Raw genomic sequence first — 57,671 nt, 5'->3', positions numbered from 1 at the left:
CCTCACCCACACTAATTCCTAACTGGGAAAAATCCTCCAGCAGCCGCTTTCGACTCAGGATGGCTGGGATCCTGAAAATCTGCTTGTAAGCTTGGTACAGACCCAATGGAATCAGCAGGAGGCCGGCACCGAACGTGGCAGTCGCGATGACAACGCCAGCCGGAATCGACACGACTCCAATCACAAGCCCCGCCCAAAAACCGGATCGTGATAGCTGACGAACTTCGTCAAGGTCATATTCGACCGTACCGTTTTTGGTTTCAAACGCGACCAGCACAACGGCGGACTTATGAATATTTTTTACATACCACGTCCTTGGCACATCAGATGCAAACGCACCTTTGCCCTCAAGGTACTTAGGAATGATTAGATTTTTATAGTAGAAAATTTTGCCTGACTCATCCAACAAGCGAACCTTCTTGTAGAGGCGCGCGCAATCTTGAGATGAGTGAAATTCATAATTTTTTACAGTAACGATTATTTTCCTCAGCTCTGACATCTTAGCTTTCCTTAGGGCCTAATGCTTTGCTTAAACCAATTTGAGCCCTGATCCGCCTCCACAGGAACGCGCCAGAAGAGCGCCGACTTGGAGCCGTGGCACCCATCGTAGACGAGTGATTGCGGCACCGCTCCAGACGACACGCGCTGAGCTAGCCGTATGGCGGGTTAAAACCCATTCGAATCAATATATAGATTTGTTCGATCTCAAGCAAACGGGGCATACCGTCTGCTTTTGAGACGGTTCAATGTCGATTCAACATGGCTTCGCCGCAGCGCTGCGCGTGATACGGTTGGCGAAAGGTCTTAAGCAAAAAGATCTCAGCGGCACCGTGGCTGCATCGCATGTCAGCCAATTGGAAGGTGGGAAGACCACGCCAACACTCAAAGTGGCAGCAGATCTAGCCCAAATGCTCGACCTCTCCCCATCCGCACTAGTTGCCGTTGCCGCAGCTTCTGATTCCCAGCACTCACCCAGGGCTGTACTGCTTGAGGCACTCAGCGAACTGGAGGCATTGGGACTGGCCGACCAAATTCCACCGGCATCAGCAGAGGCCGTGGATAGCACGCACCCAACTAGCGTTCGCGCTGCCGCCACGCGCGCGCGGGTTCAGAAACTCAAAATCCTGGGACTTACGCAGATAGACGCGGCTAAAGAGCTGGGGCTGCCAAGATCGACCGTTCAGAGGCATTGGCATGACCTCTGAGCGATTTATGGGCGAAGGTAATTTCGGGAATTCTGACAGGCGCTAAATCAGACACAATTTTTGCTAGGCACCAAAGCCGTGCTCTATACGCCCTATTAGATCCATGACTTCTTCAACGTCCGCCTCTGCTGGCGCTTGCGCACGTTCGGCCAGATGCCTCTGGCTTCGAGATCTTGCATCATCGTGCGCAGCAAAGTTTCGCAGTTTTGAACGGCTTCGTTAGGTGCCTGGGACACTCGGGGATACCTGTTGAAATAATGTGTGCCAAGGCTAACGTTTCACGTCAGAGACCTCGGTACCTATTGAAAATTCTTTCTAGAACCAATAGGTACTTGCTTACGGCTCGCGAGGCCAGCTGGCTATTTCGTGAGATCTTTAGTCCACGACCCACCTGTATCCGTTGAACTCCACCGGGACGAAGCACTGCGCTGCTGGCTGTGGCGCAAGGCATCAGCGCCCAGAAGAAGCAGAGTTTTCTGCTGGTTCTCCGCGCTGGGCTTCTGGCCTTGCGTCCAGTAAGACCAGCAGTTGAAGTAAGGCTTTTCTCTGTCCTCAACGATATCGGGCCGCAAGCGCACAATTTCTGAAGGTTTCGGATGCCGCTTCTCAGTGGCCTGGGTCGGAATGGCGTCGTTGAGTTGAGTCAGGAATTCCCTGGGTATCAAGCGTTGCCCACTAGAGCCATCCTCCTTGAGCACCTCCAAAAGATCGCCGTACATATCGCCTAGGTAATCACGAATCCGATAACCTGCAAGGACGTCGAACCGGAAGAACCCTCGGACTTTCCCTCGGGCTGTGAGTGTGAGCACAAAGGGCGTGTCCCGTGTGGAGAAGAGGCAGTCGAAACTCGCCGCCCCCGTTCTCACCAAGAATTGCTGCATGTCACTGCCAATCGAAATCATGCTGCGGTGGAGCAGCTTCAGCGAGGTCATTTCCATGTGATGAGCTCCTTGATCAAGAGCTCATGATGATGGAGAGGTTCGCTGGGATGGACAAGTAGCCACTGGCCATATTGCTTTTGCCTGCCGCCCCTCTCTGGATGACCGGTGTCGCTCAGAACTCAGAGTCCACAAGGAACGTTGTCTTCCCATCCGGCAAACGCGTGTCTTCGGCTTTGTACTGCACCTCACAAATAGCATGCTGAACAAGGCTGCCGCCTACATATTCAATGCAGGGCCCATCAGACTGCCCTTCTGCATTGATACCGAAGCTATCTTGTATTCGCCCCCAGGACGCCGTAATAGGACAGGCCACGTGCGAGAACAGGACGATGTTGCTGCCCGCGCTCTGCTGCACGGACTTGAAGATCACACCATCGATCCGAGGCTTGCAGTGGGTCGCCAAGTACTCCGCAATTACCTGTGTCGTCAGGTAGTCTCGTTCAGCCCCTGGCAGCACTGGTACTGTGATCTCGTTGTGCAGGTATTTCAGAAGCTCCTGGCGTCCAATCTTCGCTTGATGCTTTGGGTCAAAGAAGCTCGGTGCAGGGCCAAGATCCGCCTCCTCAAAACGCCCGAAGTCCAGCACCCTCACCGCCCTGTTCAACCTGAACTGGCCACTCACCACCGTACCGCCAACTGGTGGGCGTAACTCAGCAATGCACGTCTCTCGCTCGAATGCGCCATAAAAAGCAGGGACGCCACCTGGATTCATCCTACCCTCCCCTGCTCGATCTCTGGGAGGAGCGGCTAGGTTGCGCGACGGGTCGACGGCAATATCGCTAACGCTCGATGAGCTCATGCAGGTACGAGCCCTGAAAATGGATGGGGCCTCCCCTGGCGTCAATAGTCGAACCACAGCGTGCTCATCGGAGGAGGCAGAGTATTTGCCTAAGTCTTTGAAAATCCAGTCCAGGAACTTTTTGGCGCTGACGTTGAAAAAGCGGTTACCGTGCTTCATCCCGTCCTGGAACTCCCGCCACTGGTGACCGATGTCGTCCAGGCTGTATGGCCGTGCGGAGTAATTAGTGTCCAAACTGTAGAAGAACAGGCCATCACACACGACCTTCACGATAGGCTCGATGTTGTCGCAGCCGAAGATCACGCTGACCCAAGTATCTAGGCTGTCCCCCTCCTGACTGTCGCCCCCGTCACTAAAACGTCGGTAGTACTCGCCTTCCATGACATAGCCATCAAGGATCCTCTCAACGCGGGACACGACCTTGGACAAGAGAATGCACTTTCGAGTGGCGTTGCAGAGGGTGCAGGCGGCAGACGTCCCGGTACGCCTGATCTGGCCGCCAAGGTAGGCATCGTGAACACATTTGTAGCAGACCTGTTCCCCATAAGTGCTTGAAGCCACGTAGTCCTCACTTGTCAATTCACCTCATCCCCTCAACGGGATGCCCTTCTCAGAAGCTGGGCATGATCGCCGAAGTTGCGCTAGGAACCAATGGGGCAGACTGGTCGGTAAAGAACGGAGCTGGTAGTAGGGTGTAGAGAGCATGGATGGACTTGCAGCTCGCCTTTCGGCGCGCCGCAGCTTCTTCCCAATGATCTCGACCCGACTGGAAGCTTTCGCCCACGCCAATCACATGTACCACCCTCCAGGTTGAGCGCTGTTCAAAACCGACGGCAAGAATCCAATTAGTGAAGCTACTGATTAGGCCGCCCTCAGCAGGCATCGTGCTATTGTCAGGCAGTGGCGTTTTGGCATCAATGAACATCTTGGCATCGACTTCAAGGAAATGAGCTCGAATATGAATGTACAACTAAATACTCGGTACAACTACCCACAGCGAAATAAAGTTTATGAGAGTGAAATTGATCTAATACTCGCGACTGAGCTAATGACAGTCCAAAGCATTAAAGTGTACCTAGACGCATTAGAGACCCTACTAAACAAATATCACGAAGAGCCAGCCACCCACACACTAAGAAACTTGTCAAGATACGTCCTTCGAAACAACATCGACTTACGACTTATCCACCCCAGGTATTACTTAAGCGGCAATCATCAGCAGTATTTAACAGAAACCGCTGAATACATAAAATCCCTTGCGGAGTTTCTAAGACCCAGCAATGAAAACCGCTGGGACACCATAGATCTAATCACATACAACATTGAGACCCTTATCAGCCAGAAGAACGCCACAAACGACGATATCAAAAAATTTATTCAAGAGAAATTCAAAATCCACCCTGACAAAGACTACATTGAATTAGGGCCTAATCTGGAAATCCGGTTATTTTTCCCGGAAACCATTATATACATCGTACGCTCATGGGAAAATTTCAGCCTACCTACAAGTAGGCATGCGGTCGCCTTAATTGCATGCACAACTGATTTGAGCTCCGCCCCAGAGGAGGTTTTTGCTACCGGGCGTCTCCGCACCCTTTCTAGCCTTAACCATTTCAATAAATTTGAAAAAATTTGGCTACGAAACCCAATACAATCATGTATAGACATGACCGAAAACTCAATCTATCGCATGAAATGGAAGCACAGTGAATTTGAGCAAATCATTATTCAGCTAGAAAATCTGCTCAATGAACTAAGACAGATCAGCATACAGTCACATGTCGCAATAGAGCCTAAGGGACACTTAGTCCTAACCGGCACAAAGAGCTGCTTGAACCTTATTCATCCATTGCTAAAATCTGTGGAAATACTCCCTGACTCAGAGGTCAGAAGAACAACCACTAATAGACTAGAACAAACCGCATTTTCACTATCTGCATTTTTCACAAATCTTTCAACCAGACTAAACACCAAGAAATATATCACTAACTCACTGAGCAACATACTTATCAATGACGGGCTCTACAAACACAAGCAAAAGCCCAGAACTCTAGAGAACGCATTCAGCGAAGAAAACCTAAATACCATTTTAGCTGGCAACCTAGCGTGCTTCTATCACAATCAAAAATCTATAGATGTTTTAACTGAAGTCCCGATGGGCGCCGGATTTGCAGACGTGGTAGTGAAATATGAAAAAACAGTGAGCGCGATCATCGAAGGAAAACTAATAAAACAACTTAATCAAACGGAAGCCAAAGTTCTAGATGGCCTCAACCAGCTTTACAATCGCTACGGTGACCACAACAGCATTCTCGACACATTCGGTGTGGAGCTTTATTTGGTAATATTTGCTTATGACCAAGTCCTTAACAGCCTATCAAAGGCAACACTTGAAGCAGTAAAAAAATTCAGCGAAGACCATAATATTGAATTGCAAACTCACGTTGAAAACCTAGGCCACCTACACTTCAGTTACCTAGACAGCCGCGTAGGTACTGGGCTCCCAACAAAGAGACGCTCAATTTACGTATTCTATTGCAACATGGAAGTCGTGAAGAAAAACGAGCCAGAATACCGAGCCCAGCGAAAGCTATAAACTTCCACCCAACACACCAACATCGCCAAGCGACCGCTCTCTTGTATTCAGAGAGCGATCAAAACATCGACATACCGTGCTTGCCTGGCTGCAGAGAGTCCTCAGCGGCGCCTATCTGCAGGGTCTTGGCAATTGACCGGAGGCTCCTCCGAGCGCCGTTGATACTCAGTGGTGGGCGGAGGTGGCGGAACGCGCGTTTGCTCGTTATTGCTTGGTTTCTGCTTGTCGGTCACGTAATTAGCTCCCTTAAGATGACTAGAACAGCAAGCTTCGCAAAGGCCCCTGCTCCGATTATGATTTCCTGGTATGCGAGATCGAGTGGTTTGGTCTTCTCAGCTACCGTGACCTTCAGCGACTCCAAGGTATCGATGTAGCATTTGTAGATGTGCGTCTTCTGCGCCTCTTCATCTACCGCAATCAGGTACTCGCCAGCCGGTCGGGAGGACGGCAGGTTTGGATAGTCCTTGATTCGCAGTGCGCTCAGCGCGTGCCCCCATGCACAGGCGATTGCGAACGCTGCCACGGCGAAGGCCATGAAGATCACTATGGCCAGGGGTGTCATAGATAGTCCCTATCTTAATTTTTCGAGGTTAGCCACGGATTGCCAGGCCAAGACTCGGCTACGGCAGTTCCAACTGAGGGATCGGTCGCGCGCCCAAGCTACTGGAACCTGAACGAGATTGCCGATAAGTGCTCATTGCACATCCAGCTACGACTCGAAAAATTTAACGACCGACGCCAAGGCGTAGGCCGGTATATTCTCCAGTACGACCTGACTCACAGACTTCAATAGCGCGCGGATCGATTGGTGGGAAATTGCAACCCATTTGACCAGCCATTTGCATTCGACTTGACCAGTCGTTTGCATCGGAAGTGACCAGGCATTTGCATTGGACTTGACCACTCGCCTAGCGAGTCATTTGAAAGGCTAAAGCAGCGGTACTGGTGGCACTGTCTGTGGCGCGCCATCGATGATGCACATCCATCCCCAAGTTCTCAGTGCCGACGTCTTCTTAAACTCCTCGACCAGCTCGGCCGCAATTTCCCCTATGTCCGTCCGCAACTCGAACTGAGGGCGCATTGCGTGCAAAACGTCAATTCCCATGTCCCCGGCAAGCAGCTTGCACATCAGCTTATTACGAAGCTTCCAAGGTAGGGCTTTTCCGCGCCTTTCCGGATGCTGGTAAACCATGGTGTTCAAATGCGCCGACGCGTGGATGTAGTCAGCGCTGCTCATCCAGATATGCAGATGGGCAGGCACTCCAAGGGGTAGGACGTTGAACACGAGCCAATCGATTAGGCCAACGGCAACACCGCGCGCTTGAAGCTCCATTGCCAGCATCAGAAGTACTTTGTGCAAGGTGCCTGCTGCCTTGATAGCAACGGTTTTTCGACCTAGGAGATCTGCTTCGACCACTATCGCGATCAACGCAGCGAGGGCATCCAAGCTTGCCCTGCGTTCGAGTTTTTCGAGTAGAACTTGAGTGATTGGTTCGCGCTGAACACTGTCCCAAATCATGTTGCTGGTGCTGCGATAAAGCACCAGTTGGACATCGGTATTTAACGCACGGAAGTAGCTGTCGAAGCTGATTTTCTGTTGCCGGGAGATCAGCTTCATCAAAGTCCATATGGGATGATTCAGGTCGCGGGACGATCCAGGTGCTAGCAGTTCCACCCTACTCAAGGTCTTGGCCTTGGGGGAGATCATTTTCTGTTCGTACCTAGACCACTTGCTTCGGTAATGCCGGATCGTGCCATTCGTATTTCTTCGAAATGACTCTTTTTCGAAATACAGCTCAAGGGCATAGGCAGTTTTGAGGCCTGTCCGCTGCCTCAGTCCTTCGAACCAGTAGCCCACTGCGAGCATTTCCACTGTGTTGCTTCGGGGGCGGCTATTTTCCGGAATTTGTTCGCGCAAGCTGCCTGCGAACTCCGAATAAATGTTTGCAATTCTCTTAAAATCAGACACTTAAAAATCCCCGAACGATCTTTGTACCGTAAAAAATGTAGAAGTCTTACGGCTGGAGCGCAAGGGGGCGGTTTATTACTATCAACTGTGACCAAACCGGACATTAAGTGCGATGCGCGAGCCCCTTGAAATCCAATTTCTGTCATTCGAATTAGAGCTCGACCTCAAACAGCGATATGGCCTGATGGTGGGTGGCAGCGCGCTGTGGAGAGAGTTGGGTTACACATCGTACGACGCGTTTCGTAAAGCTAAACAGCGAGGGACAATTGAGGTGCCGCTATTTGAAGTGCCTAATCGTCGGGGGTTCTTTGCTCTGTCCAAAGAGGTCGCTTGGTGGATTGCTACGCAGCGCTGCGCACGGCAGCAGGCCGTATGAACTAAGCATATGAGGAGTATCACAATGAGATCAGGATAGGAGCTAGCCGGTGGATTTGGAGCACAAAAAAGCCCAGGGGTGGAGCCCTAGGCTTTTTTGATGGTGTTAGGTTTCAGCCCTACGCGCCGTCATTCTGTGTTCCCTCGCGTTCGGCGTCAAGTCGATCACATTCCGTTTGTCTGCAATTTTCACACGGCGCGACCTGTGAGGTGTTCACACACCTGTCGCGAGGAGAACATATGAGGCTGCCAATAAGTACGCAGCGCGAGGTGCTACGCCTTACGAGCGACCCCAAGCTGTCGAATAGGGCTATTGGCCTATTAGCCAAAGTGTCCCATAACACTGTTCGCACCATTCGGGATCAGTTGGCACAGTGTGGACAAAGCTGGGAAGAACTGAAGCACCTTGACGACAAAGCGCTGGCGGAGCGTCTGCATACCCAGCCAAAAGTCTCATCTCAAAGGAAGGCTTACCCGTCATGGCCTGCCATCCATGAACAGCTAAAACTTCCTGACATCACCTTGGAACTCCTATGGCAAGAGTTTCGTACAAGCGAGCCAGAAGGCGTGTCTTATGCTCAGTTCACACGGATTTATCGTGAATGGGTCAATAGGCAAAAGCTGAGCATGCGACAGACTCACCTCCCCGGAGACAAGTGCTTCGTGGACTTTTGTGGCAGGACAATGCCTGTGACCAACCCGGATACTGGAGCAATCAGCCAAGCTCAGGTGTTCGTGGCAACGCTAGGTGCCTCGGGATACATTTTTGCCACCGCCGTGAGAAGTCAAACGATCCCAGACTGGCTCAGATGCAACATTCTGGCCCTGGAGTTCTTCGACGGGGTTCCACGGTTCGTTGTGCCTGATAATTTGAAGTCAGCAGTGACGAAAAACACGAGAGATGTGGTGACCCTAAATCGTGCCTACGCCGAGTTTTCTGAGCACTACGGATTTCAAATTTACCCCGCCAGACCGCGTAAACCGCAAGACAAGTCGCTAGGTGAGATTGCTGTTCAACTGGTACAAAGATTCGTTCTCGCAAGGCTGAGAGCGAGCACCTTTTTTTCCTTAGAAGAGCTCAACGAGAAAATCAGCTACTGGGTTGATGAGCTAAACAGTCGAATCACTCGAACGTACCCTAAGAGCCGAACCAGCCGCTTCCTTGAGCTTGACTATCCAGCCCTCAAGCCGCTCCCAGAACATAAGTACAGCTACAGCAAGTGGGTGTATCAGGTTAGGGTAGGCAGCGACTACCACGTACAATTTGAAGAGCACAGCTACTCGGTTCCTTACCACTTCGCGAATCTTCTTGTCGATTTGCGCGTGCGAGACGATTGGCTCGAAATCATTCATCAGCGCCGTCTCATCGGCTCGCACAAGCTCAATCGTCAGCGGGGCACTAGCACTCTCAAAGAGCACTTGGCCCCGAATCACAGATATTTCCAGGACTCCCAGCCGGAAGCTCTGATTGTCTGGGCTGAGACTATTGGGCCGGAAACGCTCCGTTTCGTGAAGGACAACCTCAACCTGCGGAAAGATTTCTCGACCGGTTTGAAGGTCGTTGTTGGCCTGAAACGTGACGTTCGCAAAGGGGCAATCACACCGTCACGCCTTGAGTCCGCGTGCGGCTATGCGAATAGCTTGAACATCCTAAGTTCTGAGCGGCTGCGTTCGATCCTTCGGAACGAATCTGACCTGCGCCCCAACTACCGAAGATCCGCCCCCTTGGTCGAACACGCCAACATACGTGGTGCTGAATACTACGCCTCACAGGGAGATGAGCCGCTATGAAGTCAATCCTCGATACTGCCCAAAACCTTATGTCTCTTGGTCTGCACGGGATGGCAGCAGCCTACGAGCGTCAGCTTGAAACACCGGCGCTGCTGAAAGAACCATTCGAAACAAGGCTTGGTTTAATGATGGATGCCGAAAATAGCGAGCGTGAGAGCAGAAAGGTTGGACGTTTGCTAAAGAACGCAAGGCTTCGTGAGAATGAAGCCACAATAGACAGCATTGAATTCAAGGCGTCTCGAGGCATAGACCGCAATACGGTCATGTCCCTTGGTGAGTGCGAGTGGTTAGCGCGACGTCAGAATGTGATCATCACGGGCGCTACGGGCACTGGCAAAACCTGGCTCGCTTGCGCACTCGGAAACCAAGCCTGCCGCCTTGGGCGAGCGACGCTGTATCGCACTGCCACGAAGCTTTTTGAAGAAATCTCACTTTCTTACGCTGACCACACCACGCCTAAACTACGTCGGCATTTGATCCGCGCAGAATTATTAGTCATAGATGATTTGGGCATCGGTGGCATTGACGCCCAGTTGGGCCCGTTCCTCCTGGACGTTATCGACGAGCAGTCACAGAACGGCTCATTGTTGATTACAAGTCAGTACCCTAAAGAAAAATGGTATGACCTGTTCTCCGACCCCACGATTGCCGATGCAATTCTTGACCGTATCGTTCACAAGTCCCACTTTATAGAACTGAAAGGCGAATCAATGCGAAGGATCAAAAGTCGCAAACGGTTGCAATAGGATCCGGTGTTTATCCAGGTGGGCAATACGAATGCAATTGGTCAAATTGAATGCAAGCAGTTGGTCAAATGCAACGCAATCACCTGTTTTTTCAATAATGTATAATTGGCGGGATTAAGATTTTTGCTATGCTCTTTGAATCATCCTACCTTAATCAGATCTGAGGGTTGAAACCTTTAGTAAGTCCCAGCCCCAGTGCTAGCCCTATTTAAATTTAACAGTCCAGAGGTGATCCAGCTGGGTTGTGCAAATGGGGCTTAGCATCTGGCGCTTCATACCCCAGTATGGCGTTATGGGAACATCTCAAGAGCGTACGGTGCCTCGGCCCCATTTTACGTTGATCTGATCCATCATGCTTTGTGAGGCGCAGCGGCCGCACGTTGGCGGAACTATCAGGTAGTTAAACTTCTAGTTTGCGCCACTGACAAAGCCAGGGCGCATGCTAGCCTGTTAATTAATGAGGTTACGGTTTAGCAACGTGCCAGACTTGGTTGACACCGTCGCCGGTTGTATCCCCTGGCTTGGTATCTTTGACCCAGCTGTAAAGTGGCATGCCTTTGTAAGCCCATTGTTTTGTGCCATCGTCTCGAGTGACGACAGAATAATCATGATCCGCTTTGGCGTTTGCCGACACTGCCAGAGGTGGCCAGTTTGCAGCGCATGGCCCAGTGCAGACCGACTTGCCCGAGGTGTCCTTACCGAACGTGTACAGAGTCATTCCTTTCGCGTCTACGAGTACTTTTCCCTTGTCTGTTTCAGCAACCTTGACTGGCGCGTCGGCGAACGCAAAACCAGATATGCAGCAGACGGCAACAGCAGCGGTGAGGATCATTTTTTTGAACATACGTATTCCTTTGGTTTTTGTGAATTTTTGTAGGCTCGCCTGCTATTTGAAATAGTACGCGACCAGACAGTAGACGAACGCCAGACAGTTCTATTCCAGTTCCGTAAAAAACTTCCCAATATTATGTTTTACCGGAACCCTGATCTTTCCCCCCCTGTTGATCCAATGGCGTTCTTATTTGAGCAAAACGACGTTCACGCTCAAGCATCACGAGCTTGGGCGCCTCACTCCACAGCCGAAGTTCAGGGCTGACCCACCAAGCTACAACGAATGCAGAAACGATCAGGGTCATCACAATTACCATTGAAGCAAACATGATTCACTCCTGCTCGGTAGGTTGGTATAGCGTACGCAAATAGGTAACTACAGCAGTTCGTTGTTCGTCCGAGAGCACTGCTTTCCAGGGAGGCATTGCCGTACCTGGTATGCCTTCACGCAAGACGTTCTCCAGATACGCCGTGTTGCCTTTCTTCTCCCAGAAGTTCGCGGGGCGTGGGGAGAGCCCGCGAGATGCAGGCCCATTGCCCTGGCCACTGGCACCGTGGCAGCTAGCACAATTGGTGGAAAATAGAGACTGCCCAAGCGCTACGTCGCTAGACGGCAAGGCGCGCTCGTCCGCTGTATGCAGGCTTTGCACATAAAGCGTGAGTGCCACCAGCGTTGAGTTATCAAGGTCTCTCCAAGCGGGCATTGCTGTCCCGGGCCTGCCGTTCCACAAAACATCGGCTAAATGCCGGGTTGTAAATTGTGCATCGCGCAGGTTAGCCGGACGTGGCAGCAACGTCGGCGCCGCTAAGCCATCACCTGTTCCACTCGGACCATGGCACCCGGCGCAGTTCTCCGCGAAAGCCGCTTGTCCCAGACGTAATGCGATCGAGCGGTCATTTGCGTTAGTAGGTATCACAAAGCCAGGCACTGGCCCATCCAAGCGAGGTCGCGCGGCGATTGCATCTTGGCTTACATTGAGTGACGCCGACATTTCTTCATCTGCCATGCTGTCGTGCGACATCGCGTTACTGCTCTTCTGGGTTGATTGTTGAGCGTCAACCTGCGCCTGAAGCGGATCGTCATAACCCGAAACTTTTCTAGCTCTACCAAGCGTCTGTAAGTAGGCAACGAGGTCAATTCCATCCGATGTCGGTTTGTTGGCATCACCTTTAAACAACCAGGGATAGCCAGGCATTACAGAGTCACGAACGACATATCGAGGATTGAATAGGTGGGTCAGATGCCAATCATTACTTCGTACCTCGGTTTCCCGAGCTAAATCAGGACCAATGCGGCGAGTCCCCCAGAGTTGTGGGTAGTCGTATTTCGTTTCCCATGCTTCAGTGGGCGCCCCCCAGCGACTGACGTCCTGAGCTACGAATCGTACTTGTTGAGTATGACAATAACCGCACCCTTCGCGGGCATATACAATGCGCCCTCGTTCTTCTTTCGCGGAATACTGTTGCATGTTGGCAGGTGCACGGGCCTCGATTTCCTTTTGCAGTTGCTTCCCAGGCAATATCCCGAGCAGCATAAACGACAAGATAAAGAAGCCGATACCGGCTACAAATATGATCAGATAGGCGCTATTGAACAGGCGATGCTTGGTAACCGTTTGCATACCTTAAACTCCCGCTAACGTAGGGTGAATGACGGGAGAGGTACTTACGGCAGCACCGTTGTTTCGGGCTCCTGTAGTTAGGCCCAGGAAAAACGCGATGAAGCCTGCCAGAATCGGCAATCCGCTTAGGTCTCTGATCCACCAGTACGCCAGAGATGCGCGTACAGAGTCCATCCACGGCGCGGTGGTTTCCCATATTTGTGCCTGTACCAAACCGCCGGCCGTTAGTGTGGTGAACATGGCCAGTAGGCCGATAGTTATCAGCCAGTAAGCCCAATTCATCGCCGCTGCGCTGTAGCGGTTGTTTGGTATACGCTGCCAGGCATGGGCAATCCCGCCAGCGGCAACGAAGGTTGCAAAACCCAGCATCGCGAGATGCGAATGGCCAATTACCCAATCGGAAAAGTGAGTCAATCGGTTGACCGGCATCAGAGCCTGGAACGCGCCCTGCAAACTGACGATTAAATAGAACACCGTGCCCGTCCAGACAAACCTCAGAGGGACATCGCTTGCGACTGTCGAAGCTTGGCCTCGCAGTGACATCAGTTGGTTGAATACAACTAGTATCACGTCCATGCCCAAATACACGGAGGCGATAATGGCCGCCTTCTGCGCGTCCATGGGGATAGCCGAATAGACGTAATGGTGAGTGCCATTGAGCGGATAAAAAAAGAATAGAAACCAGAAACCGATCATTGACAAAAAGTGGCTATAGATAGGTCGATTGGTGGCGGCCGGAATAATGTAGTAAGAGATCGCAAGTACAAATGGCGTAACGAACAAACCCACTGCGTCGTGAATCCAAAGCCCGCTGAATGCAGCACCTTGCGCGCCGGGGATAAATGCAGGCGCGAAATTTCCTACTGGATATGCAAGCAGCGTAAATACGGCTCCGCCGATCAGGTACCAAGCCGAAATATACAAGCCTCCTCGTTGCCGCTTAAGCAAGAAAGGCCCCGCGAATTGGGCACATACCAAAATCAGACCGAGTACTACCACTAGGTCCACGATCATTGGGAACTCCGCCCATTCTAAAGACTGTATTGCGAACCATGGGCTATCGAGCCCGAGGGAAATAAGTAACCATCCGGGCAAAAGGACACCAAGATTCCAAATATAGAAAATGACCCAGCCCAATCTGCGACTGAACACCGGGCGATCAGCCAGGCGCGGGACCATGTGGTAACAGAACGCAAAGAAAGCATTGGCAAGCCAACCAAAAAAAATACCTTGTGTGTGATCGAACCTCAGGCGACCCCAGGTCAGCGCTGCGTGGCTACTCAGCAGATCGGGCATTGTCAGCTTCAGAGCAACAAGCAGGCCCGCAAGAGCTGATAGAAACAGTGTGATCACTGCTGCATAACCGTGGGCTTTGATAAGATCGTAATCAATGCGCGGCAAAATATCCGAGGGTTGATTCGCGTCTAGAGCATGCTCTGTTCCAGCTATCAGTCTACTCATGGCTTAGCTCCTTCAACGAAACGGTTTTGGAGCGGCTTAGAATCCATGCTGCCGTTCCTGATCGCTCCTCCGGCGTCAGTGTTATGTCCGTAGGCCCTGCAGAATAACCATCCCATCCTGGTTGGGGATGGGAAATGGCAGCGACCATGACAGCCAATGCTTCGTGATTAAGCGGCTTCGTCCCAATTACAGATTTATATCGTGCAAGGACTGCATTCCAGCTAGGACCTACCGAACGTTGAGTCGCGTCATGACACCCTGCGCAACGCTGTTGGACCACAATTGCGCCTGCGCCGACCAATGCAGTGGTCAACTCGACCTTATCTGTTGAGTCCACTCGCGACGGGAGAGCATCTCCTCGTCGGGTGATATCCGAGGCGCCGTGGGTGCCGATGACCTTCCAAGATATCAACGTGCCGAGCGCCAATACACCAATCAACATAGCCAATGCAGTTCGGGAAATCCCATGGGCCGATGTGTCGCGAACAGGATCACTCATGGTGTCTCCTTGCCATTGAAGAACATCAGATAATCGATGATTGGTTGTACGGCTTCGTCGGGGATGGGCGCTCCATATTCGTCGCGCATTTTGGCGACCTCAGCCGCCCAGGTTTTACGCGGAAATGCAGGTTGGTTGGTAACGTAACGAGGAGAATGGCAGATCACGCATTGTGCCAGAAATTCGCTGCGCCCCGGACCGTCCGGCAAGTAGGGCTCGTCGTGGGGAACAGTGATTGAGTGCACGGGAGCACCAAAATCGACCTTCGGTTCCTCGGCCGCAAAGGCGCTTGGTATCCAAATAGGTAGGCTACACATCAAGGCAAAAAAGAGCATTCTAGGCTGGAGAAATGTCGTCATCTCACACCACCATTCCAGTGGTTTGTTCGATAACCCGGCGCGCATAGCCTCCCCGATTCCACTGGGTGGTCAGTTGACCTTGCCCGGCGCGGTTGGTGGCGCGGACCTTGAACGTGTATCGGCCTTTGTCAAGGGGGGTCCATACGAAGCGCCACCGACGCCAAGAGAACCGGCCGATCTCGGGGTCGAGCGTCGCATCTGCCCAAGTACGCCCGCCGTCAACTGAAACCTCAACCCGAGCGATACCATCGCCGCCATCATTGGCTAAGCCCTCTAGCATGTATGGATGATTTACAAGCAATAGTTCTTCGGGTTCTGGACGTACGAATACGGAGTGAGTGACAAAGCGGTTGATGGGTACCGTTTTCTTGGAGAGGTTTCCTGGCTCCTCGTTGATCTCTGGATTATCAGGAATTCGGTAGGCTTGGTTCATCCAAATATTGCTTAAAGGTTTATCTAGCACCTCAATGTGAGCCAATGATTTAATCCAGTAAGTCGCGTACCAACCGGGTACCACTAAGCGCAATGGAAAGCCATTGAGCATCGGCAGTGGTGCGCCATTCATTGCGTATGCAACCATCACATCACCATCATTGGCATGGTCAAACTTCAATGACTTCACGATCTTTGGCAAGCCTGGCATTGGCGACTCATCCAGCCCAGAAATTGCCACCTCGACTGCTCCTGCTTTAACACCTGCACGATCAAGGAGGTCCTTGAGGCGAACGCCTGTCCACTGTGCATTTCCCATCGCGCCAAATTGCCATTGCCCACCAGGAGGTTTAGGACCAAACAAGCTTCTGGCATTGCCTGAACATTGGTTCATGGCCACCAGTGTCACGGGCTCGAACTCGTTGACCAAGGCATCAAGAGAAAAAGACTGAGGATTGGCAACCTGGCCATCGAGACGCAGTCGAAAGGTTCGCGTATCGACCTGAGTTGGATACCCCGACAGATGCCACCGAACAAAATAGGCTTCGTTAGGCGTCAGGTCCTGGCGAAAATAATGCAGCGGCGTTTCCAACTGCGGCGGACGATCAGTAATCAGAATCAGTCCCGTTTTCTCTGGAAAACGTACAAGGCGTCGTTCGGACTCTGCGGATTCGATCCTATCTAGTTGCGCCAAGTCCGTTCCAGAAAGGGCTTGGCGCGGAAGCAGGCTAGCGAGACCAGCGCTAGTGGCCAACCCGAGTAAACGACGGCGATTCATCATCCAGAACTCATCACTTCCATTCATTATTATTCACCAGGTCGTGGAGTATCAGCAGGCCCTCGAGAAGGCCTGCGTTGTTTCGATCAGTCAGCCTTGAGCGTCGATACCACCTTGTTGCTGGCGAGATCGACGGTGGAGATGCTCAGGTCCTCGTTGAGGACATAAGCCTTCGACTTGTCTTTGGTGAAGACAATGGCCTGGCGGGGTGCCTTCAAACCGGTCACAGTGGTCGTCACTTTCAGCGTTTTGGTGTCTATCACTGACAGGGTGTTGTCACCCAGGTTACCCGAGTAGACGTGCAGTCCGTCTGGAGTCAGGGCTGCACCGTAGGGGTCTTTGCCCACCATAACGGTGGTTGTGATAGCGCGTTTTTGAGTGTCGACAACTGCGATGCTGTTACTGCCGCTGTTAGCCGCGTACAGCGTATTGCCGTCGGCCGATATGGAGATGGCGCGCAACTTGTTGAAGCCAGTGATCTCACCTTCGATCTTATTGGTCTTGCTGTCGACCAGGGTGATTTTGTCGCCAAGAAAGTTGGTGACATAGACGGTTTTGCCGTCAGGGCTTACTCGGATGCCTTGGCGCGGTTGGGAGAAGCCAGGTACCACAGCTACTGGTCGTTGGTGATCAAGGTCAATAACCGACAAGGTGCTGGCGGCCTCGTTGTTGACGTAGAGCAGGCTCCCATCCTTGCTGAGCGTGGTACCAAAAGCACCTGCACCTAACGGAAGATCTGCGATGACTTTTAATGTTTTGGTGTCGATCTTACGAACGACCCCTAAGCTGCTGTCGGAAAGGTAGAACACATCGCCGTTTGGAGAAAAGACAATGTTGCGTGGCGTGATATAGCCGGTGAGAACCTGACGAACCTTGCCGGTTTTCAAGTCGTAGACCACCACGTCAGGACGCTGACTGTAGGAGACTACGGCTGTCGATTCGTCAGGGCTGACAGCCAGTGAGTTGTTATGAATATCACCATCGAAGGTCCAGCGATCTTCCGCTGCCGACGCACTCATTGATGCGGCGAGCGCGATACCCAACGCCAGTGCAGTCACTGTTTTCTTGATCACATTCATCAGAGGTTCCTCACAAGGGGCAGCCAGGCGTGAGATTGCGCCTTGGCAAATGCAGCTCGCTGATTGCTGCTAGACAATGAGTTGACCTTAAGCGCTTGGGATAAATTCCGAAAACAAGTTGTTGTGGTAGTAGTTACCTACTTTTCAAATAGATTTCGTTAGCTTTGGCTCGCAAACTGAGTGCAACTTTGCCAGAACCGTTCAAGTCCGGACGAGATGAATTTTTCCCGGTGGCGGATCAGAAAAAAGCGCCGGCTCAGCCCAGGCAACGCATGCGGCAGTTCAATCAGGTCTTGAGAAGTCAGCAGATCCCGAACGACCCTGCTCGACAGGCAACTGATGCCGATGCCTTGTGCAAGGACGTGTTTGATGGCTTCTGAGCTGCCGATCTGGCGGGTTTCAGCGAGGTCGTGCAGGTGACGCAACAGCAACTGTTCGACTTCCTCCCGAGTGCCCGAGCCAGGTTCGCGGAGAAGCCACTCAGCAGTACGCAGGTCATCAAGGGTGACCTGCGACTTGAGTGCTAAAGGGTGACGTTGGCCCGCTACAATGAGCAGTTCATCTACAAGCCAAGGTTCGGCACTCAGTTCGGGCAAGTGGCACGGTCCCTCAATCAGTCCCATATCAATCTCGAAATCTGCGACCTTCCGGGCGATAGCCATGCTGTTGGCCATATCAACATCGACCCGCAGGTGCGGAGCCGATTGGCGTAACTCGCCAAGTATCAATGGCAAAACATAGTTGCCTATAGTGGTACTACAGCCTACCCGCAAGCGAGTCTTCAGCTCTGCATGCCCTGGAAGGAAGCTGTTTTCTATCTGCAACGCGTTCTCAAGCATGCTTCTGGCCTGGGGCAGTAATGCTTGGCCGTTATTGTTTAACACCAAGCGTTTGCCTACGCGATCGAAAAGCCGGGTATCCAAGGCGCTTTCCAACTCGTTGAGTGCGGCGCTGGTGGCCGATTGCGAAAGTGACACAGCGATGGCCGCGCTGGTGGTGCTGCCCTGTTGCGCAATGGCGCAGAAGATTTGCAATTGACGTAGGCTTAACTTCAATTTTCTACCTCTTTAACAGGTAACGTAAACCTATACTATCCGTTTAGCCGCTAACCTCATCAAGCTATACTTCAGGCAAGTCACATTGAATGAACACTGAAGCGGGAGCGCGAAAATGAGTGATACACGACTCGCAGCGATTATGGGCGGCAGCCATCCACTGGCAGCATTGTCCAATCCACGAGAAGCGATCCGGCAGTTCACACCTAACTGGTTCGCCGCCACGATGGGCACCGGGATTCTGGCTCTGGCTTTGGGCCAACTGCCATTTGCCGCGCAGTGGCCCAAAGTGTTAGGTGAAGCCTTGTGGTTTTTCAATATCGCGTTGTTTTGCCTCTTTACGGTGTTGTACGCAAGCCGCTGGGCCCTGTTCTTTAATGAAGCCAAACAGATCTTCGGTCACTCCACCGTGTCGATGTTTTTTGGAACCATCCCCATGGGGCTGGCGACAATCATCAACGGATTTCTCCTTTATGGCTTGCCACGCTGGGGGGATGGGGTTGTCGCTTTAGCTGAAGTCCTGTGGTGGATCGATGTCGCCATGGCGTTGGCGTGCGGGGTTCTGATCCCGTTCATGATGTTTACCCGCCAGCAGCACAGTATCGACCAGATGACAGCAGTATGGCTGCTACCTGTGGTTGCGGCCGAGGTAGCCGCCGCCAGTGGTGGGCTACTGGCGCCGCACCTTGCTGATGCGAGTGCACAGTTCACCCTGTTGATCACCAGCTACGTGCTATGGGCATACTCAGTGCCCGTTGCCTTGAGTATTCTGGTGATTCTGCTGCTGCGCATGGCATTGCATAAATTGCCTCATGAGAGCATGGCGGCATCGAGCTGGCTTTCATTAGGGCCCATTGGTACTGGTGCGTTGGGGATGCTGGTACTCGGCAGCGACGCTCCGGCGATCTTCGCCGCTCATGGAATGGCCGGCATCGGAGGCGTTGCCGAGGGCATTGGCTTGATCGGTGGTGTGCTGTTTTGGGGGCTTGGATTGTGGTGGATGGTTTTGGCGCTGCTGATTACCGGTCGCTACTTCAGGGAGGGTATTCCTTTCAACCTCGGCTGGTGGGGTTTCACCTTTCCGCTAGGCGTGTATGCGGTGACTACCCTTAAATTGGGCTCCATGTTGCACCTCGCGTTCTTCAATTTTGTGGGCGTGGTACTGGTATTGCTGCTTGCGATCATGTGGATCATCGTCGCGGCCAAAACTTTGGTAGGCGCGTATCGCGGCAACTTGTTCATCTCGCCCTGCATCGCCTCGCTGAACAAGATGAGCAAACCCTGAACCTTTGGCTACTCAATCGACTGTTTGGCGTCACGCAGCGTGGATAGGATGCGTTGCCGAACACTCGGGTGAGTGCAAACAGAAAGCGGGCTGGGGTGTGGCATCTCGAGCAATGAGATATCGGGAAAGGCGTGTCGAACCCGCAGCATCGCCTGCTGAGCGACACGTCCGGCAAATACGACAGTCGCGAGATCAGGAAAATGCGGAAGCAGCGTGATTAGCTTCTCAATTCCCTCCTCAATTTGCGCCCTGCGGAGCGACGCCTTGGGCTTTTCAAGATCGGGCAGCCAAGGATATAGATTCCAGATAACGGTCTCTCGGCGTTCCAACCCAACCTGTTCCATGAAACTTTTGAGGTTGCGTTGTGCAGGCCCCGGATTGTCTCGTGAGACATACCGTGCACGACTGACCGTTCGCGCGGGTGACTCTAGCAATATCAATATTTTGGCGTAGACGCCGCCATCCAACGGATCGAAATACGGCAAGGTTTTGTCGCCCGTGGACTGGGAAATCACCCAGCGCGTCAGTTGCGCAACGTTCGGCATCAGCAGAAAAATTTCTCGCGCTTCAAGCGAAATCCCGAGGGGGGCGGTGCCTTGGTGAGTCGACACTGACAAGACGCTTCCTCTATTGATACGAAATTGCCATTAGGAGGCCACGATATGTTCGATCTTCAAGCTCTTGACCTCGCGCGAATGCAGTTCGCTTTCACCGTTTCATTCCACATCCTGTTCCCGGCAGTTACCGTCGGGCTGGCTGCTTATCTAGCAGTGTTGGAAGGTCTTTGGTTGAGGACGCATGACAATACCTATCGGACCTTATACCACTTTTGGATCAAAATCTTCGCAGTCAACTTCGGTATGGGTGTGGTGTCAGGATTGGTCATGGCGTATGAGTTCGGTACCAATTGGAGCAGATTTTCGTATTTCGCCGGCCCTATAACGGGGACCCTACTGACCTACGAGGTACTGACGGCTTTCTTTCTTGAAGCTGGATTCTTGGGTGTGATGCTTTTTGGTTGGAGTAGAGTCGGCCGTGGCCTACATTTCTTTTCTACCGTGATGGTGGCCGTTGGCACCTTGGTTTCCTCGTTCTGGATTCTCGCCTCTAATAGCTGGATGCAAACCCCACAGGGCTTCAAAATTGATCATGGTCAAGTGATTCCGATGGACTGGCTGAAGATTATCTTCAATCCGTCTTTTCCTTACCGCCTGGTGCACATGTCGATTGCTGCCTTCGTGGCAACGGCGTTCTTTGTCGGCGCTTCAGCAGCCTGGCACCTGTTGGGAGGTCGCGATAACCCGGCCGTCCGTCGAATGTTATCAATGGCGATGTGGATGGCGTTGATTGTGGCGCCGATACAAGCCGTGGTGGGCGATGCTCACGGGTTGAACACTTTGGAGCATCAGCCGGCAAAAATTGCGGCAATAGAGGGCCACTGGGAAAACGTGGGCAATGAGCCGACGCCGTTGATCCTGTTTGGCTGGCCCGATATGAAGGCTGAGAAGACCCGGTTTTCCGTCGAGATTCCCTACTTGGGCAGTTTGATCCTTACCCACAGCCTGGATCGTCAGATTCCTGCCTTGGCATCCTTTGCGCCGGAGGATCGCCCCAACTCGACTATCGTGTTCTGGTCGTTCCGTATCATGGTTGGCTTGGGAATGCTGATGATTTTCACTGGACTGTGGAGTCTATGGTTGCGAAAGCGCGGCACGCTCTACCGGTGCCGCTCGTTCTTATACTTCCTGATGCTTATGGGGCCGTCAGGGCTGATCGCCCTATTGGCCGGCTGGTTTACCACTGAAATCGGTCGTCAGCCTTGGGTAGTGTATGGACTGCTGCGCACTGCCGATGCTTCGTCGAACCATAGCGTGGCGCAGATGAGCATTACCTTAGTGCTGTTTGTCCTGGTTTATTTCGCGCTTTTCGGAACCGGCTTGGGCTACATGATGCGCCTGGTACGTAAAGGACCCCAAAATCACGAAGGCGACGCGCTTAGCCACGGTGGGCCTGGCCATCTGCGAACACCTGCCCGTCCTCTATCTGCCGCCCACGGTGGCGATGCTGATAGCCATCACAAGGGGCATTGACTCATGGGCATTGATCTTCCGCTGATTTGGGCCGTGATCATCATCTTCGGCATCATGATGTACGTAATTATGGACGGCTTTGACCTAGGGATTGGCATTCTTTTTCCTTTCATGAAGGGCTCGGGCGATCGCGACGTAATGATGAACACGGTCGCGCCTGTCTGGGACGGCAACGAAACCTGGCTCGTGCTTGGCGGCGCGGCGTTGTTCGGCGCCTTCCCGCTGGCCTATTCGGTGGTCCTGTCGGCCCTGTACCTGCCGCTGATTTTCATGCTGTTCGGGCTGATTTTCCGCGGCGTGGCCTTCGAGTTCCGTTTCAAGGCCACTGACGAGAAGCGCCACATCTGGGACAAGGCCTTTATCGGCGGCTCCCTGGTGGCGACCTTCTTCCAGGGCGTGGCGTTGGGCGCCTACATCGACGGCCTCCCGGTGGTCGATCGCCAGTACGCCGGGGGCGGCCTAGACTGGCTGACGCCGTTCAGTCTGTTCTGCGGCGCTGCGCTGATAGTTGCGTATGCCTTGCTTGGCTGCACCTGGCTGATCATGAAAACTGAAGGCGTGCTGCAAAAAGCCATGCATAACCTGGCCCGTCCTTTGACGTTGGCACTGCTGGCTGTGATCGCCGTGGTCAGCTTATGGACGCCGCTCGCCCATGGCGATATCGCTGCACGCTGGTTCTGCCTACCGAACCTGTTCTGGTTCCTGCCGGTGCCAGTCCTAGTGTTGGTGACTATGTGGGGGTTGTTCAGGGCCGTGGCGAGCAGTGCTCACTACGCGCCTTTTATCTTGACCCTGGTATTGATCTTTCTGGGTTACAGCGGCCTCGGCATCAGCCTGTGGCCGAACATCGTCCCACCGTTGACGTCGATCTGGGATGCCGCAGCCCCCCCGCAAAGCCAAGGTTTTATGCTTGTAGGTGCTCTGCTCATTATCCCGATCATTCTGGGCTACACCATTTGGAGCTACTCCGTGTTCCGAGGAAAGGTTAACGATCAGGCAGGCTATCATTGAGTGAACTGACACCCTTTAAATGCCTCGGGAATCTCTAGTCCGTTCAGGAATGCAGTCCTTGGGTTACTTCGCCATCAGTGACATTATTGCAGTGCTTGGAGCGTAGCTCGGTACACAGGTGGCCACATCCTTTAATGTGGCGAGTGGTCCCCCTTTTTTGGTTTATACGTAGCTACCGATTTGCGAATCTCTTCTCGGGCCTCATCTGCGCTCCCCCAACGGCCCATCTTTACCCACTTACCCGGCTCCAATGCCTTGTAGCTTTCGAAGAAGTGCTGGATCTGTGCGAGGAGTAATGCAGGGAGGTCAGAGAATTCCTTTATGTTGCTGTACACAGAGCTTAGTTTTTCATGAGGCACCGCGATCACCTTGGCATCCGCTCCAGCTTCGTCCGTCATGTACATCACGCCAACCGGGCGACTACGAATGACAACGCCAGGCGATACCGGGTAAGGGCAAATCACCAAGACGTCCAACGGGTCTCCGTCATCGCTCAACGTATTTGGAATGAACCCGTAGTTGGCCGGATAGAACATGGGCGTGCTGAGGAAGCGGTCTACGAAAATTTGTCCACTCGGCTTGTCCACCTCGTACTTGATCGGCGAGTGGTTTGCAGGAATCTCGATAACGGTGAAGAAGTCATCGGGGATCGCGTTACCAGCTGGAATATCCGTGTAGCTCATGCTCATATCTCCAAGCGTCTAGGAAAGGCCAATGCCACTGACGTTTTTGCCAACAGCGATATGTGGTTCGTTTTTTACGGTAACCAGTACAACAGGTTTACCGGCTATAGGCCGTCAGCGCACGAATGCATCATGTCCTGCATAAAACGCATGGCTGCCAAGATGCTCTTCTATTCTCAGAAACTGATTGTATTTCTCGACCCGCTCCCCTCGACATGGAGCGCCCGTCTTGAGATGGCCAGTACCCATGGCAACAGTCAGATCTGCGATGAAGCTGTCTACAGTCTCCCCGCTACGATGAGAAACCATAGCTCCCCAATTTGCCCCGTAAGCCATTACGATGGCGGCTTTGGTCTCAGTCAGGGTTCCGATTTGATTGGGTTTAATCAGTACAGCATTGGCGACGTTTTCTTTGATGCCTCGTTGAATCCGTTCGACGTTGGTGACAAACAGGTCATCTCCAACCAACTCGATCCGGTTACCCAGCGCAGCATTCAATTGCTTCCAGCCCGACCAATCGTCTTCCGCGAGGCCATCTTCCAGTACCGCAATCGGGTACTTGTCGACCCAGGAGGAATAGAGACTAATCAGCTCTTGAGCATCGACCTTACGACCTTCAGAGCGCAGATGGTAAAGACCGTTCTCATAGAAACCGCTGGATGCTGGGTCGATAGCGATCTCGATCTGAGATCCAGGGGTATAACCGGCCCTTTCAATTGCCTTAATGATCAGCTCAATGGCATCTGAGTTTTTCTTGAGCGTCGGCGCAAAGCCGCCTTCATCTCCGACCGCTGTTGAGTAGCCGGCGTCCTTAAGCACCGCTTTCAGCTCGTGGTACACCTCAGCGCCCCAACGCAAGGCTTCCTTGAAACTGCCAGCCCCTGTAGGTGCAATCATAAATTCTTGGAAGTCAGGGCCTTGCCAGTTTGCGTGAACACCGCCATTGAGAATATTGAACATTGGGACGGGCATTCTTGCTGCTTGCTCGCCGCCCAGATATTGGAACAAGGGCACTTTCATCGCAGAAGCCGACGCTCTGGCTACGGCGAGGCTGACGCCCAAGATGGCGTTTCCTCCAAGCCTAGACTTATCAGGTGTTCCATCCAGCTTAATCATCAGATGATCAATCTGTTCCTGGTCAACTGCATCCTGGCCTCTCAGAGACTCAAGTATTTCGGTATTCACATTGCTAACGGCCTTTAACACTCCTCTGCCGGAATACCTCTTTGGATCATGGTCACGCAACTCAACAGCTTCGTGAGCGCCTGTAGAGGCACCGGACGGGACTGAAGCCCGGCCCAGTGTTCCGCACTCCAAGGTGACGTCGACTTCAACGGTAGGGTTACCGCGTGAATCGAGAATTTCACGTGCATGAATAGCCTGGATTTGCGTTTTCATTGATTTTCTCCAAGGGACGATTCGGGAACGTCATTAACCATGTGAATAAGTCGAGAGGCCTCGATTTCGGAAGTCAGCTCTCCATGAGTATTCTGAACAGCTGCACTGCCGACACCGCAATTGCGGGAACCAAGAAGCCTCCAATAATTAGCTCAGGAATCTCTCCCACCAAGGGCATGAATTGCCCTCCCTTTGCCATCTGGAAAAGCTCCAGCATTTGGTTTGACGCAACCATCACAGAACAGCAGTACGCAGTCTGGGCTTGTAGCATGGCCCGCCTTTGATCTAGCAGATGAAACGTCAGCAACGACACTCCAATGCTTACGATGAAAAGCGCGACGAATTCATAGACGGATCCTGTAAAAAGCCTGCCCATCACAAGCCCGAATACGATGCTCAGCATCACTGCGCTCATGTGGTATCCCATTTCTCTAAAGTGGTTTTGATGAGCCGACGTCGGTGAGTTCCATTTCGCAATCTCATCTTTGGATTGCCCACCACCATCGCGCTCGTAACGTTCAACGTTGCTGTGCTCTCAGCTCGTAGCCAGGTACGCAGGTGATGGTCACGTCTGCCTTGCAGGATTTCTCACTGGGCATGCGCATCGTGACCAAGGCGCCTTCGAGCGAGGTGACGATGTACCAACCCTCGCTCGATACCTTTTGGCTGCCTGCAATGCCCGCCAAAAAAAGCGCCCAAAAAACCAGTCCTACGAGGAGCGGCCTGTTGTCACGAGCCCAGTTGACGGGGGCTGGCTGTGGACGCAGGTTATAAATTCGGTACATGGCGTTTATCCTTTTTACTGGTTGTCCAACAAACCGTGGTTTTCAGCTTTTCGCCTGGCCCACTCGACCGTACTCGATGGGCAATTTGATAAAGCTCAGCGAAAACGCCTCCTTGGCCAATGCTTCCAGCAACTTCTCGCACCCGGGCTCATCAGTGGATATCGTCACTGTGACCGGATGATCAGCACCGCTGAGGAAATGCGCGGTATGCAAATGTCCTAAATGATCCAGGCCTTCCGTACCGCTCACCAGCGTCGCTCCCAACATGCCCTCTCGTTTGGCGAACTCAACCAGCCACTCCCCGAGTGGAAGATGCTGGTAGTTGGTACTCTGTTCAGTGAAAAACGTCAGTTGAAAGCCATTCATGGCAACATCCTCTAATGTGGCGAGAGCGACCAACGGTTAGTCGGCTATGCCTCTTCATTTGCGAACTGTTTCTTCGAACTGAATTACAAGGCTTCACTGAGCGGTAACTCGCATAAGAGAAGAACTGCTCGCACCTTGCGCAACTCGTCAGCGTGGTCGCGCAGGAAGGTGCGCAGCTTGACCTCTGTATCCAGCAATTCCAGACACTGCGGATGACGCATATCACCAAGCTCCGGGTGATGATGGGAAATGCGATGGCCCGTCAAATAGCCCGCAGAAATCGGTTTGAGCATGACCTGATCAATCTTGGCTTTCTGCGCGACTTTAAGAAGGTGTTGGGCAAGTGCGGGCGCACTCAGGTGATGCCAGAAATTTGTAACTCGAGCCCGACTAGCGCCAGGGAAATAGAGCTGCAAAGCTGTCAGGCGATCTTGGCGATGTTCGGTCATTTCTCTTCCCCAATAAAAGTCACTTTGCGCTCGCTGGCGGATTCACTTTGAGCATGAAATTGCTTGATATCGGAGAGCCGGATTTCCTTCGGCAGAGGACGGTGATGCTTGCTGTGACCGACGCGCTGGGCGTGATAGATCCCGGTATGCCCGGATACGAGGTAACTTGCGATACAGGCAATGGCTGCAAGCGGAGCAATTTCAGGCCCGAAGAGCTCCATGGCCATGACAATGGTTGCCAGTGGCGTATTAGCTGCACCAGCGAAGACAGCGACAAAACCGATACCAGCCAGCATGCCGAAGGGAAGATGTAAGAGGGGCGCTAGCGCGTTCCCCAAGGTGGCTCCAATGTAAAACAGCGGAGTGACTTCGCCGCCCTTGAATCCAGTCCCCAGGGAGACAACGGTGAACAACATCTTTCCAAGCCAGTCCCAAGGAGCCATTGGCATTTGAAAGGATTGGACGATGCTCGGAATCCCCAGTCCGATGTACTTATCGACATCGGTGTAATGGTTGCTACCAAGCGCCCACACTGCCACTGCGATCAGAAGGCCGCCGGCGAATGGTCGTAATGGCGAATAGGAGATAAGTCGTTTAACGAAAGCCCCTAGCTTATGGGTGGTCGTCGCGAATAGCAGGCCAGTGAGGCCGAAGATAATCCCAGCGGCGACCACAGCCATGACGCTCCAGAGCTGCACGGGAACCACTTCGCCAATGACGTAATGCGTATGAACCACTCCCCAGGCTTTCCCCACCTGGTCAGCAACGATTGCCGCAACCACGCAAGGGAAAAGCGCGTCGTAACGCATGCGTCCGATGGCCAACACTTCAAGTCCGAACAAAGCCCCGGCAAGAGGGGTGCCGAAGACGGACGCAAAGCCAGCACTGATACCGGCCATGAGAATCACCCGGCGATCTTCGCGGCGTAGCCGAAAGACATGCGTCAATTGATCCGCAAGAGCGCCGCCCATCTGCACCGCCGTTCCCTCACGTCCCACAGATGCACCGAAGAGGTGGGAAACCACGGTTCCGATTAGCACCATCGGCACCATGCGCAAGGGAATAGTCTTTTTAGGATCGTGGATCTCATCGATGATCAGGTTGTTTCCGGCATCAACTGGTTTGCCTATCAGGTGATACGCAAGTCCCACGGCAAAGCCAGCAACTGGCAGGAGCCAGAGCACCCAGGGATGGGCTTCTCGCCACTGGGTGGCATGATCCAAAGAAAGGAGGAATAACGCAGAGGCAGAGCCTGCCAAAAGAGCTACAAGACCAGCAAGCGCAAGCCATTTCGCAATATAGGGCAGTAAGTCGAGTTGTTCAGGTCGTCGAAATTTAGACATTTGGCCAGCCACAAAAATGTAAGTGGGCCTGACCAAAAAGGGGATTCTGGGCGCGAACGCCTACAGACCTGGTTGATCAGGTTTCTGTAGGCATCATCAGCTGCTACGGGCACAGCGGTTGGTTAATGGAGGAATGCCATCTCCAATGAGCCGATCTTAGCGAGCTCTGTCCAAAATGTAAAATCGTGTTTCGGAGCACGAGGCAAGCGTAGGCGTCTTCGAGTCACCGCTTATGAAAGCAGGCCAGACTAGGTGACTTCTGTTCCGGCGAAGCCCATCTCAACTGGGGTTTTTATGTAAAATAACGAGATATCTTCAAGCTCCAATCGCTTGAATAACTGCACAGATTCGTCCTCGGTAATGGCCATACGAATTTCGGTAGGCTGATCCGCTAGTTCAAAAAAATGCGAGGAATGCAGCCGGCCGGTATGCCCAAAGCCTTCGATACCTGTGGACAGAGTCGCACCCCGCAGTCCCATTTCTTTCGCCAAATCAACGATCCAGTCGCCGAGCATCTTTCCCTGATAGCGACGATTCTGTTGAGTAAAGAAAGTGACCAGAAAACCTTTCATGTTCCTCTCCTAAGCGCGTGCTGATTATTTGATAGGACAGAAGCCCGGCAGCCGTCATTGCCACCCGGGCAGGATTCACACTGGCATCATGCGCACTGGTCAAGTCGGATGCAAACGACTGGTCAAGTCGAATGCAAATGGCTGGTCAAGTTCATGCAATTGCCCAATTGGCTCAACCTTCAGTTGCCTGCCACTTCCCAACATAGCCAAGAAACTCTTCATGTGGCCTACGCACGGTTTTCCAACTGCTGATGTCGGCGAGTTTGTCTCTTGTCTTAGCCGTTGTGACCACAAGACGTCTCTTGGCGCGGGAAATACCCACGAAGAACGTGCATCGAACTTCATGGGTGTCATTGCCCCAATAGGCCTCTTTCTCCAGACCTAGCAATATGACCGAATCAAACTCAAGGCCCTTGCTCTTGTGAACGGTCAGGATGCGGATTGACTGGTCATCAGACAGCTGGGCAAGGGCTTTGAGCAGGTCAGGCTCCTGGTCTAGTGCAGCATCAATATGCTTCTTGAGATCACGGATGATCTCCTTCAAACGATCACGCGACTCGTAATCATGGGAAAGGCCCGTCAGCAGGCTCACACCCACCATGGACAGAAACTCTTTTAGTAGCTTCCATCTCTGGGCATAGCTTTTTGCGGCGAGATCCTCGGCAGCAGTCTTGCGTGCTTCCTTGATGAACCTGTTCCAATCGTTTCGCACGGAGCCCCCGTGGTCGTCGTCATCGGCTGGAATGATCCGCCTCAACAACCGCGTCCAGGCTTTCGGCTCCCGCGAACCATAAAGGCACAGCAGGAAGTCCACGACGACCAAGGCAATGGGCTCGGTGGTGATGTCCTGCATCTGATTTTCGTTGCGATAGGCGATACCAAGCCCATCAAGCGCAGAGGTCAACCGGACGGTGTAGGCCTCAGGATAACTCCTGACCAAGACCGCAATTTCGGAGGGCGCCACACCCTCGACGTTGATCCAGGTGTTGATCTGATCGGCAAGACTGAAGGCCTCGTCGGCGCAGTCCTTGAAAGACTGAAGCAGGATCTCGCCGCCCTCACCGCCCAAGAGTTCTGCGGGCATTTCAGAACCGGGATCGAGCACTTTGATGAGGTCGTTCTGCAGCCTGAGAAGCTGAGGTTGCGAGCGAAAATTGCGGTAGATGTTGAGATGGTTGGCTGCAAAATCCACTTCAAACTTTCCGAATACGCCGTCGAGCGCGCCGGCCCAGCCCATGATTTTCTGCTTCACATCCCCGACCGCAATGATCCGGCGCGCCGTACCACCAAAAATCTTGCTGACCAGCGCGTACTGCTCGTGCGTGCAGTCCTGAAATTCATCGAGAAACACATCACTGTAGGTTTGCCTGATGGCATTCACTGCCATGGGATAGAAGTCGAGGATCTTTAGAGCCAACGGGATCAGAAGTCCGAACTCGGTCTGGACAGGGTGTGCCTTCCCTTTGGGCACCACTCGAAAACCCGCGTCTAGCGCATCGTCGCCGGTGAGAACAGGACGAAATCGCTCAATAATCCGCTTCGCGAAGCCATGGAACGTGTAGCTGTCGAACCGGCTGGCGTAGTCGGGCCCGCAACGCCGCCAAACCCGTTCTTTGAGGTTGTTGCTCGCATCCACCTTGAAAGCGATGGCCAGAATCCTCTTCGGGTAACGGCATGCCCCCGTGGTCAGCAAGAAGTCAGCGCGCTGGGCAAGTAGTTCAGATTTGCCGGCGCCCGGGCCAGCAGTCAACGCCACGCACTGTTTGACCTCCCTTATGGCTGCCTCCGCATTTGGCTCCAAAACAATGCCTTCGGATGGCTTCCAATCCTCGGCGGAGATCATTCCGACAGCCCTTCAATCTTGGCGATCACAAAGTCTGCTAGACGACTTAGGGATGCGGGCATCTTGGCTATCAACTGATCGTCCGTCAGTTTGGAAAGCGCTTCGATATGTGATTTGGGCTTGCTATCGAGCTTGAAGCGCTTGTGGTATGCGACAAAGTGCTTTCGCTCGATCAACGAGTATTGGAAACGATCGTGATGACTATCGCCCAGCACTGACCTGGTTTGTCCCTGCTTCGGAACAACGAGGCCTTCAGGGGCTAAACCGTACGCAAGCGGATAAGCCCTGAGCATAGAAAAATCCAGATCCATCGGCGCTGAAAAAAATACTCCCAACGGCTCCAGGTTCGCTATGCAGGATTTGTATTTCGGATCCTTCTCAACTTGCAGAATTTTATGGGTCAGATCATTCCATGCAGGTAGACTCTTGAGCTCATCGTCTGTCAGGTACAGATCGCCTGGGCGATGCTTTTTCATCTCCGCCGCAACGTACTTGATACGACCCCATCCCCCACCGAAACGCGCCACATCCAGATCCAGCAGCGTGACGTAGGGGATCTTGAGACCACTCAGCAGCCTCCAGAAGTGATTGATATGGCGACCACCTAGGGGAGCGATGGTGATGGCTGCTTCATCGACCTGCAGATTCTTTGCTGCGAGCAGCCGAGGCAGGACTATTTCCTCACTGTCGCCCTCCCCCAAGATCACCAGGCGGGAAAAATACACTTCTGGATAGGCTTGAACGGCCTCCCTCACGAACTTGTAGGCCTCACCCTTCTCATTGGGTGGCATTTGAATCTTACTCACCACAGTGCAGCGCGACTCGTCCAACCTCAAATACCTGATGGCCGAAGGATCTACTCGCCGAAGCATCGATGGAGCATGAGTTGCAATGAGAGCCTGAGAGTCGGCAAATTTCGAGTCGCCCACCAGCGCTTTGAGGGACGATACGATTCGTCCCAGGTAATGCGGCGACAAGCTGTTCTCAGGCTCCTCCAAGGCAACGATGGTGAACACCGCAGGCCTCAGCTTCTCAGCATCAAAGGAATCGTCATTACCATGCAGCACCGCTCGCCCAACAGCCTGGGAAGACAGAACCAGCGATAGGTACAGCATCGATTTTTGGCCATCGCTAAGCCTTGAGAAATCGACCAACTGCTCGCCATGACCTGGGGAAAACGACACCGAAAGATGGCGCAGCAGTGACTCAATTTCGTTAGCCATGAATGTCACGCTCGGCTGCGTGAAAAACTGGCCCTTGTGGAGCTCTTTCCAAGTCTTGGTCAAGCCGGCACTAAGGCTGAGCACCGATTCATTCTGAGTAAGGCTCTGGGAAATATCCGTAGTGAGCTGCTGGATCGTCTCGCGCTGCTCTGTCCAGTTCACCGCTCTAAGCAAACGCCCGAGCAAGGCGTTCGCTCCATAGGCGATGTGGTCAGCCGGATCCCGGCGAGCTGGAAGGTAGTGAACCTGGATAAAGTTTCGCTCGTTTCTGGGCACCGGGGCAGTGTCGACCGGAACGTCATCTTCATCCACATCAAGGACGTACACGAGGCTCTGCTCGATTTCATCGTCAATGCCGATCGTTGCATCCAGACGGTACCTCACACGGGGCACACCATCAGGGGCATCTAGACGCATATGCCCAAAGTGAGTAGGAATCGTCGAGTGTTCATTCTCGTCGTCACCGAGCTCGGGGAAGATGAACTCAGCTTCAATCCAAAGCGCTCGCTGATCTGGAGCGTCCATTTCATCGTGTGGTACGAAGAAATCCGACTTACGCAATCGCCGTTGATTGGGGTCAAACGAAAAAAGGCGACAAAGCGCTTGGAGAGTTGCGGTCTTGCCAGAGCCGTTCGGCCCGATCAGAAATGTGAGATCGGACAAATCAATAGGGACTGGTTCCGCACCAAACGACTGAAAACCACAGATGCGAACGAACTGAAGCTTCAAAGTAGAATCCTTTCCGTGTGAGGTCAGCGGTGCGGGAAGAGATACGCTTCAATCTCAACCAGACGCTCAATTAGTCCAACCGCAAACATTGCGGGCGCGATCGCGTGAGAATGACCGACGCGATAGGACATACAGCAGCCAGTGGCCCCGAGGCCATTACTACGGCTAGGGGCGGGTCTTTGTAGGACGTGACAAAAGGTCGTTTGCCGCTAAGCGTAGGAAAGCATCTGGCGGATCCTACGCCCCCAGGCTTTATCGTGGATAAAACGTTGATGATCGTGATCACCGTTAATGATCTCGTCCTTGGTCAGGGTCGATAGGACTTCCCAATCCTCACCAAACTTATAGGTGGCGTTGTCCAAATGTGAGCTCTCAAGGAGGTAAATCCCGCGCTTGGAAAAGCCAAAGACGAAGTAGCCTTGGTAGCCTCCTCGGCCCGTCGCGAAGAAATCAGGCTCGAACCGAGTGATCTCCCTGATCCGGTGTTCGATCACCCCCTGCTCTGACGCCCGCAGACCGGCCAGATAGGGTTTTACGATGGCCTCAGCGCTCTTCCAAGGATATTTACCAGGGGGAAGCAAATCCCACTGCAACTGACGTGCCTGCACCTTCGCGATGCGCTGACGCTCAACGTCGAAGATCTCAAACTCCTGGAAGAATTCAAGCATGAGGTTCGCCAGGTGAATAAGCGCCGTAGGCGGCTCATCGACTTCCACCCGGCGAGTCACAATGTACTCCTTCCCATCGATGACGCTTAGAGAAAGGCGCTCCATGGGAGGGCGAACAAAATCGATGGGATACACATCCATTGTTCGAATTTGCACACCGCTGTGCTCTTGACCATGCCAGTCTTTCCAGCTCCGGTATTGCGGCACTGATTTTTTGATTAGCGGGAGATCTCGCCTTTTAATCTCCTTGCCGCGAGCATTGAATTCGCTGATTTTTCCAATCACCGCAGGAAGGATCGAATCACCGTCTTTTTCGAGGTGAGCAATCGCCAGCCGCGCCTGGACGTCTTGATCGACTTTGTCTCGCTCAATCACAAACAGCATCTCGCGAGCACCATGCGAGTGCGCGATGATTCTGTTGACGCTATTGATTGACTTGCCTGTGACCATTGCTTTCGTCCTCGCCATCCGTGAGAGAAGCCAAAGGTAGCATACTGCCAGCAGAACTGAAGTGACTAGTCGGTTGGCCCAGAGCCATGTGTCTCATGCTCAAGCTTTGGGTTGCTCTGGCGGTTCCTGTTGCATAATGAGCTCTCACAACCAATCAGATCCTCCACTTGAGGAAGCCGAAATAGGGGGCAGTAGTTCGCCTCCATTTCGCGGTCGACCGTGCTATCACTTTTCTCTACGGGGTAGATTGGCAAGTACCTGCATCATTCCAGCCAATGACTCAACCAGCGACTCAAGCATTTGACGCCCTTGCGTCACGGGATCAGCTTGTTGATCAACACCGACCAGCTCAAACGCTTCGGCAAACCCCGAAGACGGTAAATGCGCATCAGCCTGCCTCAGTTCCTTGATTCCAACCAACACCTTGGTCAGCGCCCTCGCTTCATCCGAGGTCGCTCCGCGCTTCATCAAGCCAGCTTCCAAATGCTTTATAGACCCTGAATTCGTCTTTCCAGATTGCGCCCCCATCGCGGTCAACGCATCCCCATCAAGAGATTCAACCGTCAGCCTCGCTAGATCTTTGGCAAGCTCAAGTACTCCAGTTTTCTCCAAGGAGCGGAACCGGTGAACACGCTTAAAAATTTCATCAGTCGCGTGGTGTGGGGAGAACAGCGGCTTTCCACTGACTTTCTCAAACGTGGCATTGATCTCGTCGTAGGCCGGACGCAGCCGCGCCTCAGCCGCTTTCGTCGCTGCCGGGAGAGCCGTGGCCTGCGATGCCAATAGCTCCTCCGAAACCCCACCGTCAGGAACTACGTTTGCACCCGCCCATACGCGCTGCTGCCAAGGTGGAAGCTGGCCAATGTCCTTGGCATATACGTTGATCAACCCAAGAGAGTTCAGACCGAAATGGACGCTATCCCCGCATGAGATCCCGATGGCGCCGGTGTCCCGGGTATACCACCGCAAGCTAGAGCCCCGGTAGCTGCCGAGCAAAGCTGTAACGTGCGGGCGGAACCACAGCCAGCCCCCAGCGGAGGCAAGCTCGTCACCGCTAACGCGCTCGCCGGAGCCATTTATAGCGAAGTCCACCTTGGTCAGCGGCGCTTCACCCTTAACTCGTTCGCTTATACGCCCTGGCTCAACAACCTCGGTCACCCAAAGCGAACCACTCAGGGAATGGAGCTTTCTCCCCTCGTGCTGGATCGACCAGGATTTTGACTCGACAGAGTCGTCGTCGGGTAAACCGAGCTTGGGCACGTCGTCATCAGCGTCGACGTCTGTGCGCGAGACATGGAAGACTCCCGTTGAGGAGCCATATGGCTTACCACCTTCATGAATTTCAGAATTGACTCCCTCCCACTCCCTTCCATCCTTTTTCTCCTGCACGAATGCCGAAGCCCAGTCGATATGGGATGCATCCGACACAGTTTGAATGCGACTTCGGAAGCTGGCGAGCTGTAGGTACATGCCACGGGCCTTCAAGTAATCACGGAGGTGCTCAGTGCGCGCCTCTAAAAGCACAGGCTTACCGTGCTCGTCACGCTTAAGTCTCACGACCTCCAGGAAACCCTCGACTGGCCTCAACCAAACGTCGCCTTCGCGCTGCAGGCCCAGTGAGATGACAAAATCCTGATGCAGATGCCACTCATTAGGCGCCGCACCATCGAAGTTCTGCTCAATAACCAATCCAGTGCCTATGGCATCAGAGTGATGACTGGCCCAGTCACCCGCCCAATAGTAAGTTTTTACGAATGCAGGCTCCGCTGGGGCCACTGGTTGAGGAGCTGCTGACTTCGCTGAGCGAGTGCTTAGGGACACGTTCAGGTCTGTGAATGGCACACGGAAGCTTGCGAGCGATTTCCGCTGCTCAGTGGCAGTTGGACTCGGACTCTGTGACGTGTCGTGGGCATGTTCTTTCGGCCATACACGATGCGATTCTTCGCCGCCGGCAAAGGTGTTACCACCAAGGTCGCCCCAACTCAGTTTGGATACTTCATCACGATGCAGTAGGTCGAACATGACCGAGCCAACGCCGAAGTACTCTTCAACGTAGCCTTCATAGCCGTAATCCCCCTCCGACGTCATCGTCCAATCAGCACGCAGTGGAATCCAGACTTTGTCCGAAACGGACGACTTCCGGATTTTGGTCATTTCAAACCAAGCCTGCGGCTTGCAGATAGCTGTCTTTGGAATTACCGACATCGCGGCTCCAACGTCCCCTTTTAAAACGATGACGGCCACCAGGTCGCTTTCAAGGTCGGTCTCAGCCAGACACTCCCGCAGCGCTCCGCGCATCCCGGCGTGCGGGATTTTCTGGTCAATCGCTTCGGCAGGGAAAAAAGTACCGGGGCTGTCGAAACCGTTTTTTTCATAACGCCACAGGACAAAGCTCGGGCCTTGGGCGACAACGGCATCCGTGCGACTTAGATCGCTCCAAGCACCGCGCCAGTGTTCTGCGATAGCTTGGGCCTGCTCATTCGCATCCGCAGGCGGAGCCGCCACCTTAGGGTCGCTGTCAATGGCGTCCGTGCCTACCTTGCCCACCTCTACCTCGTGATCCTTGCCCATCAGCCCCTCGCCTCTGCTGCCTGCTTGTCAAAGAGTAATTTAACCACGGGCCGTGACGCCTGTTGTAAAAGCGTTCTTCATCCCGACGCCGTGACGGTAGCATCAGGGACGAAGAGGAAGGGGAATCCGGCGGAGTGCGGCTTCCCATCGCCTCAGCCTCCCGGCGCGCACGGCTGGGACGTTAGTAACTCCGCCCCCCGGTTGGCCCCCTCGTTACCATTTAATAACCAGGCTAGAGCGTGGCAGCCCCCAAGTAATGGTGTCTTCAAAGATAATAATGCTCAAGCAATTGAAAGGGGTGCGCCAGGGGCGCGAGGCCGACAAAATTACACAATCGAATCCGCTTCTCAGCAGGCGGGAGCCATAGAATCTCCCACGCTTTTTTGCTTTTCGTGAACTGCTGATAATTCAGGTGAGAGATGCAAGAGATTACCTGGCGTCAGGGCCAGCTTGTGGTGAGCATCGTTTGAAAAGTACCCCAACTATTCGTCCGCTGCGCCGAGCCCGCGCACTCTCTCTCCACTAATAGCTTTTTTTGGGGGGGGGCATAATTCTTGACTCTATAGCATCACAGGCACTGAAATAACTTCCTCACTTTATCCATCAGTTGAGCATCGCAAAACCTTTCCATGTCCAAAGTGGAAATCAAGGCTTGAATCTGGGCTTCACTTCCAAGTTCAAATGACATTATTTTTTCAATCTGCTCTGTCGTCAAATAACGCGCCAAGTATTGAAATGGGTTAAGACCTTGAGGTACGTGACCCAATATCGCATTCCAACTCATCCTCCGATTCAGACCATCATGAGTTCGCTTGTAGTCAAAATAGCGCGTCAAAGTCTCAGCATAATTAACGAGCACTAAACCTTTATGCCACTCGTAGAAAGCCTTCACCTGCTTAGCGTACTCAGCTAAAGCAGCGCCAACATCAACATAGTTATCTGAACTTTCGATAAATGCCCTAGCCTCAGATGTCCATCTACCCCATGCAAGGAGATTATCGCGGGTTACCACGAATCGAGTGACGCGACTCCCTTTCTCAAAATCGTAGTCAATCCTCCAGTTGGCCTCAGCAATCCGCCAGTGAGAGTTGTAATTGCGTAGGTCTTGAAGGAATTTATGCAAGCCGGGCGTTGAAAAACAAGAAACCAACTTATCAGTAAAGCCCCCCACGGGATATTTCTTTTCAAACACTCTTGAGACCTCAACCAAAGCCATAACAGAGGTCGTGGTATAAAAGAGCTTTCTCTTCACCTCTCTAGTGAAATGCTCTGCATTCGTTCTATTCGTCAAATCCCAGAAGCCAGGCTCTTGTGTTTTCTGCGCAAACAAACTAATAATTCTGAACAGATCTTCCGCACTACTCTGAAAGATCCAGACCGTATCATCCAGCTCCTTCACTGCTTGCCACAGCTGCCCTCCTTCAGTCTCCTCGATTGAAAGCCGAGCATCAGTAAACTTATGCATGATTGCAGATCGAATATCGTCGACAGACCATGGCTCAGGAATTGTGTCGAGGTAACGAGTCATAGAACCTTATTCGTATGGTTAAGTACTGTAACTTTAGCTTACACTTGAATAGCATCCGGGGAGTGGTTTCGACTGTCGGCCAAAAGACGAATGTGATGAACAACGACCGCTCACGATTATTGAGTCTAATGAGCCGGTTTAGACTCGAAGAACCTGACCACAGAAGCGAGCACATGAGCGGGCATGTTCTCCTGTACGACCTGGTCAACATGGGGGGTCAGAACAGGTAACCAAGCATCAGCCTCGGTTCGAATAACGGTGCGGATGTATCGTTTGGTGACCTCTATGTCCATATGGCCAAGCTGGATTCTCAGGGCTTCATGAATGTCGTGAGCATACGCCAGATTGGGCTTCAAGCCATGAGCTTTGAAGTAGTGGTAGACCACATAAGTCGCATAGGTATGGCGCAGGTGATGAGGAGTGATCCGTCTACCTACCACGCTGGAGGCATCCCTGAATGCTCTCCAGATATCGTGAAACTCGACTGGTTTACCCACGGCAGTCAGCCACAACGGGGCAGTCTCACCTGGGAACCGTTTAGCGAAGAGCTTGAGACGCTCCTTGCGATGCCCAGCAATGTATTCGGTATGTAGGCGCTTGAGAGACTCAGTAAGGACTGAACACCTCAACAAATGCTTTTTGCCTTTCGGCATATAGGTGAGCTTCTGGAACGTTACGCCCATCGCTTTCAATTCGGGATAGCGAAGCCATCCGGGGTTTCTTGTATCGCTACCTAAAGGCACCTGAACAACACCTCCGATACGCAGCCCGGTAGTCACCATCATGAAGGCGATGAGATCGTAAACTGGGTCAATTTCAGTCAACGCAGCTGACAGCCCTGCGTATTCATCATTGCTGAGAACGACATCCTTGTAATCTAGGATATGCACCTCTGGCTCCAACCCTGGGTCTGATCTGTCAGCCCTGCCCGTGTGCCTGGATGGAGCAACGATAGATTTACTGGAATGGTAGTTTGAGGGCCCTTGGATTTTTGGCGGAAACTCAATCATGCAGACGATCGTGGCTTCTTCACACCAGTCATAGAAAGCTCGCCACGAGCGGTAGTAGGCATTGATAGATTGAGACAGCACGCCACTGTCCTTCAAAGCCCTCTTGAAAGCAGCCATGTGCACTTCGTACGTTGCCTCATCGAATCGCACTCCCATGTCCGCGCAGCAATCGAACCAGATTTTCAGATGTTTGAAATTGTTGACTATCGTTGTTGGCTCTCGACGCCCTCCTCGTCTCATTGACGTCTTTCGCAGGTGAACGAGGTAGTGGGCCAACGGATAGTGCAGCACACCATTGATGTGTGGGATGGGCGTCCCATCTGTGTGCGTGACAGATTCAACGTACATGGGCACCTCTCATACGCGTAGCATAATGATTTCGTCGAATGATTCATCACTTCCAACAAGTGATGGATGCTCGACAGACCTATGCATGGCACGCAGTTTGGTGACTGGCACCCGTCTGACCTCTTCTCGTGTCCTGTTTCGGGATTCAAGTGTTTTCAGCTCAGCACAGAAAACTACCGCGACCACCTTGGTCTTCTCATACTGCCGAGCAAGATCCAGAAGCTCATAGCGATCACTTTGCGTGAGGTTGCACGCATCAAACAAAATCGTGAATCCACGACTGCCGCTGAAGCTTCTGCACCAGGTAGACTTCCCACTCGCAGGAGCACCAATGGTAATGAATAGTGTCTTGTCCACCGGCCTAGTCAGTGCATCCCGCACATGGTTGAGCGCTTGAACCCAAGCTTTTTTCAGCGAGAGCTGATCGTTCCCATGCCGCTCGGCATCGGGACTGATTATCAGAGGCTTGCTCTGAAGGTTGACGATCACAGGAGCTGCCTCTTGGAGCTGTACAGACTTAGCCTCAAGCCTACGCGTGCGATCTTCCAGCTCATCAACCTTCTTCTGACTAGCAGACAACAGCATCTGTAGGCGCTCTTTGATGTGCTTAAGATCCCTAACATTCTCAAGCAAGCTGTAATTTTCAATGAGCGCATTGTGTAGCTTGGTTGCTACCGGAACCTCGCCGATCTCCTGACCAGGATTTTTCTGAAGCTTGCGGAATGAGGTGATTTCCTCGCCGAGCTGCACCCACTGTTTAATGGTCTCTTTGTCCGGAGTGTTGATTTTACCGTACAGGTACTTTCTATCGATGTTGGCTCGCTGAGCTATCGAAGAAATCGTCACTTTCGCGCCAGTTGACTGAAACTCGATTTTCATCTGCTCGAAAGCAGCACGAGCCTCTGCCAGACGATTTCTGTTATTCATCATTTCACCGACTCCAGGATGGGAGTGTAGAGTTCAACGAACTCCCGCGCGGATGCCATGATATGCAGATTCTGGGCGTAGTCCTCGTCAATGGCTCCGGCGATAAGCGACTTATAGAAGCCCATCGATTGCTCCAGGGCCTGAGACTCGAATTGCGTGATAAGGCAATGGTCACATTTCGCCCCGACGCATTTGCTTACGAACGGCAAGCCTCCAGCGTGATGCGGACTGGCCGTTATCTCATCGAGCTGGATGGCTGGGATCAAATTGACGCATGGCTTCTCGGTCTCGTCATTAGGGTCGAACGCGCAGATCGACAATGGTGTGAGCAGAAAATGCATGGAGCCGTGCATTGCACGTTCGCGCAGGTACTCTCGCATCGTCGCGCCGAGCTCATCACCCGTGATCCCCTCGAAAATGGGATCTTGCTGAATCCCCGACTTCAGGCGCTCGCCCGCTCCGCCAGCGAGCTTTCCATCCTGAGCCGACCTCCCGATTGAATTCACAATCTTGAGAGATTGCTCGACCAAGACCTCTTGGCGCGCCTCAACGATCAATGGATTGTTTCGCAGGTACATTTCCGTCATGTTCATCGAGCGGTGGGAAAACAAGCGCATGACCAGCAATGGCCCCAGAACAGGGCTATTCATGACAAACCAGCCGGCGATGGTTTTGCGAAACTGATGCGGGTGCGGCTCATAGTCGACACCGATATCACGCGCAAACGCTTTGACGTAGTTGACGAGGCTCTGAGTGTTAAGTTGACCACTCACATGGTCAGATTTTTCATTAGACTGGAGTGGCGTGAGGAGGTAATCCTCACGACGTTTCAGCGTTCCGAGCGCTTCCAAAACCTTCACAGCCTGGTAGGTAGTTTTGGGTACTGGAATCGAAATGACCTGCCCCTGCTCGTACTCCCTGCTCGTTTTACGGACAGTCACTGTCAGCCGGTAGAAGTCCTCAACGCCCATCGTCAGATCGGGTACACAGCACCCAACCCTGAGATTTCGGATCTCCCAACTTCTCATCCCCGTGGTGAAAAGAATGATGGTGATCGCCGCCCTTTTTATGTGAGACAGGCTTCGCTCAGCATCTTTCCGATCGAGCCGGTAGGTGAACTTATCGGGATAGGACGGGGCAGCATATCGGCTAAACTCAAACTTGAATGGCAAACCATGGCTCAACTCTTCGAAGCTAATTCCGCGTGCAACGCAAGTTTTCTCAAGACGCCCTTTGGTCACGATGCTGCCAGAATTGTGTTGAACGATCCCTTCGTAAATGACCTGGTAAAACTGTATTAGTGGCGCGGAATACTTCTCCACATATTCCAAAGCAGCATTTGCTATCGGGAAAGCATACTCCAAGGGAATGGCCTGCCAACCAGAAACATCCTCCGGCAAAGCAAGCTCTTCATCAGGCTCAAAGTCCTTGAAATCGACAAGACGCTTGCCATCAAATGGATCGCTAGCCAGTCTCAAGAATGAGGGCAGCAAACCGTCTCCTATTGATAGCTTCCACCACTCGGAAAGTAATCGCACCTTGTCCCACTTGGTGTTGTCATGGAATCCTGAAGAACTGATTGCATTGAGGACATCCTGAAACTGATCCTGCGCCAGCTCTCTTGGCAATTTGAAATATCCGCCATCATGCTGAGCGACCAAGCAACCGTGTTCACCAAGCCAAGCCACAACCTCTTTCGCCGAAGAAAAAATGTTGTACACGGTACGTGGACTGCGCTCTGTGATGGCATGGCGACCCAATAGGCAGAACGCGATCAATTTCAACACCATCACGAGAGGGAAGTGGGTACGTGCTGAGGAGCCGACTATCGATTCGAAATTGATTAAATACCCCAAGCCCTCCTTACGAAAATCCCAAGTATTCTGCCAGAAGAAACTCGCTTGGCTTACAGACGTGTTTTTCAACCGTTCCAACTCATCATTGAGCAGCTCCCAGTAATCTACTGGGGCTGAGTCAAAATTTCCGTTGCTGTGGGCCGAATGACTACTGCTGTTATTGGCGCCGCTAGAAATATTGGCTCGGGTGGTGATGTTAGTTTTGGTCGACATATAGTTATCCTAGAACGATTATTGCCGGCAGAAATACAGCGCCGCTATTTGCAGATGCCCAGGCCTCAGCAACAGCGTCGTGGTCTGACCATTTCGTTAGCAGGTCGTGAGCGCGGGCATGCTTGCGTCCGTACTCAGTCTCCCAGCGCTCGCCGCTCATGGTGGGTCGCAGCGATTCATACTGGAGGATCCGGGTGGCAATCCTCGGCAGGTGCTGTTCGAACACCCGACTCTGGCTACATCCCATGCACATGTCGTATTCGTGGCAGCTTGAGCCAGTCGCTACCATGGCACCTTCAAAATCTGGCTCGGTAGGGTCAGCGCATGACGCGTAGAAACCCGCCACATCTGTGGATGCCGATTGCTCAGAGTCGCTCAGCATGACTCCTCGGAATTTGCGAGCCTCCTCAAGGTACTTGTGCTGAAGGGTAAAGATCGCGATATCGGTGATCCTTCGGGATGCACCTTGGGCGAGGTAGCTGCCCAATGTGGTATCAAAACTCTTGTGGTTCAAAGCATTCGACAGGGTCGCGTGAAGCTCCTGGTGGTTTCGGGACTCACCAATGGCCTTCATCAGCTCCTTGTCAGCAAACACCTTCCGGAACCGACGGGAGTCGAGGTTCGTAACACGCTCCTTTGTGAGGTTGCCAGAGGCATCTGTCTTCAGATCCCAAATTTCATGGCGCTTGAGGAATGTCTTCGCGTCGAAGTTGAAGATGCCTTCCTGACGGTAATCCCAGGCCTTATCGTTACGAAAGTACAGCCAAAGAGAGTCAGCCGATTTCGAACTTGCCATCGCCGACAAAGGCTCCGTATACCACAGCAAGAACGATAAAATAGGATAGATGCCCTCATCTGAAATAGTGATGTAGGTATCATCAATTTCAATTACACCGAGTCCTTTGCCACGACCTTTGTACCCCCGTAACCTGCACTTATTTGGATCAAATGGATCTTTCCAGTCAAGCGGAGAAATGGTGAAACCCTTGACTGTGTAACGACGCTTCCACGTCATTACGACCTCTAAATTTTTACCTGAGAAAATCAAGAGAAAAATAAGAAATGGAAACAACGACTCCCTGCTTGGAACCTCCCTCTCAGCCAGACTCATCAAATGATAGGTACCGGGTAATTTCGGGTTTGGACACATATAGGGAAAAGATGCTTCAAACACTGATTGATAAGTAGAGTCCCAGTCCCACCCTGACAAATCCAATTGGTATTGGGCAGAAGCAAACGAAGTGAGGTTCACGTCGCTAGCGCGAAATGAAAGCTCATTGCGGTACACATCAAATACCCGGCCTAAGTACTCATCATGCAGAGCGTAATTCGCATTACCGTAAGGATCTTCCATGATCTGGGAAAACTCTTTGGCATTATTCATCAACGCTTCAATGTCAGAGGTGACAGCACTTATTAGCTGATACATCACCGCATCACTGTAAGGTGCCAACGCTTCAGGAGCATCTGCCGTATAAACTGGGAGGACAAAAGTGTTGGGCATTAAGGTGGTGCCCATGATTCGCTCAATGACTATGCTGCAACGACGGAACATTGATGCCTTATACCGGCTGTCCATGTCCACCAAACGCATGTCTGCTCTCCACTCGCACATGAGAAGGAAGTTCAGATCTTCCGGGCCATTGAGCTGTACCTGCTTCCGTCGACAGAACTCAAAGAACATCCCGACGGCGTTTCGCTTGTAAGAACCCTCAGCCTTAGAGCAGCGGCTTTCGAAGCATACGGTTTTCAAACCACGCCCCATGGCATTGACTGCCCAAGAGAACTCGTCTTTGTGTTCGGAGTAGAAAACACGATGACGATTCCCAAGCGTGAATAGTTCATGTGGCGAAGCACTCAGGGAGTCGATGGTGAGAGATACGAGTTCTCCACTCCTCTTCCCTGATTGAGGCCGCCAGCGCCAGACCTTGGAAAACGGGTACAGACCATCCTCTTCCTTCAGATCTAGAGAGTGAAGACTCCCCTCCTCATCAATGACTTTTTGAACGTTGTGCTGTGTACGTTTGCGGCCCATCTGAAGCTCCCTAGATCAACAAACCTATAGTACATAAGTTTATGAGCCAGGGTGCCAAACCTGGCCATGGCGGGATCCTGCCCAAGCATAAAGTGACGAAAGAAATCGCCGAAACCCGTGGCATCCTGATGGGCGAAGACTGCGTTTCACCGTCGCGCCACAGCGCGTTTTCCACGCCCATCGAACTGATGCAGTTCATCGCCCAGCTGCGCGAACTGTCTGGCGGTAAGCCGGTAGGTTTCAAGTTCTGCCTGGGCCATCCGTGGGAATTCATGGGCATCGCCAAGGCCATGTTGGAGACCGGCATCCTGCCCGACTTTATCGTGGTCGACGGCAAGGAAGGCGGTACCGGCGCCGCGCCCGTGGAGTTCACCGACCATATCGGCGTGCCGCTGCGTGAAGGCCTGTTGTTTGTACACAACACCTTGGTGGGCTTGAACCTACGCGACAAGATCAAGCTCGGCGCCAGCGGCAAGATCGTCAGCGCCTTCGACATCGCCAGCGTCCTGGCCATCGGCGCCGACTGGGCCAACTCGGCGCGCGGCTTTATGTTCGCCATCGGCTGCATCCAGTCGCAAAGCTGCCACACCAACAAATGCCCGACCGGCGTCGCCACCCAGGACCCATTGCGCCAACGCGCCCTGGTGGTGCCGGACAAAGCCCAGCGCGTGTTCAACTTCCACCGCAACACCCTCAAGGCGTTGGCAGAAATGCTCGCGGCGGCGGGCCTGGATCATCCGTCGCAGCTGTCAGCCAAGCATTTGGTGCGACGCATGTCAGCGACCGAGATCAAGTTGTTCTCGCAACTGCATGTGTTCCTCAAGCCGGGTGAATTGCTCACCGGTGAAGTGAACGGCGAGTTTTATTCACGTATGTGGCAGATGGCGCGGGCGGACAGTTTTGAGCCGCATGAGTCAGCAGTCGCCTGATGGACGCGTTCTAACCCCCCTCTGCTGAACCGGACCATCGACGGCATCGTTGAAACAAGGAGATTCACATGCCGTTAAGGTCGTGCGCGCAATTGAGACATTCAGTAATACCCAACCTTTGCAATTGCTTACAAATACCGCCAACCTGCGCCCGCCCGACGCACGGCGTACGACATCACCGCCGCCTGCCTGTCCTTAATAAACCTACTTGTTCAAGAGCCCGCTGCCATGCTGAACGGACGCGACCCGCGCATCGATTTTTTTCGGGGCCTGGCGTTGATCTTCATTTTCTGGGATCACGTCCCCCACAACCCCCTCGGTCAAATCACCTTGCGCAACATCGGCTTCAGCGATGCCGCCGAAGTGTTCGTATTCCTGGCCGGCTATGCTTCGGTGCTGGCCTACGGCAAGGTCCTGCAGCGCGAGGGTTACTGGATGGCTGGCCTGAAGATCCTGCGCCGGACCTGGGTGTTGTACGTGGTGCATATCTTTTTGCTGGCGATGCTGATGGGCATCGTGTTCTTCGCCAACAGCCATGTGGAAACCCGCGACCTCGTCGAAGAGATGGGCCTGACGCACTTCGTCACCCACCCGCAGCAGGCGCTGACCGATGAGTTGCTGCTGCGCTTCAAGCCCAACCTGATGGACCCGTTGCCGTTGTATATCGTGCTGCTGGCCGGCCTGTCGCTGGTGCTGCCGTTGTTGCTGCGCCAGACCTGGCTGGTGGTGGGCGCGTCGATGACGGTGTACCTGCTGGCGCCGTGGATGGGCTGGAACCTGCGGGCGATTGCCGACGGCGTGTGGTACTTCAACCCGGTCACCTGGCAGTTGCTGTTCGTGCTCGGCGGCGCAGCGGCGATTCATGCCAGCCGGCCACGCCCGCTGCAAAACCAGGCCTTATCCCGGCAGCCGTTATTCCTCGCCGCAGCCGCCTATGTGCTGGCCGCTGGCGTAATCACCCTGTCGTGGCGCTGGCCCGAGATCCATGACGCGTGGATGCCATCGGCCCTCAGTGACTTGCTGTACCCCATCAGCAAGACCGACCTGTCGCCGGTGCGGTTGCTGCACTTCCTGGCCCTGGCCTACGTCACCGCCAAACTGCTGCCGGGCCGCGGCTGGACGCAAAACTGGCTGGCGCAACAAACCTGCCGCATGGGCCGTTACTCTCTGGAAGTGTTCTGCCTCGGCGTGTTGCTGGCACCGTTGGCGGACATGGTCAACGCCATGGCCGGCGATGCGTTCGCCATGCAGATTTTGACCGCTCTGGCAGGCACTGCCTTGATGGCCTTGCTGGGAGCCTGGCTGGAGTTCAACAAACGCCTGAACCAATCTACAAAAATGGCCCAGGCCTGAAAAACAAAAAGCCCCGATCAAGGGGCTTTTTGTTGTCCGTCTGGCTATCAGGCCGCTGAACGCACCGCCGCGTTCGTCGGCTGCAACTTGAACACATAGAACAACACCGTCAGCAGCACCAGGAACACCGGCCCCACATACAGTGCAATGCGCGTGTCCGGGAAGTACGCCATCAAGCCCACCACCAATACCAGGAAGGCCAGTGCCAGGTACGAACTGACCGGGTACAGCCACATGCGGTACTTGAGGTTTTTCTGTTCGGCCGGGCTCAGGCTCTTACGGAACTTGAGCTGGGCCAGCAGGATCATCACCCAGGTCCAGATCGCGCCAAAGGTGGCAATGGAGGTCACCCAGACGAAGACTTTTTCCGGCACCAGGTAGTTGAGCAACACGCCCAGCAACAACGCGCCGATGGACAACAGCAGCGCCTTGCGCGGAACGCCGTTGCTGGAGGTGGTGCCGAACGCGGCCGGTGCCTGGCCGTTCTGCGCCAGGCTGTAGAGCATGCGCCCGGTGCTGAAGATGCCGCCGTTGCACGACGACAGCGCCGCTGTGATCACCACGAAGTTGATGATGCCGGCAGCGGTCTTGATGCCCAGGCGCTCAAAGGTCATCACAAACGGGCTGCCCTGGGTGCCGATTTCGTTCCATGGGTAGATCGACAGAATCACAAACAGCGCGCCGACGTAGAACAACAGAATGCGCCAGAACACCGAGCCGATGGCATTGGGAATGGTCTTCTGCGGGTTCTTCGCTTCACCGGCGGTGAGGCCGATCATCTCCACACCCAGGTAGGCGAACATCACCATTTGCAGGGACATCAGCACACCCTGCACACCATTGGGCATGAAGCCGCCGTGGGCCCACAGGTTGGAAATCCCCAACGCCACGCCATCGTTGCCAAAACCGAACGCGATGATGCCCACGCCGCCGATCACCATCGCAATGATGGTGACGATCTTGATCAACGCGAACCAGAATTCGAACTCACCGAAGGCCTTGACCGCGATCAGGTTGATGGTGCCCATGCTGATCAGGGCCGCCAGGGCCCAGATCCAGCGCGGCGTATCGGGGAACCACACGCCCATGTACACCGCCACGGCGGTGATCTCCGCCACGCAGGTCACCAGCCACAGGAACCAGTAATTCCAGCCGGTCAGAAAACCCGCCAACGGGCCGAGGTAATCCTGTGCATAGCGACTGAAGGAGCCGGCCACCGGATTGTGCACGGCCATCTCGCCAAGGGCGCGCATGATCACCAGGATGGCCAGGCCACCGATGATGTAGGAGAGCATGATGGCCGGACCGGCCATTTCGATGGCCTTGGCCGAACCGAGGAACAGGCCGACACCGATACAGGCGCCGAGCGCCATCAGGCGAATATGCCGCTCGCCCAGTTCGCGTTTGAGCGGGCCGCCCGAAGCGGTCTCGCCCTGGGGCAGGTGATTGCCGACTGGCATAGGGATACAACCTCGTCTTGTTATTGGATATGAGCCTGCGACTCCGATACCTCGCGACGGGTCTGTCATGAGGTACGGTTCCCGGTTCACTTCTTGGGTAAACCGGTCTGGCCGGGCCAGATCAGGGAGTGCAGTATAAAAAGCTCAACCCAGTGATTTTCACTCTATAAATGGCAATATTCAGCGGGAGTTCCCGTCTAAATCCGATTGCACAGTTGGAGTATCGCACAGCAATGGTGCGCCATTTCACGCAAATACACGCCTGCGCCTACCACTCCTGCGTCCACAACGGCGCGTCGAAAAACAACTTGCGCGCCATTCTCAGGTTGATCTCGCCGCGATGAATCTCCAGTGTCTGCACCGCCCGCCCGCCTTGCCCGGCCTGAATGCGGGCAAAAGCCTGAGCCTGGGCCTGTGCCTGGGTCTGTTTGCCCATGCGATGCTGCGCCGGTGTCTTGAGGTGCGCAGCGGTGAAATGATCGTCCGGTCCGGTCTGGCGCTCATAGTGAAAGTGCCCGTAGCACAAGGCCTGCCGCGTGTGCACATCCATCACCACATAGGTCTGCAACCAATCATTGGCGTTGGCGGCCAGCGCGATCCGCCCGCCTTGGCGCAAAATGCGCGCCTCACGGTGGCTGACCAGCACTTCCAGGCCCGACTGAGTGGGCGCACGCGCCTTGATGGCATTCAGGCGGGCCCGCAAACCCTGCTCCGACAAACGACTGGCCCCAGCTCGCAACTCGTCGGCCACGGTTCTGGCCCGAGCCTGTTGGGTAGCCGCCAGGGGGGCCGGCTCGGTGTGCTGCAGGCGTTGGTGGATGGCGTCGGCACACTGGCGCAACGTTTCGGCGCGCTGCTCCAGAATGTCCTGCAGCGACTGGGGCTCGTTGGCGTTGCGCGCCATTTTCAGCACTTCGGCAATTGCCTGCTCCACTGCCCCCTGCAACGCCTTGCCCTGTTCAATCAAACGGTTGAGGTTGGGCAGCGGGGCAGCGCCTTTGGGAGCAGGCTTGGTGACGGGCTCCCACACCCCATCGGCGGCGTGGGTAAACGAAGCGATCACGGTGTCCTGGTTATCCATCACCTCGGCCAGCTCGACCGGCTGTTCGTCCGTCGCCAGCGTGAGGCGGGCGACATACATGTCCTGGTTGCGGGTGCGGATGATGCTTTTGCGTACCGCACGAGGGGCGGCAGCAGGGGCCGAGGCAGCGACCGGCTCAGGGCTCGCGGTGGTCAGGGCGGCGGCCAATTGACGCTCGGTTTGCGCGTGCAGTTGAGTGAACAAGCGTTGCAATTTATCCAGGTAGCCCAGGTGGAATTTGTCTGGCTCCATCGCTCGCCAGAATTCGATGCGGTCATCGGTCAGCGCGTAGACGCGGCTGAAGCTCTCCAACAACTCGATACGCAACTGCGGGCTATGGGGCGCCAGCTCGTCCAGTTGCGCCAGGGAACTGCTGGCCCAGCGTGCGCGATGAACCGTGTCATCCAGGCTTTGGAAGAAATCATCGTCCAGACTCGGCCCTTCGGCCTTGAGCGCCACCGCCCACAGGGTCGTCACCTGCAATGACTGCAACTCCAGTACCGTCGGGCCTGTCGGCTGGTCCAACAGCAACGCGCGGACCTTGTTCTCCCCGTACTTGGGTACGCGCTTCAATTCCTGCAGGAAATCGAGTTCTCGGACGCGCAAGTCGATGGCATTTTCATTGCTGTCTGCCACCTGTCGCATACACTCACCCAAGGTGCGGTGAGCCTGTTGATTGATATCCGACAGGGCCTCCTCCGCTGTCTCGAACTGCACCTGGTCCAGCAGCGACAAGATCCTGGCATTGATAGCGGCGGTCGTATCACGGGCCAGCGACTGCAACTGCCACAGGTTACGAATCAGCCCCTCAAGCGACGTCGACAATTCAGCTTCATAGCCCGGGCGTGGCTTGAGGGCGCGCAAGTCTTTGAGGCTCTGCAACTCCAGCAATGAAGCGTCCAGCTTGTTTCGCAGCTCTTGAGCATATCGGTCGGCGGCTGTGGCGCGCTGCTGCTCGGTGATGCGCGGGTCGGCACTGGATTTCAGCTGACGAGCCACGGTCATTGCACGATTCGCCGCTTCCCGACGCTGAGTGTATTGACGGTACTCCCGCTCCAGTTGCTCGTAGCGCGACGCCGTGTCCGGCACAGCCACCGGCTTGTCAGCCTGCCCTCCCAGCAGGCGCAGGCGCAAATCCACGTCCCAGACGCGAGTGTCCAACAACCTGAGCCATGGCCCCAGCTCGCGACCATCGGCACTGATCACCCGCACACTGTTATCAGTGACCTTGACCCGGTACACATGGCCGCGCACCGGCACCTGCCACTGCGGCGGTTGTGCGGCGGCGTTGAACAACACCCCATCGAGCCGCCCGCCGACCTGCGCCCCCGGCAATCGCTCAGACAAGGGCAGTGCCCTCAGGCTCAGCCGTTCGAGCCGGGCTTGCAGGGGCGGCGTGAGGGTGTCGCGTGCATTGCTCCAGCCACTGGGCGAGCGCAAGGGCACGTCGAGCGGGCCGCGGACCACGGTCGTCGGCGCAACTCTTGGCGGTGTCGGCTCGAAGGCCGGATGTTGCAACGCCAGCGTCGATGGCCATTCGTGGGGCGACGCCCGATGCGCCAGAACCAACACCAGGTTGGTCAACAGGTCCATGACCCCTTGGGCCTGGGCTGCCGCGTCATCGCTGCTGATGGCGTGCACGTCCTGATAGACACTGTCCATCACCTGAACCATCCACCCCGCCAGCGCCACCGGCCCCCTGACAAAGGGCAAAACGCTGTTGAACAGCAACCACCCACCTTCTTTCAACGTCATCCAACGCTGCTCGGCGTTGGACACCGACTGGCGCTGCGCCAGGCTGACCAGCGCCTGAACCGTGGCGGCGAACACCTGAGGCAACGGGTCACCGCTCTCCAGGGATTTGCTCAGTTGAGCCGGCGCCGGGCGCTCGGGGGTGCTGAACTCATCGCCGGCCAGAAAGTGCCGCACATGCGGCTCCTGAAAACCGCCATTGGCATACACCGCCCGGCGCGTCGCAGGCAGCCAGGCCAGCACCAGGTCCTGCAAGGGTCCCGGTGCCTTGATCGCCTCGAACAAGGCTTGGGCGGATGAAAACTCTCGCAGGCAGGGGCTGAACAACGGTTGGTAGAGCACGTGCGGCCCCAACTCGGAACGCCGGGCGCCAATCACATACATATTCACCACCGTGTCCGGGGTGGACGTGGGCGTGGCGCTGAATGCCAACGGCCATAACGCCGCCTCAGGTTGCTGCGTCACGGCGGCCTGCACCAGGCGATACCCGGCCTCGGTCATGCCGTTCTCGGCGTTGATCTTCATCTGCACCGCCAGCAGCGGCAATTGGGCGCGCACTTGCTGGATAAACAACGCTTCGCGGCGCAACCGTTCGGCGCCATCGTCTATCAATGTGTCCTTGAGCAACTGCGGGTACGCCTGGCCAATATCCACTTCGGTCACGCAGCCCTTCAGCAACGTCGCCGTCAGCCAGGCAGGCGCGGGATTGCCCTTGAGGGTGATCGCTGATGGCAAATGAGGGAAACCACCGAGATTCTCCAGGGCCAAGTCCGTAAGGCTCAGGGTCACGTGACGCACGTCACCGCTGGCAAAGCCGCCCGGCGTCATGGCTGCGGTCACAATCCGGTAGGTCAGCTTGATGTCATCCGGCTCGACCCCGTTGGCCCTGCGCTCCTTGTGCAGGCACTGCGTCAGGGCTCGCGCGGCGAAGGTCCGAATCGGCGCGATGCCGTCAAGAAAAGTCCGCCCGCCCGCCGAAGCCTGCGCCACGACCAGAACCTCAAGCGCGCGGGCGTAGGCCAGGCTGTCTGCCGTCGACGCATGGATCAGCCACAGCGGCAGTTGGTCCTGCAGCCGTTGCTGAAACGGCGTCAGCACTGATTCGAACCAACGCATAGGGTCCGTCACATAGTCGAGCATCTGCTGGAATTGGCTGGGCGTACGCGGCACGGTGCAGTCGATGGCCAACACATCCGCCCGCTGGCGTTCGGCATAGCTGGCGGCCAGGGCGTCGAACGGATCGCCCCAAGGCTCCTGAACAAACCATTCGAGCGCCTGACCGGCCAGACGCTCGTTCAGGTAGTCGGGGATCAACGCCTCGATGTCCTCCAGGCGCGTAAGCGGCTGAACGCCCGTCGCCAGGCTGAACAGCAACAACGTACGCAACTCGGCGCCGAACAACCGATGGTCGAGGATCAACAGCGGCAGCATTTGCGCAGTCTGCAGCGTGCCCTTGGGCCGGACGTGTACGGTCCAGACCTGCAACGAAGCGCCGTGAAGGCTCCATTGCCGATCAGGACGAGTGGCACGTAATTCCGTGACTGGAAAAACCTTGGCGAATTGCTGCGCATCCATGCCCGGTGGTGGCGAGCTGTCATACAGCAACGCCAGGCAATCGTCGGACAGATAGCCCCATCGCGTCATGTTCACCGGCAGCGTCTCACGCCACCAGCCCTGCAGTCGTGCAAGCCAGGCGTCCAACAGGTCCGGCCCGAGTTGGTTGACGAGGTTTTCAATGTCCGCCAATGGCGGGCCACCCTTTACATAGACTTCGCGCTGGTGCAAGAAGACTTGATCGTAACCCTCGACATACCGCACTGGCCGTGCGCTGGTGAGGCGCAGCACGACCTCGTCCGCAAGGCGGCTGTAGCGGTGCTGGTCGGTTTGGGTTGGGGTGCCGATGGCGACCCGCTCGGCGAGAAAGTTGCAGCTGCCAAACTGTCGATCCAGCGTGGCCTGTACCTGCTCGATCGCCACCTCCCGCAGTGTTGGGGCGTCAGAAAACAGACTGACGACTTGCTTGATGTGGCCGCGACGTAATGAAGGTGTTTCCGGCATGGGGTGGGCTTCCTTATGACGGCCCCGGAGTTGGGTCCGATAAACCCTGTACGTTAAGGAAGACCGTCGCCCCGACTGTGGTAGCCGGATAGCGCCGTCCACGCCGACAATTTTCTCGGCTGCGCCAATCAGCGTCTAAGCTTCAATCAAGTCCGATCAATCTGCCGGGATGGATCAATCGACTATGGGCGCTTTATGGCAAACCGATTCGACCAAGGCTGCGGCTCCCGCCGACAGCCTGGATGAACAGCCATTGCCACGACGCCCCCGCAAGCCGTTGTATCGGTGGCGAATGGTGTGGCTGCTGCTGGTAATCGCGCTGATCGCTGCGGGTTACGCCGCCCTGCGCGAAATGCGCACGTCGCATTGGCAGGCGCAGCAACTGAGTCACCTGGCCGCGACGCTCGGCTACACGCTGGAGCCCGGCCCCAGCGATGCCATGGTCTATCCCGGTGAAGGCCCCTTCGACAAACGCCTGGGCTACAGCGACCTGGATGAATTCCTGCCGCGCCTGCTCAAGCGCAATTACCTGATTGATCGTCAGGCACGGTTCTCAGCGCCGTTGATGGCGTACACCGAGCGGGGCCTGTTCGTGCCCTATGCCGAGAAAATCCAGGCGGGCCTGTCGATCAGCGACTGCCGAGCCGAGCCGCTGTACCGCTTCACCTATCCACACCAGTCGTATCAGGACTTCGCCGCGATCCCGCCGGTGGTGGTCAACAGCCTGCTGTTCATCGAAAACCGCGACCTGCTCGACCCGGCGCAACCTGAAGCCAACCCGGCGGTGGACTGGCCGCGTTTCGCCAAGGCAGCCTGGTCACAAGTGGCCAAGCTGCTGCATTTGCCGGGGCAGACGGCGGGCGGCAGCACCCTGGCCACCCAGTTGGAAAAATACCGCCACTCGCCCGACGGCCTGACGTTGTCCGGCGGCGAGAAACTGCGCCAGATGTTTTCCGCCAGCGTGCGCGCGTATCAGGACGGCCCGCAGACCTTGCAGGCACGCCAGAACATTGTGCGCGACTACCTCAACAGCGTGCCGTTGTCCGCCGTGCCCGGCCACGGCGAAGTACATGGTATGGCCGAAGGCCTGCGGGTGTGGTACGGCGCCGACTTCAACCGCACCAACGCGCTGCTCGCCGACAACTCCGCGCAACACCTCGCGCAAAAAGGCGTGGCGCTGCGTGAGGTGTTGTCGTTGATGATCGCCCAGCGTCGGCCTTCCCATTACCTGTCCAAAGGCCACGCCGAACTGGAAACCCTGACCGACAGCCATATCCGCCTGCTGACGCAGAACAACGTCATCGAACCGGCCTTGGCGGACGCCGCCCTGGCAAGCCGGGTGAGTTATCGCGACTGGCAGCAACAGCCGACGCTGCAACCGATTGAAACCAACAAAGGCATCAGCGTCGCCCGCAGTCGCCTGGCCGCCCTGCTCAACCGCCCGCTGTACGACCTGGACCGCCTTGACCTGACCGCCACCACGACCTTGCAGGACGATCTGCAAAACCAGGCCACGGCCTACCTCAAGCACCTGGCAGATCCCGCCTTCGCCGGCCAGATCGGCCTGCTCGGCCCGCGCCTGCTGACGCCCGCCAGCACCTCGCAAGTGCGCTACAGCTTCACCCTCTATGAGATGACCGCCGACGGCGCACGGGTACGGGTACAAACTGACAACACCGACCAACCCTTCGACATCAACGAAGGCAGCAAGCTGGAACTGGGCTCCACCGCCAAGCTGCGGGTGCTCACCACCTACCTGCAAATCATCAGCGAGCTGCACGACCGTTATGCCGACCAGACCCCCGCCGCGCTGAAAACCGTCAGCGTCGACGAGCAGGATCGCCTATCGCGCTGGGCCGTAGATTACCTGGCGCAAAACAGCGACCGCAGCCTGCCGAAGATGCTCGATGCGGCGCTCAACCGGCAGTATTCGGCCAGCCCCGGCGAGCGCTTTTTTACCGGCGGCGGCCTGCATCACTTCAATAACTTTCGCAACGAAGACAACGGGCGCAACCCCACCTTGCGTGAGGCCCTGCGTGAGTCGATCAACCTGCCGTTCATTCGCCTGATGCGTGACCTGGTGCGCTACAGCACCTATCAAGGCCCCAACAACAGCGCCGAGCTGCTCAAGGATGACAACGACCCGCGTCGCCAGGAATACCTGGCCCAGTTCGCCGACCGCGAGGGCACCACTTTCCTGCTGCGGTTCTGGAAGCGCTACCGCAATAAAGACACCCAGGCCCGGCTCGACACCTTCCTCGACAGCATGCACCCCACCGCCATGCGCCTGGCGGCGGTGCACCGATACCTGCTACCGCAGGCCAATCAGGACAGTTTCAACCGATTCGTGCGCGCCCATCTGCCCACCAAAGCCCCGGAAAAACTCACCGACGAACGCTTGGCCAAGCTCTATAACGACTACGGCCCCGGCGCCTACGACCTGCCGGATCAAGGCTATATCGCCAAGGTCCATCCATTGGACCTGTGGCTGCTCGGGTACCTGCTCAACCACCCCGACGCCACCTTCACCCAGGCCGTCGCCGCCAGCGAGCACGAGCGTCAGGAAGTCTACGGTTGGCTGTTCAAAAGCCGCCACAAAAGCGCCCGCGACAGCCGCATCCGCACCATGCTGGAGATCGAAGCCTTCCTCGACATTCATCAACGCTGGCAAGCCGTCGGCTATCCCTTCGACCACTTGGTACCGTCCCTGGCCACCGCCATTGGCAGTTCGGGCGACAGGCCCGCAGCCCTCGCGGAATTGGTGGGAATCATCCTCAACGATGGCGTGCGCCAACCGACCGTGCGTATCGACAGCCTGCATTTCGCCGCTGGCACGCCTTATGACACCCGCCTGGTGAACAACCCCGACAAGGGCAAACGGGTGATGCCCAGTGAAGTCGCCAGCGCCTTGCGCTCGACCTTGTCCCAAGTGGTGGACGACGGCACCGCCAAACGCGTGGCCGGCAGTTTCAAACTGGCGGACGGCACGCCGCTGATCATGGGCGGCAAGACCGGCACCGGTGACAACCGCATAGAAGCCATCGGTGCCGGCGGGCGCCTGCTCAGTTCCAAATCGATCAACCGCACCGCCACCTTCGTGTTCTACATCGGCGAGGAGCACTTCGGCACGCTGACCGCGTTTGTGCCGGGCAGTTCGGCGCAACAGTTCACCTTCACCTCCGCACTGCCCGTACAGGTCCTCAAGGGCATGGCCCCCTGGCTGACACCTTATCTGCAACCCGGCGGGCAGACCTTGTGCCAAGTATCCACGACACAATAAACGTCACAGTAGCCGAGCAAGCCCGCTCACCACAGGGTTCTGTGTCAGCCTTTAAGCGTTGTTTAATTACGGCGCCAGGAAATCGAACACCAGATGCACCGTGCCGTAATAATCCCCGCCCCGGTAGCCGCCTTCGGGCTTGATCGCGGCGATGTCCAATTCGGCACGGCGCCCTACGCGGGCGTCATCGGCATTGACCACTTCAGTGGCGTCCAGGGTCAAGGGCACCCGGTTGAACAGCACTTGCAAGTCGATGCGGTTGCGCCCATTGAACAGGTAAGGCTCAGCCCCCAAGCGGGCTGCAACGCCGCCGTTGATATTTTTCACGTCGAAGTTCTTGCGCAGGCGACTGAGTTCAGAGGTCACCAGGTTCCAGGCGAGCAATTGGTCCTGGCCCATCCAGTCGGGCTCCGATGGCAGTACATAAGCCTCGTGGACCGGGATCGTCACCGACACATCAAAGGAATGGCGCTCCTGAATCGCTCCGGCATGTGTGCCAACCACCGTCAAGGCGGCCAGCACAGCGAGTCTTGTCAGTTGCTTGAACATCATGATCACCCGTTACGTTTTTCGAACTTCAGCGGTTTTTTGCCCTGCCCTTCAACCAATACGAAGTTGTAGCGCCGGCCCGGTTTTTTCTCGAATTTCAACTGGCGTCCCGGCAGGATGTGGTGCTTGGTAGTCGGCACGCAGTCGGTGGCATTGCTCGCCGAACAGTCATGAAACTCGTCCAGCACCACCACACTGTTACCGGCGTTGCGCAGTCGGTACTCATCCGGGGTTTCATTGATCTGGGTATCAAAGCGGGTGTCCTTGGGGCGCACGAAAAACACCGTGCCGTAGCCGGTCATCACGTTGATCCCGGCAGCCAGGTCATCCTTGTATTCGGCCTGTTCCTCAGAGCTGATCCCGAAGTTGTCGTCTTTTTCCGGCACCACGGGGATAAAGCGCAGGCGGAAATAGCGCTCCTTGTCCCGCGCGCCCATGTACAACAGCCGTGTGCCCTGGCGCCCGTTCACCGGCACGATCAAGCGCGCCGGGCTGGCCATCAGGCCATCGCGGTTGGTGGTCACGCCTTTATCGTCCACCTGCGAACCAACCGGTACCTCTTTAGAGGTGCCGTCCTCGTTGTAGACAATCTCCAGCACATTGACCTTGACGAACGCGGTGCTGGTGCCGCCGTTGAACACACGCTTGAGGTATGAGCTGCGCTCACCCTCCAGGTAGTCGTACACCACCCCGACATTGATCTGCGGCCCGGCATGGGCCGTGAGCGACAACAGGCACAACCCGATCCATAACACTGCACGCTTCATGTTTACTCCACCTCATTGATTGAATGCGGCGGGCCTGGCCCGCCGTTGTTGCGGGGCCGACCTAAATTTGTGAATCCCACATCACGGTCGCTACACCTGAGTAGGTACTGCCCGGCTGCTTGAGCATTTCGCCCATATCGTCACGCAACACTTCAAAGTGCAGGGTGCCGGGCCGGTCGTTGACGTAGAACAGCGGCTGGAACAGTTCGGTACCGCTGCCATCCAGGCGCAGCGGGCGTCTGCGCACCGCCTGGTCGCCCTGGCCGTCGATGCCGCCGGGCAGGGTCACGGCCACCTGCACCGGCACTTCATCACCAGTGCCGTTGCGCAAGCCGCAGGTGTTGCCCATGACAATCGAGCACTCCAACTGCATCTTGAAACGCGAACTGGCGGCGATCCTGAAGGTTTGATCGCGGTACAACCGGGCCGGTGTGCGGCCGCGATTGAGCCAGGCTTGCCAACCACCTTCGGGGATCAGTTCGATGCGATTGCCGCCGGGCGGGATGTCGACCCTGAGGGAG

49 protein-coding genes, 1 pseudogene and 1 riboswitch (2 of these 51 only partly in view) are annotated in these 57,671 nt (G+C 54.9%); of the genes and pseudogenes, 11 read left to right on the top strand and 39 right to left on the bottom strand.

The annotated features are described in order from the left end of the window. On the bottom strand, window positions 1–499 hold the 5' portion of the coding sequence (locus DNK50_RS09340; protein WP_112193691.1) for a hypothetical protein. The gene continues 14 nt to the left of window position 1, outside the view; the window shows 499 of its 513 coding nt (coding positions 1–499); its start codon is at window positions 497–499; its stop codon lies beyond the left edge, outside the window. A gap of 247 nt (window positions 500–746) precedes the next feature. On the opposite strand from DNK50_RS09340, the gene DNK50_RS09335 reads away from it, so the two are divergent. Next, window positions 747–1,205, top strand: coding sequence for a helix-turn-helix domain-containing protein (locus DNK50_RS09335; protein ID WP_112193690.1), 459 nt, complete (start codon window positions 747–749; stop codon window positions 1,203–1,205). Between the two features lie 359 nt (window positions 1,206–1,564). On the opposite strand, the gene DNK50_RS09330 is transcribed toward DNK50_RS09335, so the two are convergent. The 3 genes from DNK50_RS09330 to DNK50_RS09320 all read right to left on the bottom strand — a co-directional run bounded on the left by DNK50_RS09330 (window position 1,565) and on the right by DNK50_RS09320 (window position 3,915). After that, window positions 1,565–2,143: a DUF6037 family protein gene (locus DNK50_RS09330; protein ID WP_112193689.1), complete on the bottom strand. Its 579-nt coding sequence runs from the start codon at window positions 2,141–2,143 to the stop codon at window positions 1,565–1,567. A gap of 115 nt (window positions 2,144–2,258) precedes the next feature. Beyond that, window positions 2,259–3,374 (bottom strand): RES family NAD+ phosphorylase, encoded by a 1,116-nt coding sequence (locus DNK50_RS09325; RefSeq protein WP_256595579.1) that lies wholly within the window; start codon window positions 3,372–3,374, stop codon window positions 2,259–2,261. A gap of 181 nt (window positions 3,375–3,555) precedes the next feature. After that, on the bottom strand, window positions 3,556–3,915 hold the full coding sequence (locus tag DNK50_RS09320) for a hypothetical protein (RefSeq protein WP_162633367.1): 360 nt from the start codon (window positions 3,913–3,915) through the stop codon (window positions 3,556–3,558). Between DNK50_RS09320 and DNK50_RS09315 the strand changes: the two genes are divergently transcribed. Continuing rightward, on the top strand, window positions 3,904–5,541 hold the full coding sequence (locus tag DNK50_RS09315; RefSeq protein ID WP_112193686.1) for a hypothetical protein: 1,638 nt from the start codon (window positions 3,904–3,906) through the stop codon (window positions 5,539–5,541). The two genes, DNK50_RS09320 and DNK50_RS09315, sit on opposite strands and share 12 nt — an antisense overlap. 229 nt (window positions 5,542–5,770) lie before the next feature. On the opposite strand, the gene DNK50_RS09310 is transcribed toward DNK50_RS09315, so the two are convergent. Together DNK50_RS09310 and DNK50_RS29090 are read right to left on the bottom strand one after the other, a co-directional pair. After that, complete coding sequence (locus DNK50_RS09310; RefSeq protein ID WP_112193685.1) at window positions 5,771–6,103, bottom strand: hypothetical protein; 333 nt, start codon at window positions 6,101–6,103, stop codon at window positions 5,771–5,773. A 366-nt stretch (window positions 6,104–6,469) separates the two neighbouring features. Continuing rightward, window positions 6,470–7,510: a hypothetical protein gene (locus tag DNK50_RS29090; RefSeq protein ID WP_012723149.1), complete on the bottom strand. Its 1,041-nt coding sequence runs from the start codon at window positions 7,508–7,510 to the stop codon at window positions 6,470–6,472. A gap of 112 nt (window positions 7,511–7,622) precedes the next feature. Here DNK50_RS29090 and DNK50_RS09300 point away from each other — a divergent pair, with 112 nt between their 5' ends. From DNK50_RS09300 to istB, 3 genes are all read left to right on the top strand, one after another. Then, entirely contained in the window at window positions 7,623–7,886 is a 264-nt protein-coding gene (locus DNK50_RS09300; protein ID WP_012723150.1) for a hypothetical protein, read from the top strand. A gap of 239 nt (window positions 7,887–8,125) precedes the next feature. After that, window positions 8,126–9,676: an IS21 family transposase gene (istA, locus tag DNK50_RS09295; protein ID WP_032657045.1), complete on the top strand. Its 1,551-nt coding sequence runs from the start codon at window positions 8,126–8,128 to the stop codon at window positions 9,674–9,676. After that, window positions 9,673–10,422: an IS21-like element helper ATPase IstB gene (istB, locus tag DNK50_RS09290; RefSeq protein WP_112193684.1), complete on the top strand. Its 750-nt coding sequence runs from the start codon at window positions 9,673–9,675 to the stop codon at window positions 10,420–10,422. The genes istA and istB overlap by 4 nt, the downstream gene beginning before the upstream one ends. Before the next feature lie 204 nt (window positions 10,423–10,626). On the opposite strand, the gene DNK50_RS29450 is transcribed toward istB, so the two are convergent. From DNK50_RS29450 to DNK50_RS09245, 10 genes are all read right to left on the bottom strand, one after another. Further along, the gene (locus DNK50_RS29450; protein ID WP_369426617.1) at window positions 10,627–10,686 is read right to left on the bottom strand and encodes a hypothetical protein; all 60 of its coding nucleotides are present in this window, start codon (window positions 10,684–10,686) and stop codon (window positions 10,627–10,629) included. 199 nt (window positions 10,687–10,885) lie between these two features. Continuing rightward, window positions 10,886–11,266 carry a hypothetical protein gene (locus DNK50_RS09280; protein WP_012723153.1) on the bottom strand — a complete coding sequence of 127 codons (381 nt, stop codon included), beginning with the start codon at window positions 11,264–11,266 and terminating at the stop codon, window positions 10,886–10,888. Window positions 11,267–11,387: 121 nt separating this feature from the next. Further along, entirely contained in the window at window positions 11,388–11,582 is a 195-nt protein-coding gene (locus DNK50_RS09275) for a hypothetical protein (RefSeq protein ID WP_032657047.1), read from the bottom strand. Between the two features lie 3 nt (window positions 11,583–11,585). Further along, window positions 11,586–12,875 carry a cbb3-type cytochrome c oxidase subunit II gene (locus DNK50_RS09270; RefSeq protein ID WP_012723154.1) on the bottom strand — a complete coding sequence of 430 codons (1,290 nt, stop codon included), beginning with the start codon at window positions 12,873–12,875 and terminating at the stop codon, window positions 11,586–11,588. 3 nt (window positions 12,876–12,878) lie between these two features. Next, window positions 12,879–14,336, bottom strand: coding sequence for a cbb3-type cytochrome c oxidase subunit I (locus DNK50_RS09265; protein ID WP_046722265.1), 1,458 nt, complete (start codon window positions 14,334–14,336; stop codon window positions 12,879–12,881). After that, the gene (locus DNK50_RS28770; protein ID WP_012723156.1) at window positions 14,329–14,835 is read right to left on the bottom strand and encodes a hypothetical protein; all 507 of its coding nucleotides are present in this window, start codon (window positions 14,833–14,835) and stop codon (window positions 14,329–14,331) included. Before DNK50_RS28770 ends, DNK50_RS09265 begins: the two co-directional genes overlap by 8 nt. Continuing rightward, window positions 14,832–15,194: a hypothetical protein gene (locus DNK50_RS09260; RefSeq protein ID WP_224265906.1), complete on the bottom strand. Its 363-nt coding sequence runs from the start codon at window positions 15,192–15,194 to the stop codon at window positions 14,832–14,834. Before DNK50_RS09260 ends, DNK50_RS28770 begins: the two co-directional genes overlap by 4 nt. A gap of 1 nt (window position 15,195) precedes the next feature. Further along, window positions 15,196–16,431, bottom strand: a complete 1,236-nt coding sequence (locus DNK50_RS09255) for a molybdopterin-dependent oxidoreductase (protein ID WP_103388956.1) — start codon at window positions 16,429–16,431, stop codon at window positions 15,196–15,198. Between the two features lie 59 nt (window positions 16,432–16,490). After that, complete coding sequence (locus DNK50_RS09250) at window positions 16,491–17,483, bottom strand: beta-propeller fold lactonase family protein (protein ID WP_012723159.1); 993 nt, start codon at window positions 17,481–17,483, stop codon at window positions 16,491–16,493. A 158-nt stretch (window positions 17,484–17,641) separates the two neighbouring features. Further along, complete coding sequence (locus DNK50_RS09245) at window positions 17,642–18,538, bottom strand: LysR family transcriptional regulator (RefSeq protein WP_012723160.1); 897 nt, start codon at window positions 18,536–18,538, stop codon at window positions 17,642–17,644. Window positions 18,539–18,653: 115 nt separating this feature from the next. On the opposite strand from DNK50_RS09245, the gene DNK50_RS09240 reads away from it, so the two are divergent. Then, the gene (locus DNK50_RS09240) at window positions 18,654–19,823 is read left to right on the top strand and encodes a TDT family transporter (RefSeq protein WP_012723161.1); all 1,170 of its coding nucleotides are present in this window, start codon (window positions 18,654–18,656) and stop codon (window positions 19,821–19,823) included. A gap of 8 nt (window positions 19,824–19,831) precedes the next feature. On the opposite strand, the gene DNK50_RS09235 is transcribed toward DNK50_RS09240, so the two are convergent. Next, complete coding sequence (locus tag DNK50_RS09235) at window positions 19,832–20,440, bottom strand: uracil-DNA glycosylase (protein WP_012723162.1); 609 nt, start codon at window positions 20,438–20,440, stop codon at window positions 19,832–19,834. Between the two features lie 45 nt (window positions 20,441–20,485). On the opposite strand from DNK50_RS09235, the gene DNK50_RS09230 reads away from it, so the two are divergent. Then, window positions 20,486–21,913 (top strand): cytochrome ubiquinol oxidase subunit I, encoded by a 1,428-nt coding sequence (locus tag DNK50_RS09230; RefSeq protein WP_012723163.1) that lies wholly within the window; start codon window positions 20,486–20,488, stop codon window positions 21,911–21,913. Between the two features lie 3 nt (window positions 21,914–21,916). Then, window positions 21,917–22,924 carry a cytochrome d ubiquinol oxidase subunit II gene (gene cydB, locus DNK50_RS09225; protein ID WP_012723164.1) on the top strand — a complete coding sequence of 336 codons (1,008 nt, stop codon included), beginning with the start codon at window positions 21,917–21,919 and terminating at the stop codon, window positions 22,922–22,924. Between the two features lie 131 nt (window positions 22,925–23,055). On the opposite strand, the gene ppa is transcribed toward cydB, so the two are convergent. The 17 genes from ppa to DNK50_RS09140 form a co-directional block, all read right to left on the bottom strand. Continuing rightward, complete coding sequence (ppa, locus tag DNK50_RS09220) at window positions 23,056–23,607, bottom strand: inorganic diphosphatase (protein WP_012723165.1); 552 nt, start codon at window positions 23,605–23,607, stop codon at window positions 23,056–23,058. A gap of 114 nt (window positions 23,608–23,721) precedes the next feature. Beyond that, window positions 23,722–25,005, bottom strand: a complete 1,284-nt coding sequence (gene eno, locus DNK50_RS09215; RefSeq protein WP_012723166.1) for a phosphopyruvate hydratase — start codon at window positions 25,003–25,005, stop codon at window positions 23,722–23,724. A gap of 73 nt (window positions 25,006–25,078) precedes the next feature. After that, a complete protein-coding gene (locus DNK50_RS28765; protein ID WP_032657050.1) occupies window positions 25,079–25,420 on the bottom strand; it encodes a hypothetical protein in 342 nt (113 codons plus the stop codon). Between the two features lie 103 nt (window positions 25,421–25,523). Further along, the gene (locus DNK50_RS09205) at window positions 25,524–25,790 is read right to left on the bottom strand and encodes a hypothetical protein (RefSeq protein ID WP_012723168.1); all 267 of its coding nucleotides are present in this window, start codon (window positions 25,788–25,790) and stop codon (window positions 25,524–25,526) included. A 42-nt stretch (window positions 25,791–25,832) separates the two neighbouring features. Then, on the bottom strand, window positions 25,833–26,156 hold the full coding sequence (locus DNK50_RS09200) for a DUF190 domain-containing protein (RefSeq protein WP_012723169.1): 324 nt from the start codon (window positions 26,154–26,156) through the stop codon (window positions 25,833–25,835). A gap of 83 nt (window positions 26,157–26,239) precedes the next feature. Beyond that, window positions 26,240–26,605, bottom strand: coding sequence for a hypothetical protein (locus tag DNK50_RS09195; RefSeq protein WP_012723170.1), 366 nt, complete (start codon window positions 26,603–26,605; stop codon window positions 26,240–26,242). Next, entirely contained in the window at window positions 26,602–27,948 is a 1,347-nt protein-coding gene (locus tag DNK50_RS09190; protein WP_012723171.1) for a voltage-gated chloride channel family protein, read from the bottom strand. The genes DNK50_RS09195 and DNK50_RS09190 overlap by 4 nt, the downstream gene beginning before the upstream one ends. An 80-nt stretch (window positions 27,949–28,028) precedes the next feature. After that, a riboswitch (Fluoride riboswitch) is annotated at window positions 28,029–28,101 on the bottom strand. Between the two features lie 95 nt (window positions 28,102–28,196). Then, on the bottom strand, window positions 28,197–28,520 hold the full coding sequence (locus tag DNK50_RS09185) for a DUF190 domain-containing protein (protein ID WP_012723172.1): 324 nt from the start codon (window positions 28,518–28,520) through the stop codon (window positions 28,197–28,199). A gap of 172 nt (window positions 28,521–28,692) precedes the next feature. After that, on the bottom strand, window positions 28,693–30,363 hold the full coding sequence (locus DNK50_RS09180; RefSeq protein WP_112193682.1) for a UvrD-helicase domain-containing protein: 1,671 nt from the start codon (window positions 30,361–30,363) through the stop codon (window positions 28,693–28,695). Then, the gene (locus tag DNK50_RS09175; RefSeq protein ID WP_112193680.1) at window positions 30,360–32,315 is read right to left on the bottom strand and encodes an ATP-dependent endonuclease; all 1,956 of its coding nucleotides are present in this window, start codon (window positions 32,313–32,315) and stop codon (window positions 30,360–30,362) included. Before DNK50_RS09175 ends, DNK50_RS09180 begins: the two co-directional genes overlap by 4 nt. 209 nt (window positions 32,316–32,524) lie before the next feature. Further along, window positions 32,525–33,433, bottom strand: coding sequence for a hypothetical protein (locus tag DNK50_RS09170; RefSeq protein WP_112193678.1), 909 nt, complete (start codon window positions 33,431–33,433; stop codon window positions 32,525–32,527). A 225-nt stretch (window positions 33,434–33,658) separates the two neighbouring features. After that, complete coding sequence (locus DNK50_RS09165) at window positions 33,659–36,004, bottom strand: hypothetical protein (RefSeq protein ID WP_112193677.1); 2,346 nt, start codon at window positions 36,002–36,004, stop codon at window positions 33,659–33,661. A 568-nt stretch (window positions 36,005–36,572) separates the two neighbouring features. Continuing rightward, window positions 36,573–37,532, bottom strand: coding sequence for a hypothetical protein (locus tag DNK50_RS09160; protein ID WP_112193675.1), 960 nt, complete (start codon window positions 37,530–37,532; stop codon window positions 36,573–36,575). A 125-nt stretch (window positions 37,533–37,657) separates the two neighbouring features. Then, window positions 37,658–38,659, bottom strand: coding sequence for a site-specific integrase (locus DNK50_RS09155; RefSeq protein WP_162633366.1), 1,002 nt, complete (start codon window positions 38,657–38,659; stop codon window positions 37,658–37,660). Between the two features lie 240 nt (window positions 38,660–38,899). Beyond that, window positions 38,900–39,820 (bottom strand): AAA family ATPase, encoded by a 921-nt coding sequence (locus tag DNK50_RS09150; RefSeq protein ID WP_112193671.1) that lies wholly within the window; start codon window positions 39,818–39,820, stop codon window positions 38,900–38,902. Then, a complete protein-coding gene (locus tag DNK50_RS09145; protein ID WP_112193669.1) occupies window positions 39,817–41,886 on the bottom strand; it encodes a site-specific integrase in 2,070 nt (689 codons plus the stop codon). Before DNK50_RS09145 ends, DNK50_RS09150 begins: the two co-directional genes overlap by 4 nt. 4 nt (window positions 41,887–41,890) lie before the next feature. Beyond that, on the bottom strand, window positions 41,891–43,921 hold the full coding sequence (locus tag DNK50_RS09140) for a hypothetical protein (RefSeq protein WP_112193667.1): 2,031 nt from the start codon (window positions 43,919–43,921) through the stop codon (window positions 41,891–41,893). A 41-nt stretch (window positions 43,922–43,962) separates the two neighbouring features. Here DNK50_RS09140 and DNK50_RS09135 point away from each other — a divergent pair. Together DNK50_RS09135 and DNK50_RS09130 are read left to right on the top strand one after the other, a co-directional pair. Further along, window positions 43,963–44,850, top strand: a pseudogene (locus DNK50_RS09135) (glutamate synthase-related protein); the annotation flags it as partial. Window positions 44,851–45,078: 228 nt separating this feature from the next. Then, window positions 45,079–46,203 (top strand): OpgC family protein, encoded by a 1,125-nt coding sequence (locus DNK50_RS09130; RefSeq protein WP_099583519.1) that lies wholly within the window; start codon window positions 45,079–45,081, stop codon window positions 46,201–46,203. 47 nt (window positions 46,204–46,250) lie between these two features. Here the strand turns inward: DNK50_RS09130 and DNK50_RS09125 are convergent, their stop codons facing one another. Then, window positions 46,251–47,663 carry an amino acid permease gene (locus tag DNK50_RS09125; RefSeq protein WP_099583520.1) on the bottom strand — a complete coding sequence of 471 codons (1,413 nt, stop codon included), beginning with the start codon at window positions 47,661–47,663 and terminating at the stop codon, window positions 46,251–46,253. A gap of 268 nt (window positions 47,664–47,931) precedes the next feature. Continuing rightward, window positions 47,932–52,554 carry a hypothetical protein gene (locus DNK50_RS09120; RefSeq protein ID WP_112193665.1) on the bottom strand — a complete coding sequence of 1,541 codons (4,623 nt, stop codon included), beginning with the start codon at window positions 52,552–52,554 and terminating at the stop codon, window positions 47,932–47,934. A 184-nt stretch (window positions 52,555–52,738) separates the two neighbouring features. Here DNK50_RS09120 and DNK50_RS09115 point away from each other — a divergent pair, with 184 nt between their 5' ends. After that, complete coding sequence (locus tag DNK50_RS09115) at window positions 52,739–55,834, top strand: transglycosylase domain-containing protein (RefSeq protein ID WP_112193663.1); 3,096 nt, start codon at window positions 52,739–52,741, stop codon at window positions 55,832–55,834. Between the two features lie 66 nt (window positions 55,835–55,900). On the opposite strand, the gene DNK50_RS09110 is transcribed toward DNK50_RS09115, so the two are convergent. From DNK50_RS09110 to DNK50_RS09100, 3 genes are all read right to left on the bottom strand, one after another. After that, window positions 55,901–56,383, bottom strand: a complete 483-nt coding sequence (locus DNK50_RS09110) for a CS1 type fimbrial major subunit (protein ID WP_099583549.1) — start codon at window positions 56,381–56,383, stop codon at window positions 55,901–55,903. Window positions 56,384–56,388: 5 nt separating this feature from the next. Then, a complete protein-coding gene (locus DNK50_RS09105) occupies window positions 56,389–57,150 on the bottom strand; it encodes a molecular chaperone (RefSeq protein WP_112193662.1) in 762 nt (253 codons plus the stop codon). Between the two features lie 61 nt (window positions 57,151–57,211). Then, window positions 57,212–57,671 carry the end of a hypothetical protein gene (locus DNK50_RS09100; RefSeq protein ID WP_112193660.1) on the bottom strand. The gene runs 776 nt beyond the window's last position, so only the last 460 of its 1,236 coding nucleotides appear in the window; its start codon lies off the right edge, out of view — the gene reads right to left on this strand; its stop codon occupies window positions 57,212–57,214.

It is taken from the genome of Pseudomonas sp. LG1E9, assembly GCF_003290225.1.
Classification (GTDB): Bacteria; Pseudomonadota; Gammaproteobacteria; order Pseudomonadales; family Pseudomonadaceae; genus Aquipseudomonas; species Aquipseudomonas cyclaminis.
This window is presented reverse-complemented; position numbering and strand designations above follow the sequence as displayed.

Bases quoted from the DNA above. Each gene is read 5' to 3' on its own strand.
- DNK50_RS09335 (WP_112193690.1), top strand. From the start codon at position 747: ATGTCGATTCAACATGGCTTCGCCGCAGCGCTGCGCGTGATACGGTTG.
- DNK50_RS09330 (WP_112193689.1), bottom strand. From the start codon at position 2,143: ATGGAAATGACCTCGCTGAAGCTGCTCCACCGCAGCATGATTTCGATT.
- DNK50_RS09315 (WP_112193686.1), top strand. From the start codon at position 3,904: ATGAATGTACAACTAAATACTCGGTACAACTACCCACAGCGAAATAAA.
- DNK50_RS09310 (WP_112193685.1), bottom strand. From the start codon at position 6,103: ATGACACCCCTGGCCATAGTGATCTTCATGGCCTTCGCCGTGGCAGCG.
- DNK50_RS09300 (WP_012723150.1), top strand. From the start codon at position 7,623: ATGCGCGAGCCCCTTGAAATCCAATTTCTGTCATTCGAATTAGAGCTC.
- istA (WP_032657045.1), top strand. From the start codon at position 8,126: ATGAGGCTGCCAATAAGTACGCAGCGCGAGGTGCTACGCCTTACGAGC.
- istB (WP_112193684.1), top strand. From the start codon at position 9,673: ATGAAGTCAATCCTCGATACTGCCCAAAACCTTATGTCTCTTGGTCTG.
- DNK50_RS09280 (WP_012723153.1), bottom strand. From the start codon at position 11,266: ATGTTCAAAAAAATGATCCTCACCGCTGCTGTTGCCGTCTGCTGCATA.
- DNK50_RS09275 (WP_032657047.1), bottom strand. From the start codon at position 11,582: ATGTTTGCTTCAATGGTAATTGTGATGACCCTGATCGTTTCTGCATTC.
- DNK50_RS09270 (WP_012723154.1), bottom strand. From the start codon at position 12,875: ATGCAAACGGTTACCAAGCATCGCCTGTTCAATAGCGCCTATCTGATC.
- DNK50_RS09265 (WP_046722265.1), bottom strand. From the start codon at position 14,336: ATGAGTAGACTGATAGCTGGAACAGAGCATGCTCTAGACGCGAATCAA.
- DNK50_RS28770 (WP_012723156.1), bottom strand. From the start codon at position 14,835: ATGAGTGATCCTGTTCGCGACACATCGGCCCATGGGATTTCCCGAACT.
- DNK50_RS09260 (WP_224265906.1), bottom strand. From the start codon at position 15,194: ATGACGACATTTCTCCAGCCTAGAATGCTCTTTTTTGCCTTGATGTGT.
- DNK50_RS09255 (WP_103388956.1), bottom strand. From the start codon at position 16,431: ATGAATGGAAGTGATGAGTTCTGGATGATGAATCGCCGTCGTTTACTC.
- DNK50_RS09250 (WP_012723159.1), bottom strand. From the start codon at position 17,483: ATGAATGTGATCAAGAAAACAGTGACTGCACTGGCGTTGGGTATCGCG.
- DNK50_RS09240 (WP_012723161.1), top strand. From the start codon at position 18,654: ATGAGTGATACACGACTCGCAGCGATTATGGGCGGCAGCCATCCACTG.
- DNK50_RS09230 (WP_012723163.1), top strand. From the start codon at position 20,486: ATGTTCGATCTTCAAGCTCTTGACCTCGCGCGAATGCAGTTCGCTTTC.
- cydB (WP_012723164.1), top strand. From the start codon at position 21,917: ATGGGCATTGATCTTCCGCTGATTTGGGCCGTGATCATCATCTTCGGC.
- ppa (WP_012723165.1), bottom strand. From the start codon at position 23,607: ATGAGCTACACGGATATTCCAGCTGGTAACGCGATCCCCGATGACTTC.
- eno (WP_012723166.1), bottom strand. From the start codon at position 25,005: ATGAAAACGCAAATCCAGGCTATTCATGCACGTGAAATTCTCGATTCA.
- DNK50_RS28765 (WP_032657050.1), bottom strand. From the start codon at position 25,420: ATGAGCGCAGTGATGCTGAGCATCGTATTCGGGCTTGTGATGGGCAGG.
- DNK50_RS09205 (WP_012723168.1), bottom strand. From the start codon at position 25,790: ATGTACCGAATTTATAACCTGCGTCCACAGCCAGCCCCCGTCAACTGG.
- DNK50_RS09200 (WP_012723169.1), bottom strand. From the start codon at position 26,156: ATGAATGGCTTTCAACTGACGTTTTTCACTGAACAGAGTACCAACTAC.
- DNK50_RS09195 (WP_012723170.1), bottom strand. From the start codon at position 26,605: ATGACCGAACATCGCCAAGATCGCCTGACAGCTTTGCAGCTCTATTTC.
- DNK50_RS09190 (WP_012723171.1), bottom strand. From the start codon at position 27,948: ATGTCTAAATTTCGACGACCTGAACAACTCGACTTACTGCCCTATATT.
- DNK50_RS09185 (WP_012723172.1), bottom strand. From the start codon at position 28,520: ATGAAAGGTTTTCTGGTCACTTTCTTTACTCAACAGAATCGTCGCTAT.
- DNK50_RS09180 (WP_112193682.1), bottom strand. From the start codon at position 30,363: ATGATCTCCGCCGAGGATTGGAAGCCATCCGAAGGCATTGTTTTGGAG.
- DNK50_RS09170 (WP_112193678.1), bottom strand. From the start codon at position 33,433: ATGGTCACAGGCAAGTCAATCAATAGCGTCAACAGAATCATCGCGCAC.
- DNK50_RS09165 (WP_112193677.1), bottom strand. From the start codon at position 36,004: ATGGGCAAGGATCACGAGGTAGAGGTGGGCAAGGTAGGCACGGACGCC.
- DNK50_RS09160 (WP_112193675.1), bottom strand. From the start codon at position 37,532: ATGACTCGTTACCTCGACACAATTCCTGAGCCATGGTCTGTCGACGAT.
- DNK50_RS09155 (WP_162633366.1), bottom strand. From the start codon at position 38,659: ATGGCTGCTTTCAAGAGGGCTTTGAAGGACAGTGGCGTGCTGTCTCAA.
- DNK50_RS09150 (WP_112193671.1), bottom strand. From the start codon at position 39,820: ATGATGAATAACAGAAATCGTCTGGCAGAGGCTCGTGCTGCTTTCGAG.
- DNK50_RS09145 (WP_112193669.1), bottom strand. From the start codon at position 41,886: ATGTCGACCAAAACTAACATCACCACCCGAGCCAATATTTCTAGCGGC.
- DNK50_RS09140 (WP_112193667.1), bottom strand. From the start codon at position 43,921: ATGGGCCGCAAACGTACACAGCACAACGTTCAAAAAGTCATTGATGAG.
- DNK50_RS09130 (WP_099583519.1), top strand. From the start codon at position 45,079: ATGCTGAACGGACGCGACCCGCGCATCGATTTTTTTCGGGGCCTGGCG.
- DNK50_RS09125 (WP_099583520.1), bottom strand. From the start codon at position 47,663: ATGCCAGTCGGCAATCACCTGCCCCAGGGCGAGACCGCTTCGGGCGGC.
- DNK50_RS09120 (WP_112193665.1), bottom strand. From the start codon at position 52,554: ATGCCGGAAACACCTTCATTACGTCGCGGCCACATCAAGCAAGTCGTC.
- DNK50_RS09115 (WP_112193663.1), top strand. From the start codon at position 52,739: ATGGGCGCTTTATGGCAAACCGATTCGACCAAGGCTGCGGCTCCCGCC.
- DNK50_RS09110 (WP_099583549.1), bottom strand. From the start codon at position 56,383: ATGTTCAAGCAACTGACAAGACTCGCTGTGCTGGCCGCCTTGACGGTG.
- DNK50_RS09105 (WP_112193662.1), bottom strand. From the start codon at position 57,150: ATGAAGCGTGCAGTGTTATGGATCGGGTTGTGCCTGTTGTCGCTCACG.